We start from the raw sequence: 57,671 nt of genomic DNA on the forward strand, positions 1-57,671 counted from the left end.
GATTCTAGCACTTGGTTCATTCGATGATTAGCACGTGCAATATTTTCACGACCCATTAACTCCATTCGTTTGATATGCATATCTTTTAATTTATGCTTCATTTCTTCATATTTCTTCTCAAGCTCAACTAAATGCTGACTTGCATTTCGTAATGCTTCTTGTAATCGTACTGCACGCTCTTCATATGAAATTTGTTCTTGAAGTGCAAATTCATATAATTCATTTTCACCAGCTTCTTTTGCTATTTCTGCTTGATGCTTGCGTTTATCCGCGAGTGTACGCGCCTCACGATATTCTCTTGTAAATTGATCCTTTAATGAATATTGACGCTCAACTAACTTGCGAACCTTTTCTACCTCTACCTCACATTGACGTAAGTATTGATTTAATAAAGCAATTGGATTTTTTTGCTCCTTATTATCAAGTATTTCATGAAAATCTGCTGCGATCGTGTTTTTTAAACGTGTGAATAAATTACCCATTTGTATCAGTCTCCTCAAAATTAATTTTATGTTAAAATTGTTCTTGCCTAATTACTTGTTCAATTCAGCCCATTGCTTTTCAAAGTTAGTAAAAGGGTCTGATGATTCAGTTACAACTGTTGTTTTTTCTCTATTCCACTTTTTATAGACTACGTAAAGAATGTATGCTGCAACGATTCCAAGAATTGCTGGGACATTCGATATTGACGCTGATAAAGCAATTAAACCAACGATTCCCCAAAGTATCTTGCCTCCGGTTGAATCTGATTTTGTGAATTGTTTATAAGCAAAGTATAGAATCGCCAAACTAATGATCAACCCAACCATTGGACCAACCTGTGATAAAAGCACAAGTGCTGCGATACCTCCTACAATAAATAAACCGAACTTTTTCATATGTTTATTTCCTCCTTTCTATGTACTAATCTTATCCTGATTGAAAGAATGTCATAATGAGCCACGGATATATTTTTAGATAGGACTTGAGGCTTATAGGGTACTAGACCTAGAATTAGTAATAAAACAATGATGATCTTTTGCTCCTAACCTAGATTGTTAAATGCATTCAAATTTTCTCTCACTGTGCTGGTTATTCGTACCTCATAAGATAAAACTTTGCCTCCTGTCTTTCTTTTTGACATTGTTATAACTGCGTTTACAAAAATAAAGGAAAAAATTCCGCTTAAGTTTGAAAATACTCATATTTCTCTTAAAATAAAGGAAGATATTCCGCCTATATTACAAAACTCATAAGGTTTTGTCCTTTTTAGAGCTGATAAGCGGAAAATCTCCGCTTAAATCTGCAACTTAAGACCCTACCTTACACAATAGCAGGAAAATCTCCGCTTATATCTTCTAATATACACATCAGCCGGAAAATCCCCGCCTATGTTTTCTCATACCAATTCAAAAAAACTAGCCCAAAGTTTTTTACTTCGAGCTAGCTCTGTTTTGTATTTTTAAGACTGGAATATCAATTGATACTGTAGTACCAATTTCTAATTCACTCTTATAAGAAATTGTCCCGTTCATTGCATGGATAATTCTTGTCGAAACCGTTGTCCCTACACCGGTCCCCTTATCTTTTGTTGTATAAAATAATGTTCCAATTCTGTCAAGTTGATCTGCATCCATCCCCTTACCTGTATCTGTAATAGCGATGTATGCAGAATCATCATCTGACGATAACTCAATGGTTACAGAACCGCCTGTACTTGTTGCCTCAATTCCATTTTTAATAATATTTACAAGCGCCTGCTTTAATTGATTTCGATCAGTTTTTACAACCGATTCATCATTCAAATGATGAGTTAGCCTTACCCCTTCCTTTGCTGCCAAGGGATCGAGTAGTTGGATCACATTATAGATCACTTCTCGTAATTTTAATTCTTCTACCTTCTCGAATTGGGGCTTTGCAAAATTTAAATAGTCATTAATAATAGATTCAGCCCGACCTAATTCACTTAACACTAGCGGAAAGTATGATTCTTGTTTTTTCATCTCTTCTTTTTGCATCAATTGGAGAAATCCTTTTACGACTGTTAAAGGGTTACGAACTTCATGAGCGATCGATGCAGCTAATTCACCAAGTGTATTTAACTTCTCTGCACGCTGAATCTCCTTTTTCATCATCAATCTTTCAATCATTCCCTCAATTAAAATAGTGGATAAAAAAATCCCAAAAACATTGACAATACAAATAATACTTATGACAAACAACACTTCTGTTAAATCATACATGTGCTTATAAGAAAAAATATGGAATGACATCACTGAAAAAATTACAAATGGCGGCCACAATCCAATTAATACAGCCACAATGATTCTATTTTTAGGCTTATATTTCCAAAATTGCTTATAAAATAACATTGGAAGAACTGCAGATAATGAAGTAATGATATATGGTAAATATAAAAACTCCCCACCTATTATTGTCCGTGTTATTAGAATAATAACCAGGACAAATCCACCAGCTAACGGTCCCCCATAGAAAATTGCTAGTAAAAGGGGTACATAACGAAGGTCCCATGTAAGACCTAGACTATAGTAAGGAAAGATCATACAAAGGAATGCTGTTATCCCTCCACTTATTCCCGCAATTAATGGAAAGTTATTACTTGCTTTATCTTCAAATAATAATCTATAAACAAAAATTGGCATGAGCGTAATTAAGACGTGTAAAAGGAGTTTTTCAATGATCATCGCATCTTCTCCTATTTTATAGTTATGTTTAGAATACGACAAAGGTAGACTATTTCCTCTAAAATTTGAGGAAACATTTTAAAAGTTCTGTACATAATTCAAATAGCGAAATTTATTTTACTTTATAAAGTAAAATCCACTTGCCTTTTAACGGAATATAATTTACTCTTAGAAGTAACAGGAGGTGAAAATATTGGAAAATATCCGATTAAATGTTGCTTTATTGCGTAGAAGAGTACCTAATTTAACTTCAGCTGCACGCTCAGTTGGCTTACGACCTGCTACAGTTTCTAATTTGTGCACAGGAAAAATACCAGTAGGTCGTTCCGAAGTTCGTACACTTGTTGCACTTGCCGATCTGGCTGAATGCAGTTTGGATGAATTAATCATTAGAGGGGAGAAAATCGAAATGATTGAAACAGGAATAAAAACTCTTGATTTATTTGCACCATTAGCAAAAGGTGGAACAATTGGTCTAGTAGCTCGTCCTGGAATGGGTCAATTAGTCTTACTTGCTGAAATGCTTCACAGACTTAAAGCGAGTGGTTATGTTACAGTTTTGCTAAAACCTGAGGGAGAGCATCCGGAAGTTAATGACATTATGGATGAAATTCAATTTGTCTCACATACAATTGAAGAAGCTTATGAAAAACTTGCAAAACTCGGCAAAGATAAAGAAATTGCTTTTGCTGCTGATCGATCACATGTTATTTCAGGAGAAATTCAGGATCTTCAGGAACGATTACAAAATATTGGAATTGACTCTGTCACGACTTTCCTTGTTGATTTGAAAGGTGATGTGGTAGATGAGGATTTACCATTCGGACCACTTGAAACCTTATGGCAATTTGACGCAGACCTATCAGCTAGACATCACTTTCCAGCCGTTAATCCCATCTATTCAACATCTTCTGTACTAGAAGGTGCTCATCTAGATCAAACACATCTAACTATTCAGCAACGTGCAAAAAAATTATTACGGCGTTATCGCGAATTACGTTCATTAGTCAGTATTCATGGCGTTGAGAAACTCCCAAGCTCTGAAATCCAAACATACAAACGCGGCGAACGCCTTGAAGCTTATTTAACACAACCATTTTACGTAGCAGAAGCTTTTACCGGTAAAAAAGGAGAATCCATTCAGCTTCAAGATACACTAAATGACATTCGTAAAATTATGGACGGAGTTGTCGATTCAATCGAGGTTGATCAATTGACCTATATTGGAAAACTTAACTAATATCCCCAAAAATGCAAAAAGCTGTACTGAATTCTATCAGACAGCTTTTTTAGCTCTTCGTTCTTTTAAATAAATCAATAACGCTCCAATTCCGAATAGAACTGCCTGGGATATTCCCAATAGAATCGCCCCATTTTTCTGTTCAGCAAACGGAGGGTACGGTAATAAAGTTTCAAGGAAGTTGGCTGGTATTTCTGTTCCAGGCGGCAAACATAACTCTAAAGCTGAAAGCATTAAGCTTGTATCACTATACACAGTGTATAGCTCTTTATCAGCTAGTAGTAAGAATAACGTAACAGGAATAAATAATAGTACGTTTACAAAAATATAAATGAATTTTTTCTTTATATTTAATCGGTCATATTTCTGAATCGGTGATATTAATGGCCACCATACTAACATCGCAGCTACTACTAAACCAATTAAAAAGAAGTAATTTGTAAAATAACCTGTTCTTATCCAATCAAATACAACCGGAATATGATATCCCATGAACAAGGCATGGAACAGAACAATTGTAAAAACAGGATGTGTAAGAACGGAATATATTTTTCTAGCAACGCCTTTATTAAGCAGCTTTTCAAGTAAATCAGTTTTTAAGCCCATGACTATTAATGGGGCAACTACAAGTAAAAGCAAGATCATTTGAATGATATGGGCTCGAAAAAGCATTCTCCCTAATAGATTTAGTGGACTTCCCATGGTTAATAAAATTAGGATCATACTGCTTATAAAAGCGATTGATTTAAATGTAGTATGACTCTTTGATGTCGGTAAAAGAAATAAATATAGAACAATAAGGATTAAAGAAAAAAAGATAATTCCGCCATTCCACTGGGCATGAAAACTAAAGCCCTCCAAAATTTGACCTATCATCATGTATCACCAAACTTTTTTAGATATATATCTATTGTAAGGATACATCACATGTAAGGTATGTGATATAAATCACAGTTTTCCAACTCAAAGTGGAATCTCCATAAAAAAGCCATAATTCCTACCAAACTCAAAAAGCTTGTTCAAGTAAATTCGTAAGGCATCAAATAGTCATTTCATTTTATCGACGATTCTGCATGTATTTCAGCCATTTCCTTTGCTTATAGCTCCCTAAGAAATAACCGATTAATGAGAGTCCCAGTGCACCAGAGGATATTTTCCAGATGAGTGAATCCCCTAAATGGATTCCGACCATTATTCCAACAGCACTCAACAGGGATAGCTGGAATGCATACTTCTTTTGGTTCTCATAAATTGTAAATTGAAATTGTCTTCGTTGTTCAGTTTCCTTCATCTCTTCAAGCTTTTGTGGGGTTTGTAGAATTTCCCCAATCGAATGAAAGACTTTGAAAAGCGGTTGCGAGTTGATCCATTTCCATATGAGGTCCCATTTGTTACCTCCTTGTTGTTTAATCCACTCGATAAAGGTTGGTTTCCAAACATCCATTTGATCTTCATCTGGAGCAATTGTATGTACCATTCCCTCTATCGTTACAAAAGATCTTCCTAAAAAGACAAATCGAGTAGGAACTTGGATCGGTAGTGCTCGAACAACATCATTCATTTCTCTTTTTAATGCAAAAAGATCCACATTCTCTAACTTAGTAAGATCAAAGGATAACCATTCTGCCAATAATTTTTCAATCATTTTGTCATCAGCATTCGGTAACAAGAAACCTAAATCAGATAGACACTCGATGACAGCTGGATAATTTTTTACCAATACACCTTCAACTAACCTCTGAAAAGTATCAGCATCCTTCTTTGAAATTTCTCCTACCATTCCAAAGTCAAGTAACACGATTGTACCATCTTGTCTAATGAGGATATTCCCTGCATGAGGGTCAGCATGAAATAGCCCAGCTTCTAGCCATTGAGGTAAAAACATCAATAAGAGCCTTTGTGCCATTTCTTTACGATTAATCTGATGTTCACCCAGCTTTTCAAGTTCAGTTACTTTTATTCCATCAATCCATTCCATAACCAGTACCCTTGATGTACATAGGTCTGGATAGAAAGATGGGATTTTCAGACCATTCAACTCTTTAAAGTGCTCCTGAAAATATAAGGCTGCCTCCATTTCTTTTTCAAAATCAAGTTCTCGTTCAATGACTTGTTTCAATTCCTGAAATAACACCTTAAAGTTAATGAAGCCCTTTGGTACAGGTGCAAAATAATGAGCAAACCAAATAATGATTGCTAATGAGTGAAAATCTGTTTGCACAATTGAACGTATATTAGGTCTCTGAACCTTAATCGCAACCAAAGTACCATCATTTAATACTCCTTGAAAAACTTCCCCGATTGAAGCTGATGCAATTGATTGCGTATTTATTGAACGCACCCTTTGCTCAATCGATCCGTTCCACTCCTTTTCCAAAATTTCTTTAATGTCCTCCCAAGGCGAAGGAGGTACTTTATCAACTAAGTCTTGAATTTGACGAATAAATGCATTTGGAAGTAAATCCCCACGAATACTCAATAATTGGCCTATTTTGATCAACAATCCTTCTAGGTCAAATAAGGTTGTACGGAAGGTTTTACCTACCTTTTCCCAAAGCTTCTCCCATTCATGCTCTGGCTTTTTCGTCAATTTGTACCAATATACCTGAATGAATATCGAAAATGCCATAGACAAAACCTTATACATTCTAATCAGTTTGCGATTGGATTTCATGAATCTCCCTCACAATCAACTATTTTTGCCAATCGATAGTAAATGGGTTGTAAAAAATTTAGGAAAAATGACGAATTCTGTCCCAAATTCCTTTGCCATTTTGATATAATGAATACATTGCGAAGCAAACTCATCAAATGAATGAATTGTTTGAAGATGATATTTCACTGCCGAAACTCTCATTTTCAATATTTAATCCCTCCTTATAAACACTTACTTCGATTATACAATTTTTCCTAAAATAAAACAGTCAAAGTATGTGCCTTATAGAACATGAACTTCATAGATTAATATTGTAAAATTTTCGTAATATCATTGAAACATTTCCGCAACATAAAACGTCTTATATAGTGAAGAATATCCAACAAAGAGGGAATGCGTGATGTCAGGGAGAATGAACAGAAGAAGAAGAAGGAAAAGGAAATTACATTTTATCAAATTGGTCGGGTTATTCAGCTTTATTATTTTAGTAGGTTTAAGTTCTTATTTAATTTTACAGTCTAAATTTCAGGCAGAAGCAAATGCAGCACCACCTAAATCCGAACAATCGGCAGAGCATAATTTGAAAGAAGACCTAAAAGACCAAATTGATAAAAACAAGGCAAAAGACAAAGCAACCAAAGAAAATAATGACAGCTTAGAACAAGAAAAGCTAGATAAAAAGAAAGCAAATTCTAACAAAGAAACAGATGAGAAGAACACTGAAAAAGAGAATTCTAAAAATAGCGAAAAAAATACAGGAACTGATAAAGTTATAGATAAAAAACCCCCAACAAATGCAACAGAACCACCAGTAACAACTTCAAAGACAGTATATCTTACCTTTGACGATGGTCCACATAAGGTTTCAGGTGACATTCTTGCATTATTAGAAGAATACAATGCGAAAGCAACTTTTTTTATGCTCGATGGAAATATGAAGATGTATCCAGATGCAGTAAAAAAGATGGTACAACAAGGTCATGGTGTTGGTTCACACGGTGTAACACATGATAAAAATAAATTCTATAAATCTACAAATTCCGTAATTGGCGAAATGAGTCAAACATTGCAAACCATTCATAACCTTACTGGTGTAGATTCTGACTTAATTCGTACTCCATATGGAAGCTCACCACATATGACACCTGCTTACAAAAAAGCTGTTGTCAATGCAGGGTATAAAATGTGGGATTGGAACATCGACAGCAGAGATTGGTATTTCAAAGATTCCAGATATGTTGATAGTGTAATCGAACAGTTTAATAAAGTAAAAAATGGTAACGAACCAATCGTCATCTTACTTCATGAAAAACCAGAGACACTTGCACAATTACCTAAATTACTAGATTACTTGAGTGAACAAAACTATGAATTCAAAGCAATTGACTCCTCAATGGAGCCTATACAATTTCCTTAATGTATATAAAGAAAACTCGCCGATTGGCGAGTTTTCTTTTAATTCACTTCTAATTTCACTCCACCCTTCCCTTTCTTCTCTGGACTGAAAATTAGTGGAAGAATAATGATAACTCCAATTATGAACAATGCCGCTGAAACTTGATAAGAGATGGAAAGACCTACCTTTGACTTTAATACCCCCGCAATACTCATCATGATGACCATCCCTCCCATGAAGAGTGGTGTCATAATACCATTTACCCTACCTACAAACGATTCCTCTGAATTTTGAAGAATCATCGTATTAATACTAATTTGAATCGCTGGCATCATAAAGCCACTAAAGAATTGAGCAACTAGCGTTAGCCATAAAATCGTTGAGAATCCCATTATTGACATTGTAATTGCATCGACTACCATACCGATTGCCAAAAGAAGGATTGGCGAAATTTTCTTTGATAAAGCTAAAGCAACTCCCCCGCCAAGAATCATCGCAATCCCATTTATCGCTAGAAACCATTGTAAGAATTCCTTTTCTAAATGTAATTGTTCGGTCACGATAAATATTCCTAGTGGTTGAATAAGCCCAATTCCAAGACCCGCCATTAGGAAGTTCCCTCCAAGGATAGTAAGGAAACGACTATTTCGAACATATTTAAAGCCTTGGATTAATTCCTCCTTGACTGTCGATTCTACTTCCTTCGTTTCAATCCGATCCTTAGGAAGGAAGGTCAACGCTGCAGCAGAGAGCAAAAACATAACTCCAGTAATAGCGATTGATATATGAATCCCAAATTGTTGGAAAAAGAAGGTGCCAATAACAGGTCCTAAAATCATAAAGATCGCAAACATTGTTTGGTACAAGGACATTCCCATTTGCATTTGTGCAGCTGGTATATGAATTTTAAACAATTTCATTCCTGATGGCTGAGAAAATTGAGATAGAATCGCTGAAATCAGCATCGCAAAGAATACAGCTTTCCATGTGGCAAACACAAGAAGCGCAAGTACAACAAATACAGAGATTGCACTTAAGATATCACACCAAACCATCGTCCGCTTCGGTCGCCAACGGTCCGCAAAAGTCCCTCCAATTATTGAAAAAATAAAAATTGGGGCAAATTCCGCAACAGAAATCAGTGATACGGCAAATGGATCCCCATCTGTTTCTTCCATCACAAATAATAATACTGAAAAATTTCGAATCCAGATTCCAAGCTGCAAAAATAATCCAGAAGCTAATATTGCCTGGATAAATTTATTCCGAAATAAACTTGTGATACTGCCATCTTGTGTCATAGGCATTTTCCTCCACTTTTTTTCTTATGTTAAGACTTTAAATGAATATGGTGAATTTTACAATAGTTTATATATGCCTATTTTTCACCCATTATTTGCTATATTTTTTTATTTTATTGATATACACTATACTAATATCGAGATTTTAAAAAGAAGGTGTTACTATATGAATGGGCAAAATCGCTCAAATATCGTTCCGGGTGCCAGGGTTAATATTGTATTAAAGCAGGATCAAAAATCCGGAAAACTCACGAATGGAATTGTTAAAGATATTTTAACAAAATCAAGTTCACATCCCCATGGGATCAAAGTTCGGCTTATGGATGGGCAGGTTGGACGAGTAAAGGAAATTATTGAGGAATAATGAAATAAATTGATCTAAAATTAGTTAAGAGAAACGAGGAATTTTTATATGCTAACATTTGAAGAAAAGCTTACCATTATTGAGTCCTTTCCAGAGTTAGTACGGAAGAATGTTTCACTAGGACGAGTAAATTTCCATTATGAAGAGAGTATTTTTGAGAAAAAAGTAGTTGTTCAGCATTTGCATCCAAATGGAAATGGCTTTGTGTTTGCTGGGAACTTATCCAAATATGATGTGGATGATAAAGGATTTATCAATATTCGTGATTTCAACGCTGAAGAGCTTCGTAAAATTGTGAAAGAGTCCATTCATTCACTCTCCCCCAGGTCAGAAGTCGTGCTTGAAACTGCAATCATCGGCGAAGGTCAAGAGGAACGCTGGGTGAATGAAGAAGGGCAGACACTTCTACTCTTACTAGAAGATGACTGGTGGAATGTATATGCAGGCTTAAATCTTGAAGCTGCATTTGGATCATATGATGAAGCTGAAGAATATATGCTTGAGGAAGGGTTTCGCTTGGCATAGTTACGATTGAGGGATCATTTACTTAGGAAGGGCTCAATCTGAAGATCCTTTTTGATTATTTATTCAACTAAAAAGGGTGCAAAATCAAAAGATCTCGCACTCTTTTTCTTCCCCATTTAATTCTCAATTTCCTTAATTATTCTAGCTGGATTTCCACCTACAACAACATTATCTGGTACATTTTTTGTTACAACTGAACCGGAAGCAACTACAACATTATTCCCAATTGTCACCCCAGGGTTAATGACAGAACTACCGCCAATCCAAACATTGTCCCCAATTGTCACTGGCTTTCCGTATTCCTTCCCTGAAATTCTTTCTTCTGCATTTAACGGATGTGTTGCCGTATAAATATGTACACCTGGTGCAATGAAGCAGTTTTTCCCGATTCGAATTTCACACGCATCTAAAAAAACGCAATTGAAATTCGCATAAAAATTTTCGCCAACATGCATGTTATATCCGTAATCAATGCTGATGTTTGGTTCCATGTAAATGCTATTACCAGTTGAACCAAATAACTCTTTTAAAATTTCAGTACGCTTACTATATTCAGTTTCTATTGTTTGATTAAAAACCCTCATTAATCTCCTTGCATTTTCGCGGCCTTTTACTAATTCTGGATCTCCTGGGTTATACATTTCACCATTTATCATTTTTTCTTTTTCTGATTTCATTCCTGTACCTCCCAGACTAATTAAATATTCATTGATATTTTTCGTTAACCGCTTTATACAATACCTTGCCACTTTTTAATATTTCGGTTTTTAATGAATCAGAAGCCTCATCAAACTTAACAATATCTAACAATAACAATGTATATAAATCCTCTTCCAATTCGAAGACCAATTCCAACCATTCTTTTGCGGGTATATCTGGTGCAACAATTGCAAGATCAATATCTGATCTATCACTATAATCACCGTATGCTCTTGAACCAAAAAGAATAATTTCATCTATTTTTTTATAAGTTTGGCCTATGTGTTGTAGCTGCTCTAATACCTTTTTCGGGATCATGACTCATCATCACTCCCTGAATCACCGTACTTTTCCGACAGATCTATAAATGTATCATTTAATTCAGGAAAATACCCTTTTATATTTTCATATATTTGTTTTGCCTTCGCTTCATCATAAAGATGTGAAGTCTCATTTCGATCACGAAGCATTTGTAACCATGCTTGTTCATTTTTAAGCCACTTAACAGAGTAGGCATGCTTTAAAGTTTCACGAGGGGTCTTCGTTTCAATTCCTTCCATTTGAAGCAATCTTTTGACGGTCTTCCAAAAAAGTTCAAACGTAAATTCAAAGCGTTGTATCGTTCCGTCTATATACAAACTATTTGTATCCTTTTCCTGCAAAGCCTCTTCCAGACGAGTTAAAGCCTTTTTTAAATTTTCCAAACTTTGCTGAGCCTTTCTTTCAGACATTCAATTCACCACCCTACAAGATTAGTTAACCTTACAGACTATACGAGCTCGTAGCAGTTAATTGTATATTACTACAATTATTGGGTACGAAACAACGTATCTATACTTAGACTCTTACCTCTTTTGTTAAAATTCCTAAAACGATACCACGTTACATACAATCATATGGTACTATCGAGAAAAGACGTCCAAAGAGGTGTGCAATGAAAAAGGCATTTTATCTCCTATCGTTTTCTTTATGTTTAGTTTTAATCAGTGGTTGTGGTAATAATGAAAGAGGTTCCACCAAGGAAGGCCCGGCGAATTCAACATTTATAATGGAAGCAGAGACAACAGAAGGTGATTTTGTTTATCGACTTGTATCCGAGAAAGAATTATACAAAGAAGCGGAACCGGTCAAATTATATGCTGAATTAGAGTACATCGGAGACCAAGATTCGATATCAATTTTTCATGCAGGCTCCCCATTTTATTTTGATATGACGGAAAAGACGAGAGATTATGAAATTCCTTATCCAATGATTCAACCGTTAATTCAAACAACTCTCAAAAAGGGAGAACCGCTACGTGAGCCTTATACGAAAAGTGGTGGATATAGCGACCAGGATGATGGAGAATATGTTAAGTTTATGAAAAAGTTTTTAAAAGGTGATGATTTTCCTACTGGGCAATATGAAGTTAAAGGTAATGCTAGTTTTCATACAGAGGAATATGGAACAGAGCAACAGTTTAATATCGAGGCTAAAATTGAATTCGAAGTTAAGTAAGATAAGAGTGTGTTTATTCCACACTCTTATCTATTATTTCCATCAATATAATTCTTCACCGGTAAATGTCCCATAATACACATAACAGTTTCGGTCCTCATCTATTTCCAAGGAATCTAGCTTGAATTCTAGTGCGACAATCGTGCTTCCTTTTCTCGGAATATAAAGGAAATCACTATGTAACGACAATTGAACATCTCGATGCATATCATGCTCCTCTGCCTTGATCAGTCGTGCCTCGTTACCATTTAATTCTCTGATTTCAAATCCAATTCCGGAATAAACCTTTTCCTCATTATTTTTAACTGATGCTCCTGCTTCTTCAACGTAAATAACAACCATTCCATTTGGTTCAAGGGCATTAGAAATTGCTTTGTACACCTTATTTTCTTTCACATAATATCCACATGACATCCGACAGATCAATTCCTCTTCCTGTATTTGTTCATAATGAAATATTGCCGGAAAGTGATTCCACTTATCATTGAGTCGATATTCTAATTTTTTCAAAAAAATCACTTCACTTCCTATATTTTTTCCTTTTTTTTCATTATACTAAAAAGAGTGAATATTAATATTGTATTATCTACAATTTAGGGGGATTCTTTTGGAAAATAAAACAAAAAAGCTGTTAACTGGTGTTATTTCCTCTATTTTCACCGTTTCCATGGTTGGTTGTTCATCTGACTTAAGTGATAGACCTCCAATGCCAGATACCGACTCATGTAATGACTGGGAATGGGATGAGAATTTAGGTGTTTGGGAATGTGATGACGATGATTCAAATTACAGGGGACATTACTTTTATGGGGGTTCATTTTACAAAGGATCTAAGAAGTTGAAAGCATCAAGCTCCTATAAATCATATAAGTCCTCATATAAAAGTGGCTTTGGTAGTGGATCAAAAGGTGGCTTTGGCGGATAGCAATGTTGCACTCGACGAATATTTATCAAACAAAACGTAATGCCTTTTATAAAAAAATACCTGACTTCTGGCACGATTTATACAACAAGGAATACAGCCTCTATCATGCCTTTCCGATTTCAAGTGACGAAGTTTCAATCATACATCAGGTATCTGAACGTGTCGGTGAGTTGTTTTTTAAGACAGCAAAATTACTTAGACAGCTTCCTGATGAAACTTTATTACAGTTAGGAATGCCTAAAGAAACGTTGTCATTTGTAAGACACAAAGTTATTCAACCGGAATCTATCATTGCAAGGTTAGATCTAGTAAAAACAAATGACGGCTATAAGGTTCTTGAGATTAATAGTGATACTCCGACCTTCATTAAGGAATGCTTCTCTATTAATCAAAAAGTGTGCGACCACTTCGGACTCAAAAATCCTAATGAAGGCTTTGAAAGACAATTAGCCTCGGCAATACGAAAAGCAATTCATGAAAGCTATAAAGCAATGAATCTTGACCGTCCTGCAAATATCGTATTCACAGCACACTCTGATCATAGTGAGGACTGGAATACGACCCGGTATTTGCAAAAGATTTCGAATGTACCTGCTAACTGTATCCCGCTTCATGAACTTCTTATTAATGAACATGGTGTCTTTGATTCGGATGGTTGTAAGATTGATGTGTTATATAGACAAACTTATCCACTTGAACATCTCATTCATGATAAAGATGAACGATCAGGTGATAAAGTTGGTATTCAGTTATTAAAATTGGTTATGGAAGGTAAGCTTGCAATTGTTAATCCAATCTCTTCTTTTCTCATTCAGTCTAAAGCCGTTCAAGCCTTAATTTGGGGCCTGTTTGAGGAAAATCACGAATTCTTTTCTGACGAAGAAAAAGAGTGGATTCAATCATACATGCTGCCAACATATTTAGAACCTGATTCCTTTTTAGGGAACACTTCATATGTGCAAAAGCCCTCCTTTGGCAGAGAAGGTGATACGGTAAAAATTTATGCAAAGAATCGTGATGTACTCTTAGAGGATGTCGGAAAAAATTACGAGGATGAGCTACCAATCTATCAAAAATTTGTTGAATTGCCTTCAATTCACCTCCAAACCGAACAAGGTAATGAAAGATTAAACTATATGTTCGGCAGCTTTCTTATTGCTGGGAAAGCAAGTGCCATTGGTATTCGAGCAGGCGGGCAGATTACCGGAAATGAATCTTATTTTTTACCAATTGGGATTCCAAAATAAACAGGTAGAGGGGATAAAAAATGGATCTTTTATTAAATTATTTAGCTTATATTGGGTTAGGTATTGTTCTATTATTAGTCGGCTTATGGTTATTTGAGGTAACAACGAAAAATAAGGAATTTAAATTGATAGCTTCCGGTAACAAAGCTGCAGCTTATTCATTAGGTGGCCGCCTCTTAGGGTTAGGAATTGTGTTATATTCGGCCATTTCAAATTCTGTTTCACTTACTGATATGTTGCTTTGGGGTGGAATTGGTATTATTACTCAAATTCTTGTCTTTTTACTAGCTGAATTATTAACACCTAAGTTTAGCATCACAGAATCTATTGATAACAACAATGAATCTGTTGGTTTATTTTTATTATTCCTGTCTGTTTCCATTGGATTTGTCGTTGCAGGATGTTTAACTTATTAATTCAATAAAAGAAGCAGAACCCTCGCTTAGGTTCTGCTTCTTTTCATTTCAATATATTTTTCGTATGATTGTATGCAGCTTTTGTCATCAATCGCGAAATTGATTGCTGTGATGAGATGAATTCATCAACATTCACATGGGCAAAATTTTCTTCATGCTCCTCATTTAATATTTCAACAATTGTGTAAATATCTTCTTTTGTTCGAACATCATAACGCTCAATTGAAGTTGCAATCAATAGGGTTCTTCCATCTGCCAAATCAGGCTCCTCGATTGAATCTGGCGCAAAAATCAAAATCGAGCTTGCTTTTGAAATGTTTGCTTTATCGAGAATTGCAAAATCGGTTGCACTTCCCTGTATGTAGTGAAAACGTTCATGTTCAATAGGGGAGCTTTCCAACGAATCAATTAGAACAACCTCCTGGCCATTACGATTTTCTAACATTTCCTTAATGGAAAGCTTTGACTTTCTTGTCCATCCAACAATGACAAAATGATTTTCTCCTTTATAATCCAATTTCCCCGCCTCCTTCATCTGTTTATGATTTGTAAATGAATCGATTATTTTACCAATGATTAATCCAAATAAACCAATGCCAAATAAATAGACAAAAAGGATCGCGAATGTTTTCCCAATTACGGTTGCCGGGGAAACATCTCCATATCCAACGGTTGTCATTGTCGTCATTGTCCACCAAATACCTTCAAATATAGATGGGAATGTTTCCGGCTCCAACAGATACATAATGAATCCTGAAAAAAAGATAAAGGCAAATGTGACTAAGAAAACAATCCGATTTTTCATCTGTATCGCTTTGAAATAAATCTTTTTGAAAAATAACACTTTGTTCACTCCTTCCTAATCAAATGCGCCTTGGCGCATTTGCGCCCAGATTATTTCGAGCTTGCTCGAAAAGCTTCCTTTAAAAATCTGAGGCATCCGCCGGAGGCTTTAACTTTATTCAGTGGGGATTTAAACCCCCACTGAATTGGATAGTGATTTGCATTCATCTCACCACTTATAGAAGTGGAAGACATCTGCTGAATAAAGTTAAACTCTTAAGCTAAATTGTAACGAATTAATACCTTCTTTGGCTATATTTTGAAAAAATAAAATGAGGGTGTGGTTATTCCACACCCTCATTTCATCCCGATTAATATTTGTTCTGCATTTTTCACACGTTCTTCTGTTGGTGGCTCTACTCCCTCAAGCTTATACTCGAGTCCGAGGTTTTTCCATTTATAGATTCCAAGCTTATGATAAGGAAGGATTTCAATCTTTTCTACATTTTCTAACGTCTTTATGAATGCTGATAGCTTCATTAAGTCCTCATCATTATCACTTATGGTTGGCACAAGGACATGTCTAATCCAGACTGGAACCTTTTTATCTGACAAATACTTAGCAAAATCAAGGATATGCTCATTCCCCATACCAGTTAGATACTTATGCTTAACCGTATCGATTTCCTTTAAATCTAATAAAATAAGGTCAGTCACGGTTAGTAATTCTTTTAATCCTTCTAGAAAGTGAGGAGAACGATTAAAGCATCCACCAGAACTATCAATCGTTGTGTGAATCCCAAGCTTTTTACATTCTTTAAAAAGCTCAATTAGGAACTCGACCTGTAATAAGGGCTCGCCCCCACTTACAGTCACACCGCCATTCGATGCTTGGAAAAAAGGAAGATATGTTTTAATATCCTTCATAATATCTGTAACACTCATTTCCTTCCCTGCTTTGAGTTTCCAAGTATCTGGATTATGACAAAACTGGCATCTGAGCAAGCACCCTTGTGTAAAAATAACATAGCGTAGACCCGGCCCATCAAGTGTTCCACACGTTTCAATTGAATGTATTCGTCCGTTCATGCTAGTCGTCCTCCTTGCATTTCATTTCCTACATGCTTTCATGGAATGTACGATTGATGACATCGATTTGTTGCTCTCTTGTTAGCTTAATGAAGTTAACCGCATATCCAGATACTCGGATCGTTAGCTGTGGATAAAGTTCCGGGTGATCCATCGCATCTAATAATGTCTTACGATCAAATACATTCACATTTAAATGATGCCCTTTCTTAATGACATAACCATCAAGTAAGCCTGCAAGATTACTAATTCTTGTTTCCTCTTCTCTACCTAGAGCTTTTGGTACGATTGAGAATGTATTTGAGATTCCGTCTAATGCATATTCATATGGCAATTTCGCTACTGAACTTAAAGAAGCTAATGTACCATTTGTATCACGTCCATGAAGTGGGTTTGCCCCAGGTGCGAACGGTTCTCCTGCTTTACGCCCATCAGGTGTGTTCCCTGTTTTCTTTCCATAGACCACATTAGAAGTAATCGTTAAGATAGACTGAGTGTGAACAGAATTGCGATATGTTTTGTGCTTTTTAATTTTATTCATAAACTCTTTCACAAGCTCTACCGCAATGTCATCCACTCGATCATCATTATTACCGTATTTAGGGAAATCCCCTTCAATCTCATAATCTATAACAATTCCATTTTCATCACGAATTGTTTTTACTTTCGCGTATTTAATCGCGCTAAGTGAATCTGCAACAACTGATAAACCTGCTATACCGCAAGCCATTGTACGTAAAATTTCACGATCATGTAATGCCATTTCTAGGCGCTCATAACTGTATTTATCATGCATATAGTGAATGATATTTAATGTATTTACATAAAGCCCAGCTAACCATTCAAGCATCTTATCATATTTTTGAACAACCTCTTCATATTCTAGATACTCGGTAGAAATTGGTGAATAAGTTGGTCCAACCTGGATTTTTAATTTCTCATCGACACCACCGTTTATCGCATATAGGAGTGCCTTCGCTAAATTTGCCCTTGCTCCAAAAAATTGCATTTGCTTGCCAATTGTCATCGCAGATACGCAGCATGCAATACCATAATCATCTCCATATGTTTCACGCATAATATCATCATTTTCATATTGAATAGAGCTTGTTTTTATAGACATTTTGGCACAATACTTTTTAAAATTATCCGGTAAATGAACAGACCATAATACAGTTAAGTTTGGTTCAGGTGCTGGGCCAAGATTATCTAGAGAATGAAGGAAACGATAGCTGTTCTTTGTTACAAGTGGACGTCCATCCGATGCCACACCTGCCAGTGATTCAGTCACCCATGTTGGATCTCCGCTAAATAGTTCATTATAATCAGGTGTTCTTGCAAACTTAACTAGTCGTAACTTCATAATGAAGTGGTCAACAATTTCCTGTGCTTCTCTTTCTGTTAACTGTTCATTTTGCAAGTCCCTTTCAATATAAATATCTAAGAATGTAGATACACGACCAAGACTCATCGCAGCGCCATTTTGTTCCTTTATCGCAGCAAGGTATGCAAAATATAGCCATTGAAATGCTTCCTTTGCATTGGTTGCAGGCTCAGAAATATCATGACCATATGTTAATGCCATTTGTTTAAGCTCATCTAGTGCACGAATTTGCTCAGATATTTCTTCACGGTCACGAATGATCTCCTCAGACATCATGCCATTACCTAGGTGATTAAGATCTCTTTGCTTTTCTTTTATTAAGCGATCGACTCCGTAGAGTGCAACCCTTCGGTAATCCCCAATAATTCTACCCCGGCCATATGCATCAGGTAACCCAGTGATGATCCCCGCTTTTCTAGCAAGCTTCATTTCTGGAGTGTATGCATCAAATACCCCTTGATTATGGGTTTTACGATATTCTGTAAAGATTTTTTCCACTTCTTGATCAACCTCAAAGCCATAAGATGTTGCTGCATCCATTGCCATTCGAATTCCACCAAATGGTTGCAAAGACCGTTTGAATGGTCGATCTGTTTGAAAACCGACTATCTGTTCTTTTACTTTATCTAAGTAACCTGGAGCGTGAGAAGTAATCGTTGATACAACTTTTGTGTCCATATCAAGGACTCCCCCATTTTCACGCTCTTTCGTTGTCAATTCCATTACTTGGTCCCATAGCTTCTCAGTATTTTCTGTAGGGCCTTCTAAAAATTCATCATTTCCTATATAAGTTTCAACGTTCTGCAAAATGAAGTCTCTTACATCTATCTCCTTTTGCCACTTTCCCGCTGTAAAACCATTCCATGCTTTCATTTTTATGACCTCCATTACAATGGTTTAAATAGTTATCTTTAGTTTGCTCAATAGTGAGCATTCTTTATGTTTTTATCATACAACTAATCAAGGTAATCAGTATGTGATTTATTTCACATTCATAGAAAGTTTGATTTTTGGTAACAAGTTTTTCGAAGAAGATTCATGGAATATATGTTGCAATTTATAATAAGTCGGAGAATTAGCCGGTGAGTTTGAAAATAATCGTTCTATTCTATTCGCTGTGGAATGCGCTAGTATCTGTTTTCGCTATGTATGGAACATAGCGTTAGGCTATCAAGCAAATTTTTTTGCTATCATGCATGTATTTTTGCTTTCGTACATATCCCTTCGTTATCGTGCATATCTCTCGGATATCGAGCATATACCTTTGCTTTCGTGCATATTTTTTTGCTAACGAGCATATCTCTCCGCTATCGTGCATATCAGTAAAAATTGCTGGATGAAAATCTCAAAAATGGATCCTAATTTATTATTTCCCGGTCACTCATAGATTTTACCTATTAGTCTACTTGAATTTTGATCTAAAAGCATAGAAAACTCACCAATCGGTGAGTTTTCATTAAGATGATAACGTCTGCTGTTTAATTATCTTTCGTTTTCGTCCTTCCAGCATAGTTACGATGATAACAATAAGTAAGAACATACTCGAGATTTGAAATAACCTTGCTGTTTCCATAAATTGTGCAAGTACTCCAAATACAAGACCACCCAACCCAATTCCAAGATCAATCGCAGAGTAGAACATTCCATTTGCGACACCACGACGATTTGCGGGTGTTAGTGATAAAGTCCAAGATTGAAGCGTCGGCAGTAACGATCCAAATCCTATTCCGAATAGCATACCTGCAACCGCAATGAATAAATTTGAATGTGCATATGAAAGTACCCACATTCCGATGAACGTCAGTGATGTGCAAAGAAGAACGATACCCCTTGGTCCCTTTTGGTCAAACCACTTTCCGGCAATTGGCCTAGATACAGTAGCCATAATTGCATTGAACAAATAAAATAGAAAGATTTTATCTATTCCACGTTCTTCTCCAAAAATAACAATAAATGTGGCTATCGATCCATATCCAAATGTAGCAATTATTGTAACAAATGCTGGATACCAACTTGTTTTTTCAATTAATGATCCGAAATAGGAAAATTTCAATTCTTCTTTTCTTGTATTTTTCACAGATTCCGGTGTTCGATAACGGACGATTGATAAAAGAACAATTGCAATAATCCCAAGTATAACTGAAATAATAATGAGGTTTGTAAAGGAAGTGACCTGGTACAAAAAGATTCCTAGACTTGGTGCAATAATCATACCGATTGTTACTGACAGTCCAAAATAACCCATTCCTTCACCTAGTCGTGAATTCGGAACGATATCAACAGCTGCCGTCCCATTCACAGTTGTTGACCAACCCCATGCTAAGCCGTGTATTAACCGAAACATTAAGAAGACGAAGACAATTTGTGAAAGTGGGTAAATCATCGTAATAATTAATAGTGCAACAGCACCGATGAGTACAAGTGACTTTCTAGCCTTGTATTCTAGCATATACCCAATAAATGGCCTGCTAAGTACTGCCCCAATCGAAAACAGTGTCGTAACTAAGCCTATTTCTAATCCTGTTGCTCCAATTGATTTTATGTACGGTGGTAATGTAGGGATTAGCATTTGAAAAGACATAAAGACAAATAAATTACCGAACATTAACATAATGAAGGATTTACTCCATAATGGCTCTTTTACTAACTGACTCAAGGTATTCCCTCCTTATCCTGCACTAAGTCATAAAATCTCCTATTTAATTTCGTTACACTAAATATTAGCACATTAATGGTATTAGACATATCGAAAAATCGAACTTTTCAAAAAGACAAATTCATTCAAGCTATTATCTAGATTACAATTATTACCACTCTATTACAATTGTATTAATTTCCTGGTAATCCGAAACTAGACTATCACTTTATTCGTCATATATAGAGAGGTGATTATGGTGGCTAATAAAACAATTGGATTCGTATTTTGCATCATCATACTATTCGTTCTCTATAATACGTTTCGAGTTGGATTTTACCCTGATTCCCCAATCACTGCAATCAATAAAAATGATATCCTTGAAAAACTCCAATCATCTTCTAAAAATATTACCTTTCTAACATCTGATAATGATTACCTCTATTACATCACTGAATTCGACAAAGGAAATGGTATGGAAAGGATAATTGAGTTGATGGAGAACAATGGATATACATATCAAACTCAAGAAGGTGCAGGACTTTTTTTCATAAAAGATGATAATCAGATAATTATTTCTACTGAGATGTGGACAAAAAAATACATGATTTTTAAAATCCCTTCATCTTTTTAGATGTACTATAGGATCGTTCCTTGATGATTTTGTGATAGTTAAGATATGATTAATTTAATGCTTTCATTCTAGAGATTTTTTGAAAAAATAGTCATAGAACGGAGAATAATCATGTCAAAGCTTATAATCACTCAAAATCTTGAAGATACATATGTGAAAATGGTAAAAGAAGTGATTCCAGATTGGGAAATTATTGTAGGGAGAGATCCTTCAATTTGGGAAAGCCATTTAAAAGAAGCAGAAATCATAGTCGGGTGGAAAAAGGAGATACAGGAATATTGTCTTCAAAGCGGTTCCAAGCTTCATTGGCTTCAAACGTGGAGTGCGGGAGTAAATAGCTTGCCATTAAGAGAATTAGATGCACAGAATATCAAACTTACTAGTGCAAATGGAGTTCACGCATATCCAATTTCAGAAACTATTTTCGCTTTAATGCTGGGCCTAACTCGTAAAATCCATACATATGTTAACAACCAGAATCAGAAAAAATGGCATCATTCAGACCTTAAGCTTGAAATTCATGAAAAGACTGTCGGGATCATTGGTGTTGGAGCAATTGGCAAGGAAACTGCGAAGCTTGCAAAAGCATTTGGGATGACTGTCCTTGGTGTTCGTCATTCTGGGAAACCTGAAGAATTTGTTGATGAGATGTACACACCCGACCAGCTTCATAAAATACTTCCCGCTTGTGATTACGTCATTGTGACATTACCACTTACGAAAGAAACCCATCACATGTTTAACAAGAAAGAATTCAATCTCATGAAGCCAACTTCATTCTTTATCAATATTGGCAGGGGTGAAATTGTGAATGAGGAAGATTTAATTAACGCACTACTCACAGAACAAATTGCTGGGGCTGGTCTCGATGTATTTGAAAAGGAACCCCTTTCTAAGGAAAGCCCTCTTTGGGATTTCGAAAATGTAATTATTACACCACATACATCTGGTTCGACCGAACATTATACAAAAAGAGTTATCGAGGATATATTTATCCCGAATCTTAAGGGTTATATAGCTGGAGATGGACCAACCGTTAATGTTGTAAATTACAAAAAAGGTTATTAACTATAAACGCATAGAGGATGACAACTCTATGCGTTTGTATTTTCAATTTAATCTTCATCCTTCACATCAATATCTTCTGGAATTGGCTCACTAAGCCATTCTTCATATAACTTTTTATACTTCTCAACTTGTTCCAAATGTGTAGCGAATTGCTCCTTATTAATTAGATACTCCTTGCCGTCGAATAAAGCTCGTATTCGTTTTTGTTGGATTAACATTTTAATTTGTGACTCAGGAACTGATAAAAATTCTGCTGTTTCTTTTATTGTTAAATACATAATGAACGTCCTTTTTTTTCAATTTTTAAAGTTCTTCATTTTAAATATAATCTGAATAGGTGGTGCATACTTTTTCGAATGGATCATATTTCTTCTACATATTACACACTTTCTATCAACTTTTGCAAACAGAGGCAACCTCTTACAATAAAAAAATGAGAGAAAAAAGCTCCTCTCATTTTTTTGATTATTTATCCGTCACAAATTGATCAACAAAATGCTGTGGATTTAATTTTTCGCCAGTCGCTCTTTCAATTTTTTCATTCCAAGGATAAAGAGCACCTGGTTTAAAATATTCATTAATTAAATATTCCCCAACCTTAGCTGTAAAAGTGTCAGATGAGATATTCTTGTCAATATATGATTGAAGCTGTGATGTTGTTAATTCACCTAATAAATAGTTTTGGTAATACACCGGTACTAATGTAAAATGAATTTTCGCTGCCCAATGTGGGTAATCTTGATTCTCTGGTGGATTGACAAACTGAATATCCTTGACGATTTTCCACCATAAACGATTTAAATCTTGATCTGGATTTTCATATATTTCACGTTCAAAGAATGAGAATGTCATAATCCAACGACATGCAATTAGCATTTGGCGACGTAAAGACTTTTCAATTAATGGTGTTAATTCTTCTACTTGTTCTTTATCCAACCCTAAAAATTGGTGAAGCCATACTGGATTTTTACTATAGCGGCCATATAACATCGCGATCGCTTCGGTTGTTAATGTATGTGCACAAGTTCGCAGTAGGAATGGAAGCTCCTGATCCACATACTTAAAATAAACAGCATGACCAAATTCATGCAGCATCGTCGTTGACCAATAATCTGACGATACATTATTACAAAGTACTCGTACATCACCTAAACGATCGATTTCAGTACAAAATGCATGCTGATTTTTCTTATCACGTGGATACAAATCACTTTTCTCAATCATATCTATGATATCCATACCCATGTTTTCGAATGTTTCAATCGTTAAATCCTCAAGATTCTTCCCTTCATAAAAAGGATCTAAATCCAAATCCTTCATTGGCGGCACTTCTTGGAAAAATGGGTCTGCATAATGCCAAGGGCGCAGTTCATCTATCGTAATTCCAAATCGTTCTGCTAACTCTTCGTCCAGCTCCAGCTTTAACTCGCGGAATGGTTCTTCAGATATTTCCTTTAACTTGGTGAAAATGCTGAATACCTCATTACGGTCCAGCTCTTGTAGTTCAAAGCTCATTTGGTGGAAGTTTTCATATCCTAGTGAACGAGCTGTTTCATTTCGCTTTTTAACTAATTTCAATAGTTTTTCTTCCACTTCTTTCCCAATCAGCTTACTTGCATGCCAAGCATTCTCACGTTCTTCTAGGTTATTACTCTTAATTAATATTTCACGAACATCATTTTCTGAAACAGGTTTACCGTCTATCGTTGCACGATATGTATTAAAGACGCCAATTAGCTCTGTTGATAGTTCAACCATTTCTTTCAAATCTTTTTCTGGAATCTGATTTTCTATCATTTTCAAATATAATATTTCTAATTGACGTTTCTGTTCTGGATTTACATCTTTGCTAAGATATGTCTTTACTTGTTGAAAACGTTCTGGATCCGAGAAATACAGATTATATGCTGTTTCGGCTTCAGCATTTTTCTTATTCCATTCATCCTCCCCAGTGGTTGCAGCCATCCAAGAGCTTTCTGAACCCGTAATATGCAAATCTCTAATTGCTTTATTTTGCTCTTCTAAAAATTGTTCAACCGTCATGTTGTAATCCTCCTCTTATTTTGGCTAACCTGATACATACCCATAAATTTAACCACGCTTCTGTCTCATCCCTGAAGGTTTGCTATTCAGCTAGGTTCCTTTATCTTAATCAATATATTCGATGTTAATCGACATAATTCCTTTTTTGCTAGATTGTTAGAGTGAAGGTTCATAATTTCTTTCAAATCCTAAGTATCTCGTTCCTTGGAATGTTAATTTTCCAGAATCCCCCTCTGCCAATTGTCCATATTCACTTCCAGAAATCTTAAATTCCGTACGATCACCACTATCAAATTCAAATGTAACATAGTAGATTGTCGTACTGCTATGGTGGTGGTGATTATCATGATGATTCGTGCGGCGTCTAACATCAGACCGTTTTGTTTTAACTACCGCAGGAACAGTTAATCTAGGGGACTCCTCATTCTTTTTCCACTGACCAACCCCTTTTATAGCATTCACAATTATTGATCCAATAACTATGACAAAAATAATTCCGATAAAAATCGGTGCAAACGTAAACATTGCATCACCTGGGAACATGGAAACACCCCTTTTTTATTTTGTTAGTCCTTGTCTATAATATTACTATTCATTTTGTATTAAAAATAGCTTCTCTTAGTGTAGGAATCTTGCCTTTTACGGAAGTTCAAGTCCTTCTTCAGATAAAATTGAAACATGTTCAAAAATTCCCCCTGTTGAAAAGCTAATGCCGTTAACAGATCTTTCTGGAAAGTATTCTTTATTAGAATGACCATAGGGATTCCAGCCAAAATAGAAGTCCTTATTCTGGAAAAAGTCTCCCGTTAAAAAAAAGTTGTTGCTGGATACCTTCTCTAATGAGTCTATAATTGAACTCCAATCTTTTGGCAATTGCATCGTTCCATATGTATCACCCTCAAAAGTGATCTTCTTTTCCATTTGAATTCTAGGTTGATAATTATGAACTCCTAATGTAATGTGGTAACTTCTGTCTTGAATCAAATAAAATTTGAAATAATTCATTTTATCATCAGGATGAATATTCCATACTAAATGATAGGTTGATGGGTTGCTCTTATTAATCATCCAAATACGGGGTTCCCCGACTGAATTTATTGAAATTGGCTCCCAGCGTCGCTTTTTCCATTCCCAAAAGCTTGTACCATATAGATCATCGTTTGAAATAAAAGGGACAAATATATGCTTTTCGTCAATGATTACCGTGTCTTGAATTTTACTTACGTTTGCTTCTGGATATAGTTGATTCATTTCACTCACCAAATTTCGATCACTAGGAAATTCACTTGGATTGGAAAAATAATAGACATAGATAATGATAGAAAGAATTATTAATGAACTAGCTCCAGTAAAAATGAGTATTTGCTTTTTCCACTTCATTATTTGCCACCTCCAAAGAATGAGGCATCGGACCGAAAATAAATTTGCTTTTTAGCCGTTGAAATCAAAATTCCCTTTCCATCTTCTTCAAGAAAAATGAGAGTTTTTAGACCACTCCCCCATTTTGCCTCTGTTCCAATAAGCTGATATGGAAATCGTTCCTTCCTTTTTGTAGGGTCCTCGCTCATATATGTCTTTCTATACCATACATCACTGAAAATTTCAGTTTCTTTCATCGTTGGTATTTGCTCTAATAGGCTCTTTTTGTTTAATGTAATGTTCGTTGCTGAAGGATGTATATGTATAACAGTTGCATCATTTTCAATTTTTGAAAGATATGTTGTTGGTTTATCAACTGGGTATAAAAGATGATGTAATGGGATTGAGACCAATGTTGAGATCAGGAAAATAAAATTCCCTAGGAAGCCTAGCCACGCGTATGTACGGTATTTTTCCCATCGCCCTTCCCTTCTTTTGAGGATCATCATTAATATCCAAACACCGAGTGGCAAGATGGCAATTTTGATCATCTCATCAAACACTGTCCAATTAAATGAGAAGGAAAAAAGTCCGACCCAAATAACGATGATGGTCTTCCATATCTTTGGCTTATTCGTTTGCTTTTTATAAATTCGAAACGCCAAAAGGCCAATTACTAGCCATGCTAAAAGTCCCGTTATTATAATAGGTAAATTAAGTTGAATTTCAAATTCACTCCTTTTGTAAGGTTACAATTACATATATTCTCAATTCCTAATGGAAATCCCTTCCTGACAGCAAAAAAAGAAGTGCAAAACCCAATATAGGTTTCACACTTCTTTATGTCTTTAATTTATTTTTCAGGTATTATACAGCTATCATCTGTACAAACAGCTGCCGAGTTATCACCGGAAAGGTCTTTTAGTTTTGGTGCTGGGTTCTCCTCTTGCCACACTTGCTGAAGGGCACCTAAAAATGTTTCCGTAGGCTGTGCACCTGAGATGGAGTATTTTTGATTAATTACGAAGAATGGAACACCGGTAACGCCAATTTGTTGAGCTAGTGCTTCATCAATACGTACATCATTTGAGAATTTTGTTTTATCCTCTAAAACACTTTTAACCTCTTCTGTATCTAAACCAACAGAATCTGTAATTTCGATTAAAGTATCTTGGTCACTTAGGTTTTTTGATTCTGTGAAATACGAATACAGTAGCTTCTCAGTTAGTTCTTTTTCTTTACCATGTGACTTCGCAAGTTTCGCTAAGCGATGAGCATCAAATGTATTCGTTGGCTTCATATCGTCAAAATTGAAGGTTAAGCCAACGCTTGCTGCCTGTTGCCCAATCCCAGCATTTGCTCGTTTTGCTTCTTCCAAGCTTATACCATACTTTGCTGCAATAGCTTCATGTATATTTTTACCTGAAAAAACTTGCGAATTTGGATCAAGTTCGAAGCTTTTAAATTCCACCTCAACTTGATCACGATTTGGGAATTGTTCAAGCGCAAGCTCTAAGCGACGCTTTCCTATATAACAAAATGGACAAACAAAATCTGACCATACTTCTATTTTCATGTTAACACCTCATTACAAGATTTTCTTCATCTTATCATAATGATTTTTATTATGCTCATACAACGACTTGATATTACAGTGGCCAGATTATGGAATGAATAATGACTTATATTAATTTTGCGTAATAATAAGGTGTTTAGGACTTGTTGGAATGTCCTTCATTGATGTTTTTAAGAATTCAGGATATAATCCAATTTTTTCAAGCTCATTTATTGGAAACCATTCATATATGAGCCTATCTCCTTCAAGTCCAAAAAATGACTCATTCCTATAGAATGGGTTATTATCTTCTGATGAGATACGGTAATAAAGACCTATTTCGTGAAAAGGAATATGATTATATTCAAAAAAATTCTCGGTAATCCAGAGTAGATCATGAACGATTACAGATTGTCCAAGTTCCTCTTTAATCTCTCTTTTCAGAGCTGTTTTAGAATCCTCCATAACCTGAACTCTTCCCCCGGGAAGCGCCCAATGTTCACCTTTTACTTGTTTATGCAAAAGAACATGTCCATTCTCAATCCAAACTCCTACTACTCTGTAATTGAATATCATATTTTCCATCTTAAAAACAGCATCCATTCCTTCATCCCCTTATTTTTAAGTACTTGTATATTCTGCTACAAGTCTTGCTTCAAATCCAGATATTATTTCAAGCGAATTTATAATAACCTATTTGTCAATAAACATTTTTGAATAATTTTTGAAAAATTATTGACGAATTTGTGAACAAAGTGAATAATATATGTAAAGGGGATGAATGAAATGGAATCAAAACTAAAAATGATTAATGCTGTGAAATATGTTGGCGCAACGGTACTTATTATCGGGATAGTTATTTTTTCACTTGGCTTTTTTGATAGCGGTTCCAGTACGTTGACTCCAATAGGAATCGGAACAATTGTTGGAGCAGTTTTCATCTTTTTAATGGGGATGTTCTTAGTTGCAACAGAAGAAATGACTGAGAAATCTCAAAAGAATCTTATCTAAATATATGGAACGTACATTTTGGTTAGGAAGTTAAGTTCAGATAGTATTTAAGCTTCGCTCTTATTGGTTGGTGGAGCAAGTCAAGCACCCAATCTATTAAATAGGCGGAAAATTTCCGCTTAATTCGTAATTATCATTAAAAAACACATAAATAGACGGAGAAATTCCGCTTATTGCTTTAAAAAATGCAAAAATAGGACATTTTTCTTTGTATAGGAGGAAAATTTTCCGCTATTTACCCTATAACGAGCTACATTAAGCGTTTAACAGGAAAAAATCCGCTTATTTTTCTTTTGCTAGTTACTCAATTAATGACAGGTCATCTATTTAAATAAAAAACGCAGAGGATGCTTGAACCTCTGCGTTTTTCTGTAAAATTTTATCCGAAAATATGTGATTGTGAATTCAGTTTCTCTAACTCAGAACCAAACTTCTTACATATCCCAGAGGAATAGAAGTAATGTTCCAAATACTGTAACAATGGCGATTACCATCATGAAGTACACATTCGCATAGATTGCACCTTTATCATCTGTTTCTCCTGCATGCATGAACACTACTAATTGCAATGCCGCTTGGATGAATGCAGTAATAATTAAAACCGTTATCCCTGCGGTAAATGACATATCCATAAAGTACACAACCAACGCAACCGCAGTTAAAATCAACGAAGACACAAAACCCATTATCTGTTTACGTGGAAATAATTCCTTCATGCTTACATCATTCCTTTCAAATAGATGAAGCTGAAGATGAAGATCCAGACTACATCTAAGAAATGCCAGTACAGAGAAAAGATGAATGATTTATTCGCTGTTTCTGGAGTTAAGCCATTCTTTTTCACTTGGATTAGGATAAAAGTTCCCCAAACCAATCCAAAGGTTACGTGTAATCCGTGTGTCCCTAATGTTGTTAATAGAATTGCAGTAAATGCACTTGTTTGAAGACCTGCTCCAATATGAACATATTCAACGAATTCATAGATTTCCACACCTAAGAATATTAAACCAAGAGCAAGCGTGATTCCGAAGAAAGTCATCATCGCTTTCTTCTTTCCTAAGCGCATCGCATGAATTCCAAGTCCAATTACAAAACTACTTGTTAAAAGGACAAATGTTTCAATAAGTACTGGTGTAATATTGAAAATCTCTGCGCCAGATGGTCCACTACCAGTTCGATGCTCTAACGTAAAATAAGACGTGAACAATGTTGCAAAAAGCATGATTTCTGCACCTAGGAAAATCCAGAAGCCAAAAATATTAAATTGATTTTGACTTGTACTATATTCAAGAGGCTGAGAGTTATCTATTTTCATAGCTTAGCACCCCCTAATTTCTCTTCAGTTTCCTTAATTTCTTCTACTGATATATAACGTCCATGGTCTTTTTCAAATGAACGATACGCCATACATGCAAAAATACCGATCGTTGCAATAATTAGAAGTGGCCAAATCGCGAATACAAATGAAAAGCCCCAAACAAAGAAAATACTACTCATTATAAATGGTAAACCACTATTATTTGGCATATGAATTTTTTCTATTTTTCCAGGGAATAAGTTATGACCTTTTTTCTTATAATCCCAGAATGGTTGATCTGAATTTACATGCGGTGTGATCGCAAAGTTATATTCAGGAGTTGGCAAATGAGTTGACCATTCTAGTGAACGTGCATCCCATGGATCGCTACCAATGTTTCTTGGTGAGTAGCGGATACTATAGTAAACATTATACGCAATCAACGCAAAACTAATTGCCATTAACCCAGCACCGATAAAGGAAATCATATTCATCATTCCATAACCAGTCGCCTCAGAATATGTGTACATACGACGTGCTTGACCATCTAAACCTGTTAGATACATCGGGAAGAATGCTAACACAAATCCAATAGATAGGAACCAGAATGCCCATTTTCCAATTCTTTCGTTAAGCATGAAACCAAACATTTTTGGCCAGTAATACGTAAGTCCAGCAAGCATTGCAAATACAACACCAGGAATAATTGTATTGTGGAAGTGGGCAACTAAGAACATCGTATTATGATATTGATAGTCAGCTGCTGACATCGCAAGCATTACCCCTGTCATCCCACCAATTGTGAACAACGGAATAAAACCTACTGAATACAGCATTGGAACTGTAAAGCGGATTTTCCCTTTCCACATCGTGAATAACCAGTTGAAAATTTTAACTCCTGTCGGTACAGCGATTGCCATCGTTGTAATCGAGAAGAAGCTGTTTGCTAATGCTCCTTGGCCCATTGTGAAGAAGTGGTGAGCCCAAACGAGACATGATAAGAATGAGATGATTACCATTGAAGCAACCATTGATTTATAACCATATAGGTTACGGCTTGAGAATGTTGAAATAATCTCACTATATAATCCGAACGCAGGTAATATTAATATATATACTTCCGGATGTCCCCAAACCCAGAATAGGTTTGCCCAGAGCATATCCATACCGCCATTACTTGTTGTAAAGAAGTTCGTTCCAAATAGTCGGTCCATTGTTCCCATTGCAAGTGCTACTGTTAATACTGGGAAGACAGCAGTAATAATCGCATTAGCAACTAACGCAGACCAAGTAAACATCGGCATTTTCATTAGCGTCATGCCAGGTGCTCTCATTTTGAAAATCGTCGTTAGCATGTTGATACCCGTCATTAACGAACCGAGACCGGATATTTGTAAAGCTAACATATAATAGTTCGTTCCTACAGATTTACTAAATTCTGTACCCGCTAGTGGGAAATATGATGTCCAACCAGCATCAGGTGAGCCACCAATTACGAAAGAAATGTTAAATAACATTGCTCCCATAAAGAATAACCAGAAACTAATTGCATTCAATCGTGGGAAAGCAACATCACGAGCACCAATTTGTAAAGGTACAAGGAGGTTCATGAAAGAAAAGATAAATGGCATCGCCATAAACATTATCATTACAACCCCGTGTGTTGTGAATACCTCATTATAATGCTGTGAATCTAATAATGTATTATCCGGTACAGCTAGCTGAGCACGCATCATGATAGCGTCCACACCGCCTCGGAATAACATAAGCAATGCTGATATTAAATACATAATACCGATACGTTTATGGTCAACAGTTGTTAGCCATTCACGCCATAAATAACCCCATTTTTTAAAATAGGTTAATCCAGCGATAATTGCGATTACAGTAAGACCAATCGCAACCATAGATGCATATATCGCAGGACTTGCATGAGGAATGGCAAAACGATCAAAGAAATCCATCCTTATTAACTCCTTTCGGGAAATGTATTTCACTTTTTATCAAAACAATTGATTCATTCAAAGTCTTAATCCAAATATTTTTAATGGTCACTATGATCCATATTCATTTCACTATGGTCCATTGAAGACTCTGATTCTGATGAATGCTCATCATGTTCTTCATTTGATTTGTTAGATTTTTTATTATGTTCGCTGTGATCACCCGGTGGTGGCATAAACTCTAAATGTGTTCCTGTAAAAGTCATGCGACCAAGATGCCCTGGTTTTAATAATTCTTCAAACTTTTCCTCTGTTAAAGGTTTTTCACGCTCTTTAACTTCATTTACCCAATCATCAAAATCAGCTTGAGTCATTGCTTTAACATCGAACATATTTTCAGCAAATCCTTTACCACTGAAGTTTGCGTTACGTCCCATATATTCACCTACTTCATCAGCAGCAAGGTGTAAAGTTGTGATCATATCAGACATGGCATATTTTTGCCCACCAAGCTGAGGAATCCAAAAACTCGTAATCGGTCCGTATGAATAAAGTCTAAATTCAAGTGGTCGATCTGTTGGAATGTTCAAGTAGTTAACTGTTTCAATTCCTTCTTCAGGATAACTAAAATGCCATTTCCAATCAGAGGATGACGCATATATAACCAATGGTTCATTATCATAGCCTTTTGGTGCAGATTCAACAATATAGTTACTTTGAACCGAAACAAAAGAAAAGTAAGCAACAATTAGTATTGGGATACCAACACAAATAGCTTCAACCCAGGTATTACCTTCAATATGTGGTGGCTCATAATCATTACCCATTTTTGAAGCACGATATTTAATTAAAATAAAGATTAAAATTGCAAATACAATTATACCTACTACAGACATGATTCCAATAGAAAGCAATATATCACGCGCTTGTCGAGCTGCTTGTGGTCCTTTTGGATCTAGGACCATTAATGGCTCACATCCTGATAGCACTGTAGCAATCATAATGACCATTGCTATAATAGACCATTTTATTTTCATGGTTTACCCCTTTCTGTGGTGACTATCAACCACTCCAACTTTTTATGTGACAATTTTGTGTATTTCTTCACAAAGTTGTCGAAAATTTTTTCTTGAATTATGAACGATTGATAAACCCTTAATGTTGTTCACATTTTAATTACTTTAACACTGTGTAAATGATGATAACACGCTTCTTAGTGAAAAAATGTTACAAATCACGTAAGGAAAAAAGTTCCACATGTGATTTTTGTCATTGACACCACAAAAAACCTTTGTTATCAAGGTTTATAGCGTTTTTTATAATATTGAACACTTTGTTACAAATTAAATTAAAGAGAATAAAAAATTATTTTTATATAATTTATTGAAGTATCTAATACTATGTTTAAGGTGGTGATATCTGATGAAATCTGTACTACTTACTTTTCTTCTTCTTTCCGTATCACAACTTCAGCCTCAAGAAAATCTTGTCATTACATATGAGGGACAGCCTATTGCAACTGCAGACCGAGAGAGTTATTCTTCACCTCTTACAGGTGTACCGATTATTAACAAAAAAAAATATACACAGTTTATTGACTATCTTGATGAACAAATATATAAAGATCCAGTCAATGCAAAAATTGGAAATTCAGGTGGAATCATTCAAGAACAGGTTGGCATAAAATTAAATCGAAATAAATTTATGCAAATCTTTTATACATATCTTTTTAGCAAAGGCGATTTAACAATTGAAGTACCGGTTCAATACATTTATCCAAAGGTAGACAGTGAGCTTTTATCCTCCATTCGAACAACGAAAATCGGACAATATGTAACATATTTTAATTCGAATAATGAAGCACGTTCGACGAACATCTCTCTATCAACTTCAGCAATAAATAACTATGTCATTCTTCCAAATGAAACATTTTCCTTTAATAAGGTTGTTGGAAAGCGAACAACTGCAAAAGGGTATTTAGCTGCTCCCGAAATTGTGAAAGGAGAATTAATCGAGGGGATTGGTGGTGGAATTTGCCAAGTTTCATCAACATTGTTTAATGCAGTCGATAGAGCCGGAGTAGAGATAATAAAGCGATATTCACATAGTAAACGCGTACCTTATGTTCCTCCAGGCCGTGATGCTACTGTAAGCTGGTACGGTCCAGATTTTACATTTAAAAATTCGTACAATCAACCAATCTTAATACGTGCAAAAACAATTGGCGGAAGCTTGATCATCTCCGTTTATTCCTCTGAGGATATTAATTATAAGCCTAGGAAGATATCAATTAATAATTGAGACAATATTGAAAATCCCCTTATGGATACGATCCATAAAGGGATTTTAAGTTTAATAAAACATTTCAAACCAACCGTTATTAATTGTTTGTTTATACCAGTAATAGCTATCCTTCTTTGTTCTTTCTAATGTATTGAAATTTATATGAATTAACCCAAAACGCTTGTCATAACCTTCCGCCCATTCGAAATTATCTAATAACGACCAAGTTAAATATCCTTTAATATTCACGCCCGCATCGATGCTGCGTTTTAAAGAAGTAAGATGCATCTTCAGATAGTCAATTCTCCTTTGATCCTTTACTTGTCCATCTTTGACATCATCATCATAACAAGCACCATTTTCTGTAATATAGATTGGGATATCGCCATATTGATCTTTTATTTTAGTTAATACTTTATAGAAGCCTTCCGAATACACATTCCAACCTATATCAGTCTTTTCATAACCAATATCAATTTTCTCTAGGTCAAAAAGGTCTTCACCTTGCTTGAATCTACCTACACTTCCTGTATAGTAATTAATTCCGACAAAATCAATTGGTTGACTGATTGTCTCCAGATCACCAGCCTCAATTTTTAATGAAACACCCTTCTCCTCAAACCAATTAACCATAAATTCAGGATAACTTCCTTTAAATACTGGGTCAAAGAACCATTCAATAAACCAACCTGTCCCCCGATTACACGCATCAATATCTTCCTGTCTATTACTAAATGGTTCATTCCATTCAGTATTAGGTGCATAACCTATTTCTCCTTCTATGCCCAATTCCCTAAAACGAGTTACAGCTTTTCCATGGGCAAGCAATAAATGGTGTGAAATAGTTGTTGCGAGTTGAAGATCTTGATTACCAGGTGCATGAACACCAATATAATTTGATAAAAATGATACACACCACGGTTCATTAATGGTAATCCACATTTTTATCTTTCCATTAAATTCTTTGAACATCAACTCAGCATAATCCGCAAATGCTTCAACTGTTTCTCGATTATCCCATCCACCTTTATCTTGAAGAGCTTGCGGCAGATCCCAATGATATAAAGTACACATCGGCTCAATGCCATTTTCTAATAATGCATCCACAAAACGATGATAGAAATCCAGCCCTTTTTTGTTCACCTCACCAGTACCTGTTGGAAATATCCGTGGCCAAGATACCGAAAATCGGTACATTTCGATACCTAACTCTTTCATGAGTTGAATATCCTCTTCATAGCGATGATAACTATCACAAGCTACATCGCCATTATCACCATTTATCACTTTTCCTGGTGTTTTCGAAAATGTATCCCAAATTGATAATCCTCTTCCATCTTCAAATGCTGCTCCTTCTATTTGGTAAGCAGCGGTTGCTGCTCCCCATTTCATATCCTTTGAAAATTGAATGATTGACATCTTCACCCTCCTCGTTGTTGTTATCTTTTCATCTTCACTATAGTATTTAGCTCTTTATTCGATATTTTCATTATCGGATAGGCTGCCACAGGACTCTCTAATCATTAATTCTGAATCTATAAAAACTGGTTTTAATGCAGATTGACCATTGATTAGATCGTTCAACATATATGCAGCTAGTTTTCCTAAACGCTCCTTATCTTGTTTTACAGTTGTTAGCTTTGGATCGCTATAGCGGCAAGCATCAATATCGTCACATCCGATCAGACGAATATCTTCAGGAACTTTAAGTCCAGCTTCCTTAATAGCCCTTAATGCACCGAAAGCCATCATATCAGATGCTGCATATATCGCCTGAGGATATGACTTTGCTTTGAGTATTTGCTTCATTGCCCTATAGCCACTTTCCTCATGAAAATCACCATATTGAATCCACTCTTCTTTGACTTCTAGTCCTAATTGATTCATTGATTGTAAGAATCCTTTTTCACGTAAAATAGCAATCGCAGAATCGCGTTTTCCACCAATATAGCCGATCCTTTTAATCGAGTGGAGATAGAGATGCTGAATGACCTTACCAGATAAACTAATATTATCCGTCATCACATAGCTTGAACGTGGTCCATTCAATTCAATATCAATCCCCATACATGGGAAATCAGTTTCAGCTAGTTCATATATTGCATCCTCAATTTCTTCTCCCGCAATGATTAAACATCCATCAACATGAAAATGTTTGCATCTAGCTAAATAACTACCATTATCTTGAGTAAAATGCTCATTTGAAAACATTAATATATCGTATCCTAAAAGGCCAATGTTCTTTTTAAAAGAAGTTACTACTTCATTAAAAAAGGGATGAGTAAATTCAACATTTACTCTACCTGCATAAATCAAGCCAATTAGGTTTGACTTTTTGGTTGCCAACGATTTAGCAGAAAAGGTCGGCTGGTATCCCGTTTGGGAAATAATGTCTAACACTTTCTTTTTTGTTTCAACGCTAATACCACCATAGTTATTCATTATTTTGGATACAGTCGCTGGAGAAACTCCTGCCATTTGTGCAATATCTTTTATTGTTAAGTTCATTTTTATCCCTTCTAATGCCTTCATAGTAGTTTTCTACTTATTAGATTACTAACAAACACATTTTGAAGCAATTTAATTTAGCGGTAATTTGAGAAATTCCACTTATTTTACAGATCCTTCTGTAATACTTGAAATAAACAATCGGTTAAAGAATAAGAAAATGATAATAAGTGGTACAGTTGCCCAGAACACGCCTGATAAAATCATTCCAAAATCTACATTATACGTATTGCTTAGAGATGCCAAAGCAACTTGAATTGTATAATTTTCTGGATCTCTCAGGATTGTGAATTGCCATAAAAATTCTCCCCACACCGCAGTAAATACAATAATACCTAATGTTGCAAATGCAGGCAGAATAATCGGCAATACGATGCTACGATATATCTTAAAATTAGAGCATCCATCTAATTTTGCTGCTTCAATCAGTTCATCTGGCACAGATTCACTAACATATTGCCTCATTAAGAATATCCCTAAAGGATTTAAAAAGAATAAAATCATAACCCCTGGCAAAGTATCTAAAAATCCAGATTTTGCGATTAAAAAATACTGTGGGATTAACCCAAGCTGTGGTGGAATGACCATCGTTAATAAAATGGCAACAAATAGAGCATTTTTTCCTGGAAATTTAAACTTTGCAAAAGCAAAACCTGCTAATGAACTAATCATCAACACAACAATAGTAACAATCGAACAGAGAACAAAGGAATTCCACATTGCTCCCCAAAAATCGATTGCATCTAAAACCTTTTTGAAATTATCCACCAACAATTTCCCGGGTGTAATGACTGGAGGAATTGCACTGTATGATGAACTAGGTCTTGTTGCCATGATAAACATCCAGTAAAAAGGAAATAAAGAGAGAAGTGAAGCAATAGATAAAAATGAGTAAATAAAGACTTTACCAATAGAAATTCCTTTTTTTGATGTTTGCTTACCCATTACTTACTCCTTTCTTCTTCCTACCATATCCAGATGTAAGAAGTGTATTAATCGTTGCAAAGATTACAATGATAAATAATAGTATTACTGCTGTTGCTGATGCTGTACCAAATGACTGTAATCTAAACGCGTCTCGATATAAATACATGACTACCGTCATCGCCTCATCCCTTGTAAATGCTGTTGTTCCCAAGAAAACAGTCGGCTCAGAGAATAATTGCAGTGCGCCAACAGTCGAAAAGAATACAGTAAGTGTTATAAATGGCTTTAATAACGGTATTGTAATATATAGAAGTTGTTGAAATTTATTAGCACCATCAATCGTAGCTGCCTCGTATAAATCATTAGAGATACTTTGAATTCCCGCTAGATAAATGATGGTATTATATCCAACCCATCTCCAAAATACCATAACAGAGATTGCAAATTTTGTTCCCCATTCGGAAGCCCCCCAATTCACAGGATCTAACCCAAATAAACTTAAGGTATAGTTTGCTAGAGAGGATTCGTGATTGCTAAATAACACACTAAATATGAGCGCAACAGCAACCATAGATGTTATATATGGCATGAAGATCGTAACTCTGAAGAAATTTCTAAACCGGAGAAACGATAGATTTAATAAAAATGCTAATATAATTCCAATAACTAGTTGTGGTGCCGTCCCCATTAGACCAATAATGATCGTATTATAAACAGATTTCCAAAAAAGTGGGTCGGTAAGAACTACTTTAAAATTATCTAACCCAACAAACATCATTGAACTTAGTCCATTCCATTTTTGAAAGGCTAAATATAGACTAAATAACGCCGGATATAAACCAATTATGGCAAATATGATGAAGAAGGGTGCTATATACAAATACCCTGAAATCATATTCTTTTTTTCCTCAGACCTATACTTCTTCCCTTTTACCTTCTTCCTTTTTACCTTCTTGTCTGTTTCATATACAGGATCCATCTTCTCTCCTCGTTCCACTTTAAAAGTAGGATATGGTGACGAGTAGTCACCATATCCAGCCATAAAATTGTTAGATTAGCGTTTCACTAAATCTTGGGCGCGTTTTACCGCATCATCCCATTCTTTTTCTGGATCAGAGCCGTTCTGTACATTTCTTAATGCATTTAACACTTCCGAATATACAGGGAAGTATTTTTCACCCTTAAAGATTGAACCTTTAATATCTTGTGCTGCTTCAGCAAATACAGTTGATGTGATTTGACCACCAAAGAACTCATCTTCATTTGTTTTAAACTCATCCATATCATATACTGCTGGAGCAGATGGGAATAATCCCTTGCTTTGGAATGATTTTAATTGATTTTCTGGGTTGACTAGCCATTCAACAAAATCATATGCAGCTTGTGCATGCTCTGTTTCATTCGGTATTGAAATATATGAGCCTCCCCAGTTCGCTGCAAAGTCAGTAGGTAAATTAGCAACTCTCCACTTTCCTACTGCCTCTGGTGCATTTGATTCCATCCAACCTTTTAGCCATCCAGCTCCTAAAGCCGCTGCAAACTCACCTTTATTAACAGCATTGACCCATTCAGGCTCCCACATTGTAAAGTTACCAACGATTCCCATTTCGTCAATCTCATTTGCAAAGTCATAAGCTTTTTTAACTGGGCTATTTGCTTCATCAAAAATCAATTCACCATCTGGATTCAAAAATGTTTCTTCCGATGCATCTAAGTACGCTCGGAAAGCCATTTCAATACTATCAATAAATGGTTTACCCGTTTTCTCTTTTACTTGTAATCCAGCTGCTTTAAATGCATCGACTGAATTAATTAATGCTTCTACTTCATCTGGATCAGTTGGCAATCCAGCTGCTTCAAACACATCTGCTCGATAATACAATGCTTTTGGCCCAATATCTGTTGGCAATCCGAATAAGAAATCACCATCTAGATTTGCTCCAACATCCCATTTCCAAGCTAAATACTGATCTTGAACATCTTTTGCACCTAAATCATACAAATTACTAAAACGGTCTTGTGCCACTTTAAAACGGTCTAATTGATCAAGCTCCAACATCGCAATATCAGGTGCACCGCTGCCAGCTGATAATGCAGTGAATAATGCATCATGATGCTCCGCTGTTTCGGAAGTTTTTACCTTAACTACAACATTTGGATTTTCCTTCGTATATTCCTTCGCCAAATCCTCATAGTTAGTCGCACCAAAAGTCCAAAAGTTTAATGTAATTTTTTCATCTTTTCCATCTTTACCGCCGTCACCGTCCGTCGATTTTCCATTACAGGCAGCTAATGCTACAACAAGGACAAGTGTTAGTCCAAGAACAAGCCACTTTTTAATATTTTTCAAATGTTTCTCCCCCTTTGTTAGTTACAAATTTTCATAGAAATGTTCCGACTTAAAGGTTTTAATATTGAATTTGTCCACCTCCTACTTAGGAAACCGATTTCCTTAAAAGTTAAAAAAATATGAAAAATACCACATGGAAACCGTTTTCAATCACATTATAAACCCACTTTTCAGAAAAATCAATATTATTTTACGAAAGCGATTTCTATCAAAATTCATAACGATTCCACATTAACTGACAGTAAAAATCCCCACTTCCAAACTAAAGTGGGGGATATCTACCAGTAAAAGCTCGAGATTGAACACAGTCTAAGAGCTTGACGTCCTGTCCGTCAACCCCCCACTGTTTGAAGTTTCACTTTATCAAACTAGCATCGCTGCCCCTATTACTCCAGCATTTCCTCCTAATGAGGCTGGTGCAATTTTTATCGTTTCGGCTAACGCTGGATATAAATATTCCTTAACCTTTTCTCGAAGAGGAGAAAGGATAAACTCTTTCGATTCCATAACACCACCACCCATTACAAAAATTGCTGGATTCACGATATGGGCTATGTTGGCTATTCCCATTGCCAAATAGTCTACAGTATCATCAATAATATGTTTCGCTTGTGTTTGACCTTCAGCTGCAAGTCTGAATACTTCCTTTGCTCCACCTTTTATACCGTATTGCTCAGTTGCTCTTCTTGCAATTGAAGTTCCACTGGCTAAGCCTTCAAATGACCCCTTATTTAAGTTATTATGCTTATAACCATTTGGATCTAAAATCATATTGCCAATTTCAGCTGCGTAACCCTGTGCTCCATTGAAGAGTTGCTTATTAATCACAAATCCTCCCCCAATGCCAGTACTAACTGTTAAATAATATACAGAGTCATAGCCTACACCACTTCCAACATTAGCTTCGGCAAGTGCAGCTACACTTGCATCATTATTCAAAATAACAGTTGTCCCAAAACGTTCTTTTAAAATTTTCACAATTGGCACATGATCCCAGTCTGGCAAATTGGGAGGGCTTAAAATAACCCCTGTCTTGTTATCCAAAGGACCTGGTGCGCCAATTCCAATACCTTCAATCTCCTTACCATCACATATTTGATTAATCATTTCAGACATTTTATTAATCGTATGCTTATACCCTTTACTGGCTTCAGTTGCAGCTTGAAGAAGATCTAGTATCGCTCCTTCTTTATTAATAAGGGCCACTCTTACATTTGTCCCTCCAAGGTCTATTCCAACCCTCATACTCATATTAAAACTCCTTCCATACTTTCATATGATTAAATTGCCAACAGACATATAAAGTGTTTACACGATAATTGTTGCATTCTCTTTATAATAATGAAAGACAAAAAAAGAGTACAACATGAAGTTGTACCTATTTTTGAAACTTATGATTGTGAAATAATTCTTCCAAATTCTTCACCATATTTTTTACAAATTTCTTGATCTAGACTATTAGGAGTAAGTTCTATTTTTAACGGTTCTTGGATAATATCTGTACCACGTTCTACTAGTTTTTCTCTTAAAGAATCAACTGCACCACCAAAATGGCTATATAATGAACTACACGAGCCAAAGACAGCACACCTTTTGGAAGAAAGATCAAGCTCATCCAACTCCTCATAAAAGTCGAGGAACTCATCAGGTATTTCTCCTTCACCCCATGTGTAGCTTCCTATCATGATTCCATCATAATCAAGCATTTCATCTGGAATAGCTTCAAAACTATCCTTCACAACAACCTGTAGCCCGGCTTTTTGTATGCCATCTGCTATTGCAGTGGCCATCATCTCGGTATTGCCTGACATACTTGTATAAATGATTATGACCTTCTTCATAGTCATCACTCTTTCATCCGGTATTAATCATTTTTTTCCTGCTCATACTTTCTTTTCAATTAAAAATTGCTTAATATGTTTTATTCTAGTTTTGTGTTGATTGTCATAGTTTACAAGTCGAATTGCATTAAGAATAACGAGTAATACACTTGCCTCGTGAATGAACATACCTGTGGCTAAAAATACCGTTTTTGCAAGCACTCCTATTAGCAGAAATGCAACTACTGCCACAGCAAAATACATATTTTGTTTCATATTTTGAACCGTGACTCTCGCCAGTTTTACCGCTTGACTCAACCGATCCAATCGGTCAGACATTAACACAACATCTGCCGTTTCCATGGCTACATCTGTACCCGCACCACCCATCGCGATCCCCACATCTGCTGCTGCGATTGCAGGGGCGTCATTGATTCCATCTCCAACCATTGCCACTTTATTGCCTTCTTTTTTTAGTTGATTGATGATTTGAACCTTTTGTTCTGGAAGTAATTCAGCATAGTATCCGTCTAATTGAAGCTGGTGTGCTGTTTTTTGTGCTGTTGCCGAATTATCACCCGTGAGCATTACAATTTTCTTTATACCAATTTCTTTTAATTTCTCTATCGATATGCGGGCTTCAGAACGTATCTCATCTGAAATTGAGATAACCCCTACAATTTTATTATTTTTTGCAATCATTACAGCTGTTCTTCCCATCGTTTCTTCTGAGAAAATGTGAGTGTTCATTTCTTTTGATAAAATAATATTGTTTTCTTCCATCAACTTTCGGTTACCTATCTTGATGATATTCCCGTTAATTTCTGCTTGAACTCCTTTTCCTTTTAATACTTGGAAATCTTTTGCTTTATCCGTAAAGATGAATCCGTTTTTCTTCGCCTCATTTACAATCGCTTTACCAAGATGATGTTCAGAAAAAACTTCCGCTTCTGCACTCAGGATTAACAATTCTTTTTTTGATAGTCCATACGTTTTAATAGTAGAAACTTCAGGTGAACCTACCGTAAGGGTTCCTGTTTTATCGAAGGCAATCACATCAACCTTCGCGAGGCTTTCCATGACTTCTCCTCCTTTAATCAGGATTCCTTTCTTTGCTCCATTCCCAACTCCTGCAACGATTGAAACAGGAGCAGAAATCACAAGCGCACCTGGGCAAGATATAACTAAAAAGGTTAACGATAATGTTAGATCTTTTGTAAACAGATAGACGACAAGTGCTAAAAATAGAATACTCGGTGTGTAATAGGCTGCGAATTTTTCTAAGTATTTTTGTGTGCGCGCTTTTGTATCCTGTGCTTCCTCTACTAATTGTAGGATCTTTGAAAAGGTTGTGTCTTCTCCAATTTTAACTGCCTCTATTTCAAGAAAACCAGTATCAAGAATCGTACCACTATACACCGAATCCTCCTTGGCCTTTTGAACAGGGATTGCTTCACCGGTTATTGTAGCTTCGTTGACACTTGCATTTCCACCAAGTACTTTTCCATCAACGGGGATTTTTTCCCCAGAATGTACAAAAACAGTATCCTTTTCCTTCACATCCTCTGCAGCAATTAGAATCTTTTCTCCTTTTTGTAACACCCTCGCATGTAAAGGTGCCAGCTCCAATAAGGATTTTAGAGAGGATCGTGTTTTTTCTAATGTTCTAGATTCTAAATAGGCACCAAGTAAAAACAGGAATGTAACAGCTGCTGATTCGATATATTCACCTATGATGATTGCACCTGTTACAGCAATAGTAACAAGTAATTCAATACTAATTATCTTTAATCGTAATGATTGAATTGCTTTCATTACAATTGTGTATCCCGCAATTACTGTTGCTAAAAGTAGAAATATATTTGCTAAGGTCAGTTGGTCGTTCCACCTTAAAAGTAATGCAATCGCGATCAATATTCCTGATACAATAACTAGATATTTTTTTTGAATTTGTTTCATTATTACCACCCCGCTAATTTTCAATTTTTAATGATTGAACAGGATAGCCTAATTTATTTAATATCCCAGCGAAGTATGCTGGTGTAACAATTGCTTCTTTATATGCGACCTTTACTTTTCCAGAGTTGAATAACACGGAGACATGATCTACACCTTTTTGATTTGTTAATGCCTTTTCTATTTTTTGTATGCAGCTTGGGCATGTTAGTTCTTCCATTTTAAAAGTGACAGTTTTCATTCTTTTTCCTCCTTTTGTTTTATTACCTTGATCATACAGCGATTGGGAGGAGGAAACATTGACAAGGGTCAATTTTGAAGTTTTATTTTTTAGCCCAGCCATCCATCATGCAAAACAATAAAGAAAACTCGCCGATTGGCGAGCCTTTAGGCGAAGACAGAGGCGTTAGTTGCACTTATGCGGATAAGAAAGTTATACTTTCTTAACTGCCAAAAAAGAGAAGGCATCTAGCCTTCCCCATAAGTTTAACGAGTATTTTTATTATATCCATTACGGGATCGATATTGTTGTGGAGCCCTTGTTGGGTATCGTGCAGGAAAACTAAACATATGAACGAGCTTCGTGAATGGAATTGACGCAAATAATAAAAACGACAATACGATATGCACTTTGAACAAGGTTGGAACTCCCAACATTAACTCGGACTTTGGATGGAATGTGAATAAGCTTCGAAACCATGGACCAATTGTCAACCGATACTCATAAGAAACAACCGTCGTATTATAGATCAATGTCATATACGTCCCCAGTCCGGCAATAATGAGCAGTAAGATGATCGCAAAATAATCTCCAAATGAAGTATGAACGCGAACCTTCGGAAATGACCACTTACGGATCAGCATTAAAGCAAGACCAAATACAACCATGAGCCCCGCAATACCGCCACCAGCAATAGCACCAATATGATACATATGCTCATTTATTCCAATTGATTCATAAAACTCCATTGGGATTAAAACACCCATTACATGTCCGATAAATGCAAAAATAATCCCATAGTGAAAGACGACCGACGCTATACGCAGCCATTTTTTCTCAAAAATTTCTGTCGATGGAGCAGTCCAGCTTTTCCCTCGAAATGTAAAGCGGTAAAATGTGGCGATAATTAGGATCATGCCACAAATATAAGGAAATATAGTCCACCAAAAAATTTCCTCCATCTCACGCCTCCTTAAAACTAAATAGTGCCTGGCACCTTTATTGGTACATCATTGGATACGGTAATTCTTCTAGGTCTGCTTCCTCACGTTCGTCTTCTAATAGAACAATGTCTTCTGATGCAGGGGCTTCGAAAACAAACATCATTAATAGGTCTACTACTTGTTGGTAAGGATTGCTGCTAGGAAGACTTTTCAATATTCGATGGATTGCAAAAGCCATCCTTCGCGAAAGACTATCGAATACTCCATCTTCAGGCGCAACAACTAATAACTCGAGTAGCATTGGAATATAATCTGCCAAATCTTTACCTTCATATTCAAACCCAATTTCATAAATCATCCTTTGAAGTTTAATTAAGGCAGTGCCACGTTTACGGCTATCACCTAGTTCATGTGCTGTTAAGTAAAGACCTGTTTGCTCCCTATAATCAAAGGTTTCAACATATAGCTCTTGTAATTCAATTAGGCTCATTTCATAAAGGGGCTTTATACGTTCAAAAACCTCGTTACGAATATTTGCAGATGAAATGTGCTCGTTTGTGATACCTTCAATAATTGATTTTTCTTCATAAAATTCCCTTGTAGGGTAGTCCAAAACACGCGACAAAATGATTAAAATAGCTTTTGCTTCATTTGTCATTGATTTCCACTTCTTTCAAATGGATATGTTACCATACCTTCTGGTGGAGCTAAATCCTCAATACTGCATGCACCTTGTTTATAATGTAAATCATCATCCATTTCGCGACGTGCTGTTGGAATCACAAAACGTTCATTATATTTCGCGACGCCTAGTAGTCTAGCCATGTCTTCCAATTCTTCTGCCGTTGTACCTGCTTCCTCAAGTAACTTGCTCTTCTTCATTTCATCGACACCACCGACTGTCTTTGCACGCATATGGACACGCATTGCTGCCATTTTCAAAAGAACCCGGCGAATGACAGAAGTATCATCTGCCGATAATATTGAAGCTAAATACTCCATTGGAATTCTCATATCATCTACAGCAGGGATATACCCGTCAGCGCTTAACTCGTTTTCATTTGTAATGTGATTCATGATTGGGCTAAGTGGTGGAACATACCAGACCATTGGCAATGTTCGATATTCTGGATGTAACGGCAACGCAATTTTCCACTTCATTGCCATTTTATAAATTGGTGATTCTTGTGCACTTTCAATCCAGCTTTGTGTGATACCTTGTTCTTTCGCTTTTTCAATAACCTCTGGGTCGAAAGGATCTAAAAAGACAGATAGCTGGGACTCATACAAATCCTTCGGATCTTCTACAGATGCTGCTTCTTTAACTCGATCTGCATCATATAAAACAACCCCAATATAGCGGATACGTCCAACACATGTTTCCGAACAGATTGTTGGAAGCCCGGCTTCTGTACGCGGGTAACAGAAATTACATTTCTCCGCTTTATGTGTATTCCAGTTATAATACACCTTATGATATGGACAGCCATTCATACAAAAGCGCCAGCCCCGACATGCATCTTGATCAACAAGGACAATCCCATCCTCATCCCGCTTATATAAAGCACCTGATGGGCACGATGCCACACAAGAAGGATTTAAACAATGCTCACAAATCCTCGGCAAATACATCATGAACGTTTTCTCGTACTCCATTGCAATATGTTCTTGTAATTTTTGAACATTCGGATCCATTGGGACAACTTCACTACCACCGGCTAGATCGTCGTCCCAGTTTGGGCCCCATTCCGGCTTATCCATAAATTTACCGGTTATCATCGATTTCGGACGTGCAACAACTATATTTTTCTTCCTCGGACTCTTGTGAAGATGTTCAAAATCATATGTCCATGGTTCATAGAAGTCATCGATTTCAGCCATATTGGGATTGTAAAAGATATTTGCCAGCTTCGAAATGGGTCCACCCGCTCGCAAACTCAACTTCCCATTACGTAATACCCAGCCACCTTTATAGCGATCTGTATTTTCCCATTCCTTTGGATAGCCTGGACCCGGGCGTGTCTCAACGTTGTTAAACCAGACATACTCTGTACCAGGACGATTTGTCCACACATTTTTACACGTTACTGAGCAAGTATGACAGCCAATACATTTATCTAGGTGCATGACCATTGCAACTTGTGCCTTAATCCTCAAGCCAATCGACCTCCTTTAATGGACGGACAATCGTCATTGTGTCCCTCTGGCTACCAGTTGGTCCATAATAATTAAATCCGTAGCTAAGCTGTGAATATCCACCAATCATATGCGTGGCTTTCGGATAAATTCTTGTGACACTGTTATGTGTTCCACCACGATTCTTATTAATTGTATTACCTGGTACACCCATCGTCCGATCTTGTGCATGATGCATGTAGACAGCTCCACGCGGCATCCGGTAAGTCAGGACTGCCCTTGCTGTTACAACACCATTACGGTTGTATACCTCAATCCAATCATTATCCTTAATACCAATGGCTGCCCCATCTTCCTCATTCATCCATACTACCTGCCAGCCACGGAACAATGTAACCATATTTGTAGTATCTGTAAACATCGTATGAATTCCCCACTTTTGGTGAGGTGTCATATAGCGCAGCGTTATTGACTTTCCACCATTTTCAACTTCCTTATCCCCCTTAATAAAAGGTCCCTTATTAATTGGTGGGAGATATAATGGGAGTCCTTCACCATAATCAAGCATAACCTCATGATCAAGGTAAAAGCTTTGGCGCCCTGTTAGCGTATGCCACGGAATATGGTACTCTTTATTCACTGTAAATGGTGAATAACGTCGATTGTCATTTTCCAATCCACTCCAAACTGGTGTCGATATTGCCTGACGCGGTTGAACGGTTAACGCATCTAATGTATAGTCCTCTTCTTCACGCCCTTCAGAAATATGAGCTAGCTTTTTGCCAGTCTTTTCCTCCATCGACTTCCAGCCTTCGACCGCACGCTTTCCATTTGTCGCCCCAGACATAAGCAGAATCGCATTGATCGCTTGTTTATCGGAATACAAGGACGGGTAGCCTTTTCCAATCCCTTCATGTTTTGAGGTTCCTAGACGATCGAGTAACTCTTTGTATACTTTTTCACCTGGAATTCGAACACCCTTTGTCCCATATCCATTTTTAATATTTGGTCCAACAGTTATCCACATATCATACACATTTGGATAATCGCGTTTTACAAAGTTGAAATTCGGCATTGTTTTACCCGGTATTCCTTCAACTTCACCTTTCCGCCAATCCTTCACCTTACCAAATGGTTGTGCAATTTCATTAATTGTGTCATGTGCAAGTGGTGATATGACGATATCCTCTTGTGCAGGTAGGTGATCCTTAGCAAGTTCTGAAAATGCCTTTGCAATTTCTCGGAAAGCATTCCAATCACTTTTTGTATCCCAAGGCGGAGTAATCGCCGCATTAAATGGATGCACGAACGGATGGAGATCTGTGCTGCTTATATCATACTTCTCATACCATGTTGCCGCTGGTAGAATAATATCTGAAAATAAACCCGAACTTGTCATACGAAAATCCATACTTACAAAAAGATCTGTCTTCCCTTCAGGTGGTTTTTCAGTGATATTCACATCCTTAGGCTGCCACGAAGTTTCAACATCTGAAAAGACTGAATCTGTTGAGCCTATTAAATGCTTTACAAAATATTCATGTCCCTTACCACTGTCCCCTAATAGGTTTGAACGCCAATTAAAAAAGACACGCGGGAAGTTTCGTGGGTCATTCGGATTTTCAATTGCCCAATCCAATTTTCCTTCTGTAAGTTGTTTGGCAATATCCTCTGTAACACCTTTGTCGTCACTATTACGTGCACGCGCTTCCTTCATAACATCTAATGAATTTTGCGAGAACTGCGGGAAGCTTGGTAACCAACCTAATCGTGCAGACATTGCATTAAAATCAGCAGGGTGCATTTTCGAGTATTGGCTGCCCCATTCTGTTTGAGTATCATCAAAGTCATATTCATAGCGGAACTGCTCAGTTACAAAATAAAAGAATGAGGTTCCATTCATAAATCTCGGTGATTTCACCCAATCATTTGCAAAGGCGATTTGTGAGAAGCCCTCCAATGGACGAACCTTTTCCTGACCGACATAATGAGCCCAACCACCACCATTTACACCTTGTGAACCAGTCAGTAAGACGAGGTTTAAAATTGATCGGTAAATTTGATCACTGTGGAACCAGTGGTTAGTTCCTCCACCCATTGCAATCATTGATTTTCCATTTGTTCTGGCAGCATTATCTGCAAATTCCCTTGCTACCTGGATTACGTGAGCCTTGTTAACACCAGTAATACTTTCTTGCCATGCAGGAGTATATGGCCTATTCGCATCATTGTAATCGGTTGGATAATCTCCTTCTAGACCTCTACTAATACCTGTATGGGCAAGCATTAAATCAAAGACGGTCGCAACAATGAGTTCATTGCCGGATTTATCCTTAATTATTTTATAAGGCACACCACGTTCGACTTTCCCACCTTCTTTTTCAGCAAAGTATGGGAATTGAACCATCGCAACACCATCTTTTTCATTAAGCAAGCTTAGCTTCGGATTAATAGATGTACCATATTCTGTTGTTAGATCTAGATTCCACTTGTTACTATCATCCCATCTGAACCCTTGGCTACCATTTGGAGCAACAATTTTCTTTAGGTTGTCGTCCCAAACAACTGTTTTCCAATCACCTAGTTTTTCTTGATCATCCATGTCAGATGACCGTAAGAATCGGTCTGAGCGATAGACACCATCTTTTTTATTCAATATGATTAGGTATGGGAGGTCTGTGTATTGCTTTGCATAATCCATAAAATATGGTGTTTCTTTGTCCACATAAAACTCTTTTAATATAACATGTGTCATTGCCATGGCGAGTGCACCATCTGTTCCTGCCTTAGCTGGTAACCAAATATCTGCAAACTTATCATATTCAGCATAGTCTGGGCTAACACCCACTACTTTTGTTCCGTTATATCGGGATTCAACCATAAAGTGTGCATCAGGTGTTCTCGTTTGCGGAATATTCGTACCCCAAATAATGAAATACTTCGTATTATACCAGTCACCACTTTCCGGAACATCAGTCTGGTCTCCCCAAACTTGTGGAGAGGCTGGTGGTAAATCTGCGTACCAATCATAGAAACTTAGAATTGTTCCACCAATTAATGACAAGAATCTTGTCCCACCGGAATAACTGACCATTGACATTGCAGGAATTGGACTAAAACCAGCAATTCGATCTGGACCATAATTTTTAATTGTATAGATTGAAGCAGCGGCAATCATTTGACAAAGATCCTTCCACGAACCGCGGACAAATCCTCCTTTTCCTCGAGCCTTCACATATTGTTCGCGTTTTTTTGGATCTGTCACAATATTTTCCCAAGCTTTTACTGAATCCACGGATTGCGCTAATTCATTTTTCCATAATGCATAGAGGTCACCACGAACATATGGGTATTTCACTCGAGTTGGACTATATGTATACCATGAGAAACTTGCTCCACGAGGGCATCCTCTTGGCTCATAATCTGGGAAATTATCACCTGTCGATGGATAGTCTGTCTGCTGAGTTTCCCATGTGATAATCCCATCCTTCACATGAATTTTCCAGCTACATGAGCCAGTGCAATTCACTCCATGTGTCGAGCGAACAGTTTTATCATGGCCCCAACGATTCCGGTATACTTTTTCCCAATCACGCGGGCGGGGATTCTCTTCAGTCCATCCGTCATTGATTCGTTCTCCACGTGTTAAATGCTTTAATGCGTGGAGTAGACTATTTTTCTTCTTTTCCATCGATTCTATCCCTCCCTTGGGTATCCGCTAACGGGTTAAAATCTTCTCCCAATAGTCGGAACGAACTTTCTCGTGACTGAAAATCTTCCAGAAAGACATCCCAATTCGTCGCATTTGCTGCTGCCAAAATAAGCCTTTGCAAAATATGATAGTCTTCTATTTCATAAATCTGTTGAATCATCTCACCTGGCAATTGACCAAACCTCATTCGCAATACTGCAATTAAATCCTCCCTGTCATCGACAAGTAGTGAATCATTTTCTACTGAAAACACTATTTAATTCAACTCCCTCCTAAGGTTTGACCATTTTAAAATAGTCTGAAATTAATTGATTCTTACATTTATCAGCTGTTTCTTCAAAAAAATGGGTAATCTTTTCGTCGGGATTTTTTGCTTGTTCAACACTAATTTGTGTTGACACTGATTGTGAAAAATCATTTGAAAACCTCAATTTAAGTTCATAGCCAGTTTCGTTTTTCAGCATTGTCCCATGGATATCATATGGATGGATATTATATTTCGAAAATGTTTCCACCATTCTTTGATATAAGGCTGGTGCCGCAAAACGCAATAATCTCTCCTCTATTACGTATTCTTCACTCATCTTCATCCCCCATTTCCGAAAACTGCCTTATTTTTCCTGACTTATCATTTGCTATTTGCCAAAAGTTTATTCATTTCATCTTCATTATGTATTTCGTCGATGATAACTAGACTATCTAACAATGTAATCATGTTATAATCTGGTTCTTGTGTTGCTAAGCGCATTTTTATATTTTCAACAATACGACGCATTAAATCATGATCCCTTGTTAATTGATTAACTAGTTTCTCAAGTTCAGGTTTTTCCTTTAGTATATCTTGGTATAAACCCTCCTCTTCTGCTTCAGCATGCTTCAAGGTTCGGGATTCCCAATGTTCAATTGCTACCTCTGCAACTTGTAATGCCTTTTCCTTTTCACCATCTTCCAAGCATTTTCGAAATAATTCTCGAAGTTCCTTCGCCTCATGAAGCGCTGCTTCATGTATAGATGAATGTGAATCCTGTTTACGCAAACTCGGTCCTGACATTATCCTTTCACCACCTTTTATTAGGTATATATTACCTTTTATAAATAGTATACAATATTTAGAATTCACTTACATTACCCAAAGGATACTTACCTAATAGATAAATCCTTATAAGCCTTTCCAAATCCCCCTTAGATAAACTTTATTCATCTATTTTTCTTAAGAATATGAAAAAGGTGTGAACAAAAGAAGAGCTAAAGATTATTCTTTAGCCCTTCACTTTCAATTTATATATTCTTTCTAGACAAATCACTGAATAACCCTAGATAATATTTCACTTCCCCAGCGTCATCCTTCACTTCACTAATTGTTAGCCATTCTAAATACAACTCATTATTTTTTCGCTTATTCCATATTTCGCCTTGCCAATATCCTGTTTCCTGAATTGATTCCCACATCTTATTATAAAAATCCTCAGAATGTTTTCCTGACCTTAAAATACTAGGTTTTTTTCCAATTGCTTCTTTCGATTCAAATCCAGTTACTTCCGTAAACGCTTTGTTTACTTTTTCTATAATACCCGATGTGTTTGTGACCATCATACCTTGAGCAATACTTTCATATAGTTGTGATTCTATACTTAACTTTTCTATATAATACATCCACACAACGATAACTGAGCTTGAAAGTGAAAACATTGCAAGTGACATGAATCCTATCGCATAATGTTCAGTAATATTAAATACGATCGATAGAACAATTGGTGGGAAAAATCCACCTAACCCCCCCATTGCAGATACAATTCCATTCGCAATTCCTGCTTGTTTTGAAAAATAATAGGGTACAAATTTAAAAATTACACCATTTCCAATTCCTGCACAGAAGGCAACCGTTAAACAGCCGATTGTATATAATGTTAAATTCGGTGTAAATGACAGTAATACCCCTGAAAAGGTAAGTGCCCAAAACACAATAAATAAGATTAAAAATGGATTAAATTTATCTCCTAACCAACCACCAATTGGTCGCATTAGAGTGGCAAGTGTTATAAAACCAGCTGTTCGTATTCCTGCATCTACAGAGGTTAATTCAAAATTTGATACTAAGAAATTCGGTAGATAAACCGTAAAAGCCACAAATGAACCAAATGTGACGAAATAAAATAGGCTTAAAAACCACAACTTTTCATTTCGATATACACTTTTAATTTGTCCTAGTAAAGGCTTATTTACCTTCGCTTCCTTTCGATCACCAAATGCAAAATTTAATAACGCAAACAAAATAATGGGAACTAAGAATAATCGGACTGTATTTTCCCAGCCAATATTGTTTGCAAGCATTGGTGCAGAAAATGAAGTAATCGCAGTCCCGATATTACCAGCACCGTAGATTCCATTAACAAATCCATGGCGTTCTTTCGGATAATATTTCGGAAGGGATGTAACTCCAATTGAAAAAATTGCTCCACCCATTCCAAGCACTAGCCCACCAATAATTAAATCCATTAGTGAGTCGGCAATACTTATGTAAAATACCGGAAATAACAATATAAGGAAACTAATCACAAATAGGATTCTTGCACCGAACTTATTTGCCCAGTACCCCAATAAAATTCTCATTAAAGAGCCTAAAATAACTGGAATTGCCGTAACTAAAGCAACCTCATTGTCGGATAGTGGAATATCTTTTTTTATGAATGGTATCAATGACGAAATCAGCACCCATGACATAAAACCTATAATGAGACTTGATGTTTGTAAGGGCAGCTGCCACTTTTGTAATTTCATCTATTCATTTTTCTCCTTTCAAATTAAGTGATTTCTCAAATCAGGTTTATTATATATTCGATAAGGAATGAACTATTCCTTTAGTTTGTGAAATTAAAAGTATTTCAATCATCTTTCGCAAAAAAAGAAGGAACATCTCTCTATTTTTTAAAAGCCTTTTTAAAAATAGAGAAAAGTCCCTTTGAACTTTTTTCGGACGGAGTATTTTCCTTTTTAGTTATATATATTTCATCCTTATCGATGGCATAATCATACGCTAACACGAGGCCAAGCTCTGAATTATATTCTTTATTTGTCACCAAAGTATAGGATAGCTTATTCCGCTCAGCATGCTTTATATATTTCGATAAATACCGAAAATCCATATTCCCATTCAAATACAAATGAGCTTTTGGGTTTATTTTAAAGGAATCTACCACCTCTTTATATACGTTTACTTCCCTAACCTGTGCTGCTGTCAGCGCCATGACGACCCGCTCCCGAATCGTACCAAGAAATTTTCGCCTCTCATCCGGCTTAATTTCCTTTTTCCCATAAATCCCTTGTTGAAGATAGTCATCAACATTCGATTTTCCCACTTTTTAAACCTCCTATTCGGACGTTATAATTTATTAATAAATACAACCTTTAAGTAATTTCCTTCTGGGAACTCCTTGATTGTTTTAAAATCAATCGGAAGTGAATATTCCTCAAGAATCTTATATCTGCTTCCTGTTTCCTTACATGCAGTATCAATAAATCCTTTAAATTTGTCCATCCCAAATGAGCTACTATTTGTTGAGGCGACAATTATTCCATTCTTCTCAGTAATGGAAATGGCCTCCTTAAGTAGATTTTTATAATCCTTTTCTGCACTAAAGACGTGCTTTTTAGACCTTGCAAAGCTTGGAGGGTCAAGAATCACCATCTCAAATTTCAACTTCTTTTTAACAGCATACTTAAAATAATGAAAAACATCTTCAACAATAATATCTTGTGCTTCGTAGTCAATCCCATTCAGACTGAATTGCTCGATTGTTTTGCTTAAGCTTCTATTCGCGAGATCAACACTAGTTGTTTTTTCTGCACCACCTAAAGCCGCAGCTACAGAAAAAGCACCTGTATACGAGAATGTATTTAATACGGTTTTACCCTTAGCATATTTATCACGGATTGTTTTTCTTACATCCCTCTGGTCTAAAAATATGCCGACCATCGCACTTTCGTTCAAATAAACTGCATAATTGATCCCATTTTCTTTCACAATAATCGGGAACTCACCCCGATCACCTGCAACAAAATCATCTTCTTCAATATATGTACCTTTCGTATCAAACCGTTTCTTTTGATAAATAGCCTTAAATGAAACCAATTTAGATAAGGATTGGATAATATATTCGCGAAATTCATAAATCCCCTTACTATACCAGTTTATTAAATAGTAGCCATCAAAATATTCAATTGTAAAACCACCGATTCCATCACCCTCACCATTGAAGACACGGAATGAATTTGTTTCTGTACTTTTGTAAAAGGAATCCCTAGCAATTATTGCTTTCTGTAGTTTTTTTTCAAAAAAGGACAGATCAAACTGTTCTTTTTCCTTGCGACTAAGCACCCAGCCATATCCCTTGTTCTGTTTTCCATAATATCCTTTAGCTATAAACTGATTTCTCTCATCAACTAATGTAATGACCGTTCCTTCCTCTGTCACATCATGTAAATTAATGATTGCCTCTTTTGTTATGAGTGGGTATCCACTTTTATATTTATTAATAAATTTTGATTTTACTTTCAATTGAATCTCTACTGTATTCATCATTTCATCCCATCTAAAATATTATTTGGTTTGTGTGCAAAAGATTACAACTTAATCTACCTATTATCTCATTTTACCAATGTCTGGACTATATTAAACTTTTAGAAAATAAACGAAGGCCCGAATCCTTGCTGTGTTACGATGGATTCAGGCCTATTATCTATTTATATGTTACTTTCACAGTGTAGTCGAGGTTACCGAAAAATTCATTAAGAACTTTTTCTGCATTTCTTTCAGCTGTTTGTAATAAACCAAATTCAACGGCTTCTTCCTCAATCTTAGTTTGTGCTTCTGCGGCAAGGTCAAATCCTTCCGCCCATTTTACCTCTCCCCGAAATAAACCTTCATCGGAGAATGTCCTTACTTGATCCATCTGTATGGAAGGTTCTTGAATAAATGTTGCAGCCGGAAGTTTAATTTCTAGTTTTTTTGCTTTTTCATCGACCTTAATATCCTCTTTTGTGATCCCTTTTAAATCAACCCCAGCAATAACTGTTGCTGGAACAACTAATAATAGTTCCCGCTTTGTCCCTGGAATATTCAAATTAATTTCTTTACCGAAAAGCATATTATCCTCTTGTTCAATAATCACTTTCATATGTGCCTCAGCAGTGGCAAGCGTCGCTAAATCCTGAACTTGTTCGACAAAAGTAGTCGTTTCTTTTTTAAATGTACTTCCTGAAAATATCCAGATTGCACCTGCTATGAATATAGCTAGTAGTAGTAAAATAGCTATCATTCTAATACCCCAAAATTTGAAAAAGAGCTTAAAAACTGATTTTGCTGGATTGGGGATTTTTCCTTTATGCCCAAGGGCTACGGTTGCGGTATTCTCTTCCTTTCCTGCCTTTAACTCGTTCAATATCGTCTCTATTTGGAAGATGGCTTCATCTTTTTTATTCAAATTTGTACTTCCCCCTTCAAGCTAACTTCACTTCTGAAGTTATCATACTATTACTTACTATTTTACTATAAAACTAGACTCGATTGAGGGGGAAGTTTTACATCATTCGACATATCTTCCCAATAAAAGAGACTCCATCAATGGAATCTCTTTTGATATAGCCACCTATCCTCAGAAATCTACCAGCATTTAAAAACACAATACCCCAATTGCCCACCATATTTCTCCGTCAAATCAATATGCTTAAAATATACATCGACATACTCTTGACCAAGCTGAAATAAATCAAATTCAGCTCCATGTTCAACATCATCCTTATGTTCTTCTGCAAGTGCACTCCCAATCATTTCAACATTTACAAAACCAGCTTGCTTGAATGCATCCTGCCACTCTTCCTCTGATAAAAGACTTTTCACCTGATAGAAGTCTTCAATCTCCTCTATTTCAGTTTGTGTCATAGGAGAAATTCTTGTCATTTCAATTGCGATAAATTCTCCATCTTCAGCCAATACACGCTTATACTCTCGTAAAGATTTTCCGATATTTGTGAAGCTTGTTACAGATTCAGATAAAACATAATTGAATGTTTGATCCTTAAAAGGTAGATTTTCTGCACTAGCTTCCACCACCTTCACTGGAAGACCCATACTTTTTAAGTTATTGCTTGCTTTTTGAACCATTGACTTATGATTATCACATGCCGTTACGTCACAGCCATATACACTTGCAATATATGTGGCTGTTTGACCAATCCCACAACCAACATCAAGAACTCTGTCCTTCTCTGCCAGTCTTTCATTCGCTAAAATTGATTTTGTTAATGACAAACCACCAGGGTGTGCACCATTTATTTCGGCAGCTGCTAAAAAATCCAAATAAGTGACCCTCATCATTATCCCACCTCAAAACTCATTTCTATAGAATATGATTAATTTGAAATGGGGTTTCAAATAAAAAAGACCATCTCCCAATAAGGATAATGGTCTGAAACATCTAGTAGCTTTTACTTACCTTTTTAAGCCCTTTAATGTCTAAGTATAAATGATGAATAAGTCCGATAAATACTGTAACCCACGCCACTAAAGCAATATAGACCATAAATTGCGGGATCACCTCAAGAAACGGCACCTTTATCGCTTTTGAAAGCTGGAAGGTACTGGTCGTATACATGGCAAGTGGAAAGGCCATTCCCCAAAATTGCGGCTCATAAGTTAACGGATAATGATGATAGACATGTCTCCATATCATTAATATAAATAATAACGGAATCCACCACGTTCCTGTAATCCAGAAAAACAAGGTGAACCCTTTTATAAAAGGTGTGATTTCCATAAGTAAGGGCCAATCTTGTGTATTTAATATCAATGTTGACCCTGCTAGCGTTGTAATCGCAACAGCCCCCATATTAATCCAATACGGCGGTGTTAGTGCTGAAAACTTTAACTCTAGAAATGTAAATCGGTAAAAGATTAGGGTAATAATGTTAAGGTATAGCATACACCCTAAGAAATACATGCAGAGTGTAAAAAATAAAATAATTCCCTTCCCATTCTCAACATGAGTTGAAAGCAAAGTACCTAAAA

At 36.3% G+C, this 57,671-nt stretch carries 58 protein-coding genes and 2 pseudogenes (2 of these 60 only partly in view); 12 read left to right on the forward strand and 48 right to left on the reverse strand.

Annotation, left to right across the window (positions count from 1 at the left end; translation table 11 throughout):
- The 3 genes from MJG50_RS02945 to MJG50_RS02955 form a co-directional block, all read right to left on the reverse strand.
- A protein-coding gene (locus MJG50_RS02945) for a PspA/IM30 family protein (RefSeq protein WP_240252532.1) crosses the window boundary here: on the reverse strand, window positions 1-482 show its 5' portion. It extends 166 nt beyond the left edge of the window; 482 of the gene's 648 nt are visible here — the first part of the coding sequence; the start codon lies at window positions 480-482; its stop codon lies beyond the left edge, outside the window.
- A 51-nt stretch (window positions 483-533) separates the two neighbouring features.
- Window positions 534-878 (reverse strand): lmo0954 family membrane protein, encoded by a 345-nt coding sequence (locus MJG50_RS02950; protein ID WP_240252533.1) that lies wholly within the window; start codon window positions 876-878, stop codon window positions 534-536.
- 534 nt (window positions 879-1,412) lie between these two features.
- Window positions 1,413-2,684: an ATP-binding protein gene (locus MJG50_RS02955; RefSeq protein WP_240252534.1), complete on the reverse strand. Its 1,272-nt coding sequence runs from the start codon at window positions 2,682-2,684 to the stop codon at window positions 1,413-1,415.
- A 193-nt stretch (window positions 2,685-2,877) separates the two neighbouring features.
- Here MJG50_RS02955 and MJG50_RS02960 point away from each other — a divergent pair, with 193 nt between their 5' ends.
- Window positions 2,878-3,924: an ATP synthase beta subunit C-terminal domain-containing protein gene (locus tag MJG50_RS02960; RefSeq protein WP_240252535.1), complete on the forward strand. Its 1,047-nt coding sequence runs from the start codon at window positions 2,878-2,880 to the stop codon at window positions 3,922-3,924.
- Window positions 3,925-3,960: 36 nt separating this feature from the next.
- Here MJG50_RS02960 and MJG50_RS02965 read toward each other — a convergent pair whose 3' ends face one another.
- The 3 genes and pseudogenes from MJG50_RS02965 to MJG50_RS02975 all read right to left on the reverse strand — a co-directional run.
- A complete protein-coding gene (locus tag MJG50_RS02965) occupies window positions 3,961-4,800 on the reverse strand; it encodes a cytochrome c oxidase assembly protein (protein WP_240252536.1) in 840 nt (279 codons plus the stop codon).
- A 181-nt stretch (window positions 4,801-4,981) separates the two neighbouring features.
- Complete coding sequence (locus tag MJG50_RS02970) at window positions 4,982-6,598, reverse strand: ABC1 kinase family protein (protein WP_240252537.1); 1,617 nt, start codon at window positions 6,596-6,598, stop codon at window positions 4,982-4,984.
- Window positions 6,599-6,625: 27 nt separating this feature from the next.
- Window positions 6,626-6,787 (reverse strand): annotated as a pseudogene (locus MJG50_RS02975) (carbon-nitrogen hydrolase family protein); the annotation flags it as partial.
- Window positions 6,788-6,980: 193 nt separating this feature from the next.
- Between MJG50_RS02975 and MJG50_RS02980 the strand changes: the two are divergent.
- On the forward strand, window positions 6,981-7,997 hold the full coding sequence (locus MJG50_RS02980; RefSeq protein WP_240252539.1) for a polysaccharide deacetylase family protein: 1,017 nt from the start codon (window positions 6,981-6,983) through the stop codon (window positions 7,995-7,997).
- Between the two features lie 38 nt (window positions 7,998-8,035).
- Here MJG50_RS02980 and MJG50_RS02985 read toward each other — a convergent pair.
- Window positions 8,036-9,286: pseudogene (locus MJG50_RS02985) on the reverse strand (MFS transporter); the annotation flags it as partial.
- A 157-nt stretch (window positions 9,287-9,443) separates the two neighbouring features.
- On the opposite strand from MJG50_RS02985, the gene MJG50_RS02990 reads away from it, so the two are divergent.
- Complete coding sequence (locus MJG50_RS02990) at window positions 9,444-9,641, forward strand: YwbE family protein (RefSeq protein WP_240252543.1); 198 nt, start codon at window positions 9,444-9,446, stop codon at window positions 9,639-9,641.
- A gap of 48 nt (window positions 9,642-9,689) precedes the next feature.
- Window positions 9,690-10,166, forward strand: a complete 477-nt coding sequence (locus tag MJG50_RS02995) for a hypothetical protein (protein ID WP_240252545.1) — start codon at window positions 9,690-9,692, stop codon at window positions 10,164-10,166.
- Window positions 10,167-10,282: 116 nt separating this feature from the next.
- Here MJG50_RS02995 and MJG50_RS03000 read toward each other — a convergent pair whose 3' ends face one another.
- The 3 genes from MJG50_RS03000 to MJG50_RS03010 are packed head-to-tail and all read right to left on the reverse strand — an operon-like array spanning window position 10,283 to window position 11,596.
- Window positions 10,283-10,843: a sugar O-acetyltransferase gene (locus tag MJG50_RS03000; protein ID WP_240252546.1), complete on the reverse strand. Its 561-nt coding sequence runs from the start codon at window positions 10,841-10,843 to the stop codon at window positions 10,283-10,285.
- Window positions 10,844-10,871: 28 nt separating this feature from the next.
- On the reverse strand, window positions 10,872-11,183 hold the full coding sequence (locus tag MJG50_RS03005; RefSeq protein WP_240252547.1) for a nucleotidyltransferase domain-containing protein: 312 nt from the start codon (window positions 11,181-11,183) through the stop codon (window positions 10,872-10,874).
- Complete coding sequence (locus MJG50_RS03010) at window positions 11,180-11,596, reverse strand: HI0074 family nucleotidyltransferase substrate-binding subunit (RefSeq protein WP_240252548.1); 417 nt, start codon at window positions 11,594-11,596, stop codon at window positions 11,180-11,182. The genes MJG50_RS03005 and MJG50_RS03010 overlap by 4 nt, the downstream gene beginning before the upstream one ends.
- A 203-nt stretch (window positions 11,597-11,799) precedes the next feature.
- Between MJG50_RS03010 and MJG50_RS03015 the strand changes: the two genes are divergently transcribed.
- Entirely contained in the window at window positions 11,800-12,363 is a 564-nt protein-coding gene (locus tag MJG50_RS03015) for a hypothetical protein (protein ID WP_240252549.1), read from the forward strand.
- Between the two features lie 42 nt (window positions 12,364-12,405).
- Here the strand turns inward: MJG50_RS03015 and MJG50_RS03020 are convergent, their stop codons facing one another.
- Window positions 12,406-12,873, reverse strand: a complete 468-nt coding sequence (locus tag MJG50_RS03020) for a hypothetical protein (RefSeq protein ID WP_240252552.1) — start codon at window positions 12,871-12,873, stop codon at window positions 12,406-12,408.
- A gap of 157 nt (window positions 12,874-13,030) precedes the next feature.
- Here MJG50_RS03020 and MJG50_RS03025 point away from each other — a divergent pair, with 157 nt between their 5' ends.
- The 3 genes from MJG50_RS03025 to MJG50_RS03035 are packed head-to-tail and all read left to right on the forward strand — an operon-like array spanning window position 13,031 to window position 14,951.
- Entirely contained in the window at window positions 13,031-13,288 is a 258-nt protein-coding gene (locus MJG50_RS03025) for a hypothetical protein (protein ID WP_240252673.1), read from the forward strand.
- 2 nt (window positions 13,289-13,290) lie between these two features.
- On the forward strand, window positions 13,291-14,535 hold the full coding sequence (locus MJG50_RS03030; protein ID WP_240252554.1) for a glutathionylspermidine synthase family protein: 1,245 nt from the start codon (window positions 13,291-13,293) through the stop codon (window positions 14,533-14,535).
- Window positions 14,536-14,555: 20 nt separating this feature from the next.
- On the forward strand, window positions 14,556-14,951 hold the full coding sequence (locus tag MJG50_RS03035) for a DUF350 domain-containing protein (RefSeq protein ID WP_240252562.1): 396 nt from the start codon (window positions 14,556-14,558) through the stop codon (window positions 14,949-14,951).
- A gap of 43 nt (window positions 14,952-14,994) precedes the next feature.
- Here the strand turns inward: MJG50_RS03035 and MJG50_RS03040 are convergent, their stop codons facing one another.
- The 4 genes from MJG50_RS03040 to MJG50_RS03055 form a co-directional block, all read right to left on the reverse strand.
- Window positions 14,995-15,795 carry an ion channel gene (locus MJG50_RS03040; protein ID WP_240252563.1) on the reverse strand — a complete coding sequence of 267 codons (801 nt, stop codon included), beginning with the start codon at window positions 15,793-15,795 and terminating at the stop codon, window positions 14,995-14,997.
- A 296-nt stretch (window positions 15,796-16,091) separates the two neighbouring features.
- Complete coding sequence (gene pflA, locus MJG50_RS03045) at window positions 16,092-16,823, reverse strand: pyruvate formate-lyase-activating protein (RefSeq protein ID WP_240252564.1); 732 nt, start codon at window positions 16,821-16,823, stop codon at window positions 16,092-16,094.
- A 28-nt stretch (window positions 16,824-16,851) separates the two neighbouring features.
- Complete coding sequence (gene pflB / locus MJG50_RS03050) at window positions 16,852-19,080, reverse strand: formate C-acetyltransferase (RefSeq protein WP_240252565.1); 2,229 nt, start codon at window positions 19,078-19,080, stop codon at window positions 16,852-16,854.
- 583 nt (window positions 19,081-19,663) lie between these two features.
- Window positions 19,664-20,818 (reverse strand): MFS transporter, encoded by a 1,155-nt coding sequence (locus tag MJG50_RS03055; RefSeq protein ID WP_240252675.1) that lies wholly within the window; start codon window positions 20,816-20,818, stop codon window positions 19,664-19,666.
- Window positions 20,819-21,101: 283 nt separating this feature from the next.
- On the opposite strand from MJG50_RS03055, the gene MJG50_RS03060 reads away from it, so the two are divergent.
- Together MJG50_RS03060 and MJG50_RS03065 are read left to right on the forward strand one after the other, a co-directional pair.
- The gene (locus MJG50_RS03060; RefSeq protein ID WP_240252567.1) at window positions 21,102-21,476 is read left to right on the forward strand and encodes a hypothetical protein; all 375 of its coding nucleotides are present in this window, start codon (window positions 21,102-21,104) and stop codon (window positions 21,474-21,476) included.
- 111 nt (window positions 21,477-21,587) lie between these two features.
- The gene (locus MJG50_RS03065) at window positions 21,588-22,544 is read left to right on the forward strand and encodes a D-2-hydroxyacid dehydrogenase (RefSeq protein ID WP_240252568.1); all 957 of its coding nucleotides are present in this window, start codon (window positions 21,588-21,590) and stop codon (window positions 22,542-22,544) included.
- A 47-nt stretch (window positions 22,545-22,591) separates the two neighbouring features.
- On the opposite strand, the gene MJG50_RS03070 is transcribed toward MJG50_RS03065, so the two are convergent.
- From MJG50_RS03070 to MJG50_RS03100, 7 genes are all read right to left on the reverse strand, one after another.
- A complete protein-coding gene (locus MJG50_RS03070; protein WP_240252569.1) occupies window positions 22,592-22,822 on the reverse strand; it encodes an excisionase family DNA-binding protein in 231 nt (76 codons plus the stop codon).
- 187 nt (window positions 22,823-23,009) lie between these two features.
- Window positions 23,010-24,587, reverse strand: a complete 1,578-nt coding sequence (locus tag MJG50_RS03075; RefSeq protein ID WP_240252570.1) for a M2 family metallopeptidase — start codon at window positions 24,585-24,587, stop codon at window positions 23,010-23,012.
- Between the two features lie 156 nt (window positions 24,588-24,743).
- Window positions 24,744-25,130: a DUF2500 domain-containing protein gene (locus tag MJG50_RS03080; protein WP_240252571.1), complete on the reverse strand. Its 387-nt coding sequence runs from the start codon at window positions 25,128-25,130 to the stop codon at window positions 24,744-24,746.
- 96 nt (window positions 25,131-25,226) lie between these two features.
- Window positions 25,227-25,967, reverse strand: coding sequence for a hypothetical protein (locus MJG50_RS03085; protein ID WP_240252572.1), 741 nt, complete (start codon window positions 25,965-25,967; stop codon window positions 25,227-25,229).
- Window positions 25,967-26,611 (reverse strand): hypothetical protein, encoded by a 645-nt coding sequence (locus MJG50_RS03090; RefSeq protein WP_240252573.1) that lies wholly within the window; start codon window positions 26,609-26,611, stop codon window positions 25,967-25,969. Before MJG50_RS03090 ends, MJG50_RS03085 begins: the two co-directional genes overlap by 1 nt.
- 188 nt (window positions 26,612-26,799) lie before the next feature.
- On the reverse strand, window positions 26,800-27,522 hold the full coding sequence (locus MJG50_RS03095) for a DsbA family oxidoreductase (protein WP_240252575.1): 723 nt from the start codon (window positions 27,520-27,522) through the stop codon (window positions 26,800-26,802).
- Window positions 27,523-27,633: 111 nt separating this feature from the next.
- Entirely contained in the window at window positions 27,634-28,104 is a 471-nt protein-coding gene (locus tag MJG50_RS03100) for an NUDIX hydrolase (RefSeq protein ID WP_240252577.1), read from the reverse strand.
- 183 nt (window positions 28,105-28,287) lie between these two features.
- Here MJG50_RS03100 and MJG50_RS03105 point away from each other — a divergent pair, with 183 nt between their 5' ends.
- Window positions 28,288-28,512, forward strand: a complete 225-nt coding sequence (locus MJG50_RS03105) for a hypothetical protein (protein ID WP_240252579.1) — start codon at window positions 28,288-28,290, stop codon at window positions 28,510-28,512.
- Window positions 28,513-28,946: 434 nt separating this feature from the next.
- On the opposite strand, the gene qoxD is transcribed toward MJG50_RS03105, so the two are convergent.
- The 4 genes from qoxD to qoxA all read right to left on the reverse strand — a co-directional run bounded on the left by qoxD (window position 28,947) and on the right by qoxA (window position 32,789).
- The gene (gene qoxD, locus MJG50_RS03110; RefSeq protein ID WP_240252581.1) at window positions 28,947-29,228 is read right to left on the reverse strand and encodes a cytochrome aa3 quinol oxidase subunit IV; all 282 of its coding nucleotides are present in this window, start codon (window positions 29,226-29,228) and stop codon (window positions 28,947-28,949) included.
- A gap of 2 nt (window positions 29,229-29,230) precedes the next feature.
- Window positions 29,231-29,827 (reverse strand): cytochrome (ubi)quinol oxidase subunit III, encoded by a 597-nt coding sequence (locus MJG50_RS03115; RefSeq protein WP_240252582.1) that lies wholly within the window; start codon window positions 29,825-29,827, stop codon window positions 29,231-29,233.
- Window positions 29,824-31,773 (reverse strand): cytochrome aa3 quinol oxidase subunit I, encoded by a 1,950-nt coding sequence (qoxB, locus tag MJG50_RS03120; RefSeq protein ID WP_240252583.1) that lies wholly within the window; start codon window positions 31,771-31,773, stop codon window positions 29,824-29,826. Before qoxB ends, MJG50_RS03115 begins: the two co-directional genes overlap by 4 nt.
- Before the next feature lie 80 nt (window positions 31,774-31,853).
- Complete coding sequence (qoxA, locus tag MJG50_RS03125; protein WP_240252584.1) at window positions 31,854-32,789, reverse strand: cytochrome aa3 quinol oxidase subunit II; 936 nt, start codon at window positions 32,787-32,789, stop codon at window positions 31,854-31,856.
- Window positions 32,790-33,174: 385 nt separating this feature from the next.
- Here qoxA and MJG50_RS03130 point away from each other — a divergent pair, with 385 nt between their 5' ends.
- A complete protein-coding gene (locus tag MJG50_RS03130; protein WP_240252585.1) occupies window positions 33,175-34,053 on the forward strand; it encodes a VanW family protein in 879 nt (292 codons plus the stop codon).
- Between the two features lie 51 nt (window positions 34,054-34,104).
- Here MJG50_RS03130 and MJG50_RS03135 read toward each other — a convergent pair whose 3' ends face one another.
- The 22 genes from MJG50_RS03135 to MJG50_RS03240 all read right to left on the reverse strand — a co-directional run.
- Window positions 34,105-35,454 carry a GH1 family beta-glucosidase gene (locus MJG50_RS03135; RefSeq protein ID WP_240252587.1) on the reverse strand — a complete coding sequence of 450 codons (1,350 nt, stop codon included), beginning with the start codon at window positions 35,452-35,454 and terminating at the stop codon, window positions 34,105-34,107.
- A gap of 54 nt (window positions 35,455-35,508) precedes the next feature.
- Window positions 35,509-36,543: a LacI family DNA-binding transcriptional regulator gene (locus MJG50_RS03140; RefSeq protein WP_240252588.1), complete on the reverse strand. Its 1,035-nt coding sequence runs from the start codon at window positions 36,541-36,543 to the stop codon at window positions 35,509-35,511.
- 102 nt (window positions 36,544-36,645) lie between these two features.
- Entirely contained in the window at window positions 36,646-37,488 is an 843-nt protein-coding gene (locus MJG50_RS03145) for a carbohydrate ABC transporter permease (RefSeq protein WP_240252590.1), read from the reverse strand.
- Window positions 37,481-38,449, reverse strand: coding sequence for a carbohydrate ABC transporter permease (locus MJG50_RS03150; RefSeq protein ID WP_240252677.1), 969 nt, complete (start codon window positions 38,447-38,449; stop codon window positions 37,481-37,483). The genes MJG50_RS03145 and MJG50_RS03150 overlap by 8 nt, the downstream gene beginning before the upstream one ends.
- Before the next feature lie 75 nt (window positions 38,450-38,524).
- Entirely contained in the window at window positions 38,525-39,820 is a 1,296-nt protein-coding gene (locus tag MJG50_RS03155; protein ID WP_240252592.1) for an ABC transporter substrate-binding protein, read from the reverse strand.
- Window positions 39,821-40,183: 363 nt separating this feature from the next.
- The gene (locus MJG50_RS03160) at window positions 40,184-41,071 is read right to left on the reverse strand and encodes an ROK family protein (protein ID WP_240252599.1); all 888 of its coding nucleotides are present in this window, start codon (window positions 41,069-41,071) and stop codon (window positions 40,184-40,186) included.
- 140 nt (window positions 41,072-41,211) lie between these two features.
- Entirely contained in the window at window positions 41,212-41,661 is a 450-nt protein-coding gene (locus tag MJG50_RS03165; protein WP_240252600.1) for a flavodoxin, read from the reverse strand.
- Window positions 41,662-41,703: 42 nt separating this feature from the next.
- Window positions 41,704-43,599 carry a heavy metal translocating P-type ATPase gene (locus MJG50_RS03170; RefSeq protein WP_240252601.1) on the reverse strand — a complete coding sequence of 632 codons (1,896 nt, stop codon included), beginning with the start codon at window positions 43,597-43,599 and terminating at the stop codon, window positions 41,704-41,706.
- A gap of 13 nt (window positions 43,600-43,612) precedes the next feature.
- Window positions 43,613-43,837 (reverse strand): heavy-metal-associated domain-containing protein, encoded by a 225-nt coding sequence (locus MJG50_RS03175; protein ID WP_240252602.1) that lies wholly within the window; start codon window positions 43,835-43,837, stop codon window positions 43,613-43,615.
- 245 nt (window positions 43,838-44,082) lie between these two features.
- The gene (gene narI, locus MJG50_RS03180) at window positions 44,083-44,778 is read right to left on the reverse strand and encodes a respiratory nitrate reductase subunit gamma (protein WP_240252603.1); all 696 of its coding nucleotides are present in this window, start codon (window positions 44,776-44,778) and stop codon (window positions 44,083-44,085) included.
- Window positions 44,779-44,815: 37 nt separating this feature from the next.
- A complete protein-coding gene (narJ, locus tag MJG50_RS03185) occupies window positions 44,816-45,418 on the reverse strand; it encodes a nitrate reductase molybdenum cofactor assembly chaperone (RefSeq protein WP_240252604.1) in 603 nt (200 codons plus the stop codon).
- Window positions 45,415-46,917 carry a nitrate reductase subunit beta gene (narH, locus tag MJG50_RS03190; RefSeq protein WP_240252607.1) on the reverse strand — a complete coding sequence of 501 codons (1,503 nt, stop codon included), beginning with the start codon at window positions 46,915-46,917 and terminating at the stop codon, window positions 45,415-45,417. Before narH ends, narJ begins: the two co-directional genes overlap by 4 nt.
- Window positions 46,907-50,587 carry a nitrate reductase subunit alpha gene (locus tag MJG50_RS03195; protein ID WP_240252609.1) on the reverse strand — a complete coding sequence of 1,227 codons (3,681 nt, stop codon included), beginning with the start codon at window positions 50,585-50,587 and terminating at the stop codon, window positions 46,907-46,909. The genes narH and MJG50_RS03195 overlap by 11 nt, the downstream gene beginning before the upstream one ends.
- On the reverse strand, window positions 50,568-50,861 hold the full coding sequence (locus MJG50_RS03200; RefSeq protein ID WP_240252611.1) for a hypothetical protein: 294 nt from the start codon (window positions 50,859-50,861) through the stop codon (window positions 50,568-50,570). The genes MJG50_RS03195 and MJG50_RS03200 overlap by 20 nt, the downstream gene beginning before the upstream one ends.
- Before the next feature lie 19 nt (window positions 50,862-50,880).
- Window positions 50,881-51,192: a hypothetical protein gene (locus MJG50_RS03205; RefSeq protein WP_240252613.1), complete on the reverse strand. Its 312-nt coding sequence runs from the start codon at window positions 51,190-51,192 to the stop codon at window positions 50,881-50,883.
- A gap of 44 nt (window positions 51,193-51,236) precedes the next feature.
- Window positions 51,237-51,659, reverse strand: a complete 423-nt coding sequence (locus MJG50_RS03210) for a hemerythrin domain-containing protein (RefSeq protein ID WP_240252615.1) — start codon at window positions 51,657-51,659, stop codon at window positions 51,237-51,239.
- A 227-nt stretch (window positions 51,660-51,886) separates the two neighbouring features.
- The gene (locus MJG50_RS03215; RefSeq protein ID WP_240252619.1) at window positions 51,887-53,386 is read right to left on the reverse strand and encodes a nitrate/nitrite transporter; all 1,500 of its coding nucleotides are present in this window, start codon (window positions 53,384-53,386) and stop codon (window positions 51,887-51,889) included.
- 140 nt (window positions 53,387-53,526) lie between these two features.
- Window positions 53,527-53,964 (reverse strand): YueI family protein, encoded by a 438-nt coding sequence (locus MJG50_RS03220; RefSeq protein ID WP_240252621.1) that lies wholly within the window; start codon window positions 53,962-53,964, stop codon window positions 53,527-53,529.
- Window positions 53,965-53,987: 23 nt separating this feature from the next.
- Entirely contained in the window at window positions 53,988-55,184 is a 1,197-nt protein-coding gene (locus tag MJG50_RS03225; RefSeq protein WP_240252623.1) for a class I SAM-dependent rRNA methyltransferase, read from the reverse strand.
- Window positions 55,185-55,344: 160 nt separating this feature from the next.
- Window positions 55,345-56,088 (reverse strand): DUF4230 domain-containing protein, encoded by a 744-nt coding sequence (locus tag MJG50_RS03230; RefSeq protein ID WP_240252625.1) that lies wholly within the window; start codon window positions 56,086-56,088, stop codon window positions 55,345-55,347.
- A gap of 179 nt (window positions 56,089-56,267) precedes the next feature.
- A complete protein-coding gene (locus tag MJG50_RS03235; protein ID WP_240252626.1) occupies window positions 56,268-56,978 on the reverse strand; it encodes a class I SAM-dependent methyltransferase in 711 nt (236 codons plus the stop codon).
- A 103-nt stretch (window positions 56,979-57,081) separates the two neighbouring features.
- Window positions 57,082-57,671, reverse strand: partial view of a tellurite resistance/C4-dicarboxylate transporter family protein gene (locus MJG50_RS03240; protein WP_240252627.1) — the 3' portion only. Its footprint extends 466 nt past the window's final position; only the last 590 of its 1,056 coding nucleotides appear in the window; the start codon falls outside the window, past its right edge; it ends in the stop codon at window positions 57,082-57,084.

This window comes from Fredinandcohnia quinoae, assembly GCF_022427965.1.
GTDB classification, from domain to species: domain Bacteria; phylum Bacillota; class Bacilli; order Bacillales; family Bacillaceae_L; genus Ferdinandcohnia; species Ferdinandcohnia quinoae.

Excerpts from the sequence above, each read along its gene's own strand:
- MJG50_RS03130 (WP_240252585.1), top strand. The coding sequence starts at position 33,175 with ATGAAATCTGTACTACTTACTTTTCTTCTTCTTTCCGTATCACAACTT.
- MJG50_RS03175 (WP_240252602.1), bottom strand. The coding sequence starts at position 43,837 with ATGAAAACTGTCACTTTTAAAATGGAAGAACTAACATGCCCAAGCTGC.
- MJG50_RS03035 (WP_240252562.1), top strand. The coding sequence starts at position 14,556 with ATGGATCTTTTATTAAATTATTTAGCTTATATTGGGTTAGGTATTGTT.
- MJG50_RS02950 (WP_240252533.1), bottom strand. The coding sequence starts at position 878 with ATGAAAAAGTTCGGTTTATTTATTGTAGGAGGTATCGCAGCACTTGTG.
- narI (WP_240252603.1), bottom strand. The coding sequence starts at position 44,778 with ATGGAGGAAATTTTTTGGTGGACTATATTTCCTTATATTTGTGGCATG.
- MJG50_RS02980 (WP_240252539.1), top strand. The coding sequence starts at position 6,981 with ATGTCAGGGAGAATGAACAGAAGAAGAAGAAGGAAAAGGAAATTACAT.
- MJG50_RS03085 (WP_240252572.1), bottom strand. The coding sequence starts at position 25,967 with ATGAAGTGGAAAAAGCAAATACTCATTTTTACTGGAGCTAGTTCATTA.
- MJG50_RS02965 (WP_240252536.1), bottom strand. The coding sequence starts at position 4,800 with ATGATAGGTCAAATTTTGGAGGGCTTTAGTTTTCATGCCCAGTGGAAT.
- MJG50_RS03150 (WP_240252677.1), bottom strand. The coding sequence starts at position 38,449 with ATGGATCCTGTATATGAAACAGACAAGAAGGTAAAAAGGAAGAAGGTA.
- MJG50_RS03065 (WP_240252568.1), top strand. The coding sequence starts at position 21,588 with ATGTCAAAGCTTATAATCACTCAAAATCTTGAAGATACATATGTGAAA.
- qoxA (WP_240252584.1), bottom strand. The coding sequence starts at position 32,789 with ATGAAAATAAAATGGTCTATTATAGCAATGGTCATTATGATTGCTACA.
- MJG50_RS02970 (WP_240252537.1), bottom strand. The coding sequence starts at position 6,598 with ATGAAATCCAATCGCAAACTGATTAGAATGTATAAGGTTTTGTCTATG.
- MJG50_RS02955 (WP_240252534.1), bottom strand. The coding sequence starts at position 2,684 with ATGATCATTGAAAAACTCCTTTTACACGTCTTAATTACGCTCATGCCA.
- MJG50_RS03015 (WP_240252549.1), top strand. The coding sequence starts at position 11,800 with ATGAAAAAGGCATTTTATCTCCTATCGTTTTCTTTATGTTTAGTTTTA.
- MJG50_RS03235 (WP_240252626.1), bottom strand. The coding sequence starts at position 56,978 with ATGAGGGTCACTTATTTGGATTTTTTAGCAGCTGCCGAAATAAATGGT.
- MJG50_RS03205 (WP_240252613.1), bottom strand. The coding sequence starts at position 51,192 with ATGAGTGAAGAATACGTAATAGAGGAGAGATTATTGCGTTTTGCGGCA.
- MJG50_RS03210 (WP_240252615.1), bottom strand. The coding sequence starts at position 51,659 with ATGTCAGGACCGAGTTTGCGTAAACAGGATTCACATTCATCTATACAT.
- MJG50_RS02995 (WP_240252545.1), top strand. The coding sequence starts at position 9,690 with ATGCTAACATTTGAAGAAAAGCTTACCATTATTGAGTCCTTTCCAGAG.
- MJG50_RS02990 (WP_240252543.1), top strand. The coding sequence starts at position 9,444 with ATGAATGGGCAAAATCGCTCAAATATCGTTCCGGGTGCCAGGGTTAAT.
- MJG50_RS03010 (WP_240252548.1), bottom strand. The coding sequence starts at position 11,596 with ATGTCTGAAAGAAAGGCTCAGCAAAGTTTGGAAAATTTAAAAAAGGCT.
- MJG50_RS03075 (WP_240252570.1), bottom strand. The coding sequence starts at position 24,587 with ATGACGGTTGAACAATTTTTAGAAGAGCAAAATAAAGCAATTAGAGAT.
- MJG50_RS03170 (WP_240252601.1), bottom strand. The coding sequence starts at position 43,599 with ATGAAACAAATTCAAAAAAAATATCTAGTTATTGTATCAGGAATATTG.
- pflB (WP_240252565.1), bottom strand. The coding sequence starts at position 19,080 with ATGAAAGCATGGAATGGTTTTACAGCGGGAAAGTGGCAAAAGGAGATA.
- MJG50_RS03115 (WP_240252582.1), bottom strand. The coding sequence starts at position 29,827 with ATGAAAATAGATAACTCTCAGCCTCTTGAATATAGTACAAGTCAAAAT.
- MJG50_RS03195 (WP_240252609.1), bottom strand. The coding sequence starts at position 50,587 with ATGGAAAAGAAGAAAAATAGTCTACTCCACGCATTAAAGCATTTAACA.
- MJG50_RS03145 (WP_240252590.1), bottom strand. The coding sequence starts at position 37,488 with ATGGGTAAGCAAACATCAAAAAAAGGAATTTCTATTGGTAAAGTCTTT.
- MJG50_RS03225 (WP_240252623.1), bottom strand. The coding sequence starts at position 55,184 with ATGAATACAGTAGAGATTCAATTGAAAGTAAAATCAAAATTTATTAAT.
- MJG50_RS03055 (WP_240252675.1), bottom strand. The coding sequence starts at position 20,818 with ATGTTAATGTTCGGTAATTTATTTGTCTTTATGTCTTTTCAAATGCTA.
- MJG50_RS03095 (WP_240252575.1), bottom strand. The coding sequence starts at position 27,522 with ATGAAAATAGAAGTATGGTCAGATTTTGTTTGTCCATTTTGTTATATA.
- qoxB (WP_240252583.1), bottom strand. The coding sequence starts at position 31,773 with ATGGATTTCTTTGATCGTTTTGCCATTCCTCATGCAAGTCCTGCGATA.
- MJG50_RS03070 (WP_240252569.1), bottom strand. The coding sequence starts at position 22,822 with ATGTATTTAACAATAAAAGAAACAGCAGAATTTTTATCAGTTCCTGAG.
- MJG50_RS03025 (WP_240252673.1), top strand. The coding sequence starts at position 13,031 with ATGGTTGGTTGTTCATCTGACTTAAGTGATAGACCTCCAATGCCAGAT.
- qoxD (WP_240252581.1), bottom strand. The coding sequence starts at position 29,228 with ATGAAGGAATTATTTCCACGTAAACAGATAATGGGTTTTGTGTCTTCG.
- pflA (WP_240252564.1), bottom strand. The coding sequence starts at position 16,823 with ATGAACGGACGAATACATTCAATTGAAACGTGTGGAACACTTGATGGG.
- narJ (WP_240252604.1), bottom strand. The coding sequence starts at position 45,418 with ATGACAAATGAAGCAAAAGCTATTTTAATCATTTTGTCGCGTGTTTTG.
- MJG50_RS03215 (WP_240252619.1), bottom strand. The coding sequence starts at position 53,386 with ATGAAATTACAAAAGTGGCAGCTGCCCTTACAAACATCAAGTCTCATT.
- MJG50_RS03165 (WP_240252600.1), bottom strand. The coding sequence starts at position 41,661 with ATGAAGAAGGTCATAATCATTTATACAAGTATGTCAGGCAATACCGAG.
- MJG50_RS03005 (WP_240252547.1), bottom strand. The coding sequence starts at position 11,183 with ATGATCCCGAAAAAGGTATTAGAGCAGCTACAACACATAGGCCAAACT.
- MJG50_RS03080 (WP_240252571.1), bottom strand. The coding sequence starts at position 25,130 with ATGTTCCCAGGTGATGCAATGTTTACGTTTGCACCGATTTTTATCGGA.
- MJG50_RS03160 (WP_240252599.1), bottom strand. The coding sequence starts at position 41,071 with ATGAGTATGAGGGTTGGAATAGACCTTGGAGGGACAAATGTAAGAGTG.
- MJG50_RS03105 (WP_240252579.1), top strand. The coding sequence starts at position 28,288 with ATGGAATCAAAACTAAAAATGATTAATGCTGTGAAATATGTTGGCGCA.
- MJG50_RS03100 (WP_240252577.1), bottom strand. The coding sequence starts at position 28,104 with ATGGATGCTGTTTTTAAGATGGAAAATATGATATTCAATTACAGAGTA.
- MJG50_RS03140 (WP_240252588.1), bottom strand. The coding sequence starts at position 36,543 with ATGAACTTAACAATAAAAGATATTGCACAAATGGCAGGAGTTTCTCCA.
- MJG50_RS03000 (WP_240252546.1), bottom strand. The coding sequence starts at position 10,843 with ATGAAATCAGAAAAAGAAAAAATGATAAATGGTGAAATGTATAACCCA.
- MJG50_RS03030 (WP_240252554.1), top strand. The coding sequence starts at position 13,291 with ATGTTGCACTCGACGAATATTTATCAAACAAAACGTAATGCCTTTTAT.
- MJG50_RS03135 (WP_240252587.1), bottom strand. The coding sequence starts at position 35,454 with ATGTCAATCATTCAATTTTCAAAGGATATGAAATGGGGAGCAGCAACC.